Annotated in this window: 50 protein-coding genes and 1 riboswitch (2 of these 51 cut by a window edge); of the genes, 32 read left to right on the top strand and 18 right to left on the bottom strand. The window is 72.4% G+C overall.

The window, feature by feature from the left end; all coding sequences use genetic code 11:
- Together ACZ4MU_RS11725 and ACZ4MU_RS11720 are read left to right on the top strand one after the other, a co-directional pair.
- Positions 1–1,214 carry the 3' portion of a class II 3-deoxy-7-phosphoheptulonate synthase gene (locus ACZ4MU_RS11725; RefSeq protein ID WP_467874249.1) on the top strand. Its footprint begins 127 nt before the window's first position, so the window shows 1,214 of its 1,341 coding nt (coding positions 128–1,341); the start codon falls outside the window, past its left edge; the stop codon is at positions 1,212–1,214.
- A 155-nt stretch (positions 1,215–1,369) separates the two neighbouring features.
- Entirely contained in the window at positions 1,370–1,609 is a 240-nt protein-coding gene (locus tag ACZ4MU_RS11720; RefSeq protein WP_467874246.1) for a (2Fe-2S)-binding protein, read from the top strand.
- Positions 1,610–1,696: 87 nt separating this feature from the next.
- Here ACZ4MU_RS11720 and bfr read toward each other — a convergent pair whose 3' ends face one another.
- Positions 1,697–2,176, bottom strand: a complete 480-nt coding sequence (bfr, locus tag ACZ4MU_RS11715) for a bacterioferritin (RefSeq protein ID WP_344075777.1) — start codon at positions 2,174–2,176, stop codon at positions 1,697–1,699.
- Between the two features lie 154 nt (positions 2,177–2,330).
- Here bfr and ACZ4MU_RS11710 point away from each other — a divergent pair, with 154 nt between their 5' ends.
- On the top strand, positions 2,331–2,963 hold the full coding sequence (locus ACZ4MU_RS11710; protein WP_358836181.1) for a sulfite oxidase-like oxidoreductase: 633 nt from the start codon (positions 2,331–2,333) through the stop codon (positions 2,961–2,963).
- Positions 2,964–3,036: 73 nt separating this feature from the next.
- On the opposite strand, the gene ACZ4MU_RS11705 is transcribed toward ACZ4MU_RS11710, so the two are convergent.
- The 6 genes from ACZ4MU_RS11705 to thiO form a co-directional block, all read right to left on the bottom strand.
- On the bottom strand, positions 3,037–3,609 hold the full coding sequence (locus ACZ4MU_RS11705) for a DUF4396 domain-containing protein (RefSeq protein WP_467874243.1): 573 nt from the start codon (positions 3,607–3,609) through the stop codon (positions 3,037–3,039).
- Between the two features lie 89 nt (positions 3,610–3,698).
- A complete protein-coding gene (locus ACZ4MU_RS11700; RefSeq protein WP_467874241.1) occupies positions 3,699–4,559 on the bottom strand; it encodes a deoxyribonuclease IV in 861 nt (286 codons plus the stop codon).
- A gap of 8 nt (positions 4,560–4,567) precedes the next feature.
- On the bottom strand, positions 4,568–6,568 hold the full coding sequence (gene pknB / locus ACZ4MU_RS11695; RefSeq protein WP_467874238.1) for a Stk1 family PASTA domain-containing Ser/Thr kinase: 2,001 nt from the start codon (positions 6,566–6,568) through the stop codon (positions 4,568–4,570).
- A gap of 444 nt (positions 6,569–7,012) precedes the next feature.
- Positions 7,013–7,807 carry a thiazole synthase gene (locus tag ACZ4MU_RS11690; protein WP_467874236.1) on the bottom strand — a complete coding sequence of 265 codons (795 nt, stop codon included), beginning with the start codon at positions 7,805–7,807 and terminating at the stop codon, positions 7,013–7,015.
- Position 7,808: 1 nt separating this feature from the next.
- Positions 7,809–8,024 carry a sulfur carrier protein ThiS gene (thiS, locus tag ACZ4MU_RS11685; RefSeq protein ID WP_467874233.1) on the bottom strand — a complete coding sequence of 72 codons (216 nt, stop codon included), beginning with the start codon at positions 8,022–8,024 and terminating at the stop codon, positions 7,809–7,811.
- Complete coding sequence (gene thiO, locus ACZ4MU_RS11680; protein ID WP_467874231.1) at positions 8,021–9,217, bottom strand: glycine oxidase ThiO; 1,197 nt, start codon at positions 9,215–9,217, stop codon at positions 8,021–8,023. Before thiO ends, thiS begins: the two co-directional genes overlap by 4 nt.
- Positions 9,215–9,328, bottom strand: a riboswitch (TPP riboswitch). (Overlaps the previous gene by 3 nt.)
- Positions 9,329–9,524: 196 nt before the next feature.
- Here thiO and ACZ4MU_RS11675 point away from each other — a divergent pair.
- From ACZ4MU_RS11675 to ACZ4MU_RS11655, 5 genes are all read left to right on the top strand, one after another.
- Positions 9,525–10,688: an NAD(P)/FAD-dependent oxidoreductase gene (locus ACZ4MU_RS11675; RefSeq protein WP_467874641.1), complete on the top strand. Its 1,164-nt coding sequence runs from the start codon at positions 9,525–9,527 to the stop codon at positions 10,686–10,688.
- Positions 10,689–10,731: 43 nt separating this feature from the next.
- On the top strand, positions 10,732–11,097 hold the full coding sequence (locus ACZ4MU_RS11670; protein ID WP_467874228.1) for an Rv2175c family DNA-binding protein: 366 nt from the start codon (positions 10,732–10,734) through the stop codon (positions 11,095–11,097).
- A 73-nt stretch (positions 11,098–11,170) separates the two neighbouring features.
- On the top strand, positions 11,171–11,827 hold the full coding sequence (gene thiE, locus ACZ4MU_RS11665; RefSeq protein WP_467874225.1) for a thiamine phosphate synthase: 657 nt from the start codon (positions 11,171–11,173) through the stop codon (positions 11,825–11,827).
- Positions 11,828–11,923: 96 nt separating this feature from the next.
- On the top strand, positions 11,924–12,841 hold the full coding sequence (gene metF / locus ACZ4MU_RS11660; protein WP_467874222.1) for a methylenetetrahydrofolate reductase [NAD(P)H]: 918 nt from the start codon (positions 11,924–11,926) through the stop codon (positions 12,839–12,841).
- 70 nt (positions 12,842–12,911) lie between these two features.
- On the top strand, positions 12,912–13,778 hold the full coding sequence (locus ACZ4MU_RS11655; protein WP_467874219.1) for a hypothetical protein: 867 nt from the start codon (positions 12,912–12,914) through the stop codon (positions 13,776–13,778).
- Positions 13,779–13,820: 42 nt separating this feature from the next.
- Here ACZ4MU_RS11655 and ACZ4MU_RS11650 read toward each other — a convergent pair whose 3' ends face one another.
- From ACZ4MU_RS11650 to ACZ4MU_RS11630, 5 genes are all read right to left on the bottom strand, one after another.
- Positions 13,821–15,335 carry a phytoene desaturase family protein gene (locus ACZ4MU_RS11650; protein WP_467874216.1) on the bottom strand — a complete coding sequence of 505 codons (1,515 nt, stop codon included), beginning with the start codon at positions 15,333–15,335 and terminating at the stop codon, positions 13,821–13,823.
- Positions 15,336–15,389: 54 nt separating this feature from the next.
- Positions 15,390–16,007, bottom strand: coding sequence for a DUF4126 domain-containing protein (locus ACZ4MU_RS11645; protein WP_467874213.1), 618 nt, complete (start codon positions 16,005–16,007; stop codon positions 15,390–15,392).
- A gap of 345 nt (positions 16,008–16,352) precedes the next feature.
- Complete coding sequence (locus ACZ4MU_RS11640) at positions 16,353–16,958, bottom strand: TetR/AcrR family transcriptional regulator (protein WP_467874210.1); 606 nt, start codon at positions 16,956–16,958, stop codon at positions 16,353–16,355.
- A 28-nt stretch (positions 16,959–16,986) separates the two neighbouring features.
- On the bottom strand, positions 16,987–19,071 hold the full coding sequence (locus ACZ4MU_RS11635) for a YhgE/Pip family protein (protein ID WP_467874208.1): 2,085 nt from the start codon (positions 19,069–19,071) through the stop codon (positions 16,987–16,989).
- On the bottom strand, positions 19,043–19,819 hold the full coding sequence (locus ACZ4MU_RS11630; RefSeq protein ID WP_467874205.1) for an ATP-binding cassette domain-containing protein: 777 nt from the start codon (positions 19,817–19,819) through the stop codon (positions 19,043–19,045). The genes ACZ4MU_RS11635 and ACZ4MU_RS11630 overlap by 29 nt, the downstream gene beginning before the upstream one ends.
- 226 nt (positions 19,820–20,045) lie before the next feature.
- Here ACZ4MU_RS11630 and ACZ4MU_RS11625 point away from each other — a divergent pair, with 226 nt between their 5' ends.
- The 3 genes from ACZ4MU_RS11625 (at position 20,046) to ACZ4MU_RS11615 (ending at position 22,282) form a co-directional block, all read left to right on the top strand.
- Positions 20,046–20,573 (top strand): SAV_6107 family HEPN domain-containing protein, encoded by a 528-nt coding sequence (locus tag ACZ4MU_RS11625; RefSeq protein ID WP_467874202.1) that lies wholly within the window; start codon positions 20,046–20,048, stop codon positions 20,571–20,573.
- A 128-nt stretch (positions 20,574–20,701) separates the two neighbouring features.
- Positions 20,702–21,460, top strand: a complete 759-nt coding sequence (locus ACZ4MU_RS11620; RefSeq protein WP_467874199.1) for a class I SAM-dependent methyltransferase — start codon at positions 20,702–20,704, stop codon at positions 21,458–21,460.
- Positions 21,461–21,877: 417 nt separating this feature from the next.
- Positions 21,878–22,282, top strand: a complete 405-nt coding sequence (locus ACZ4MU_RS11615) for a DUF3040 domain-containing protein (RefSeq protein ID WP_467874196.1) — start codon at positions 21,878–21,880, stop codon at positions 22,280–22,282.
- 317 nt (positions 22,283–22,599) lie between these two features.
- Here the strand turns inward: ACZ4MU_RS11615 and ACZ4MU_RS11610 are convergent, their stop codons facing one another.
- From ACZ4MU_RS11610 to ACZ4MU_RS11595, 4 genes are all read right to left on the bottom strand, one after another.
- Positions 22,600–25,008, bottom strand: a complete 2,409-nt coding sequence (locus ACZ4MU_RS11610) for a transglutaminase TgpA family protein (protein ID WP_467874193.1) — start codon at positions 25,006–25,008, stop codon at positions 22,600–22,602.
- Positions 25,005–26,420, bottom strand: a complete 1,416-nt coding sequence (locus ACZ4MU_RS11605; protein ID WP_467874191.1) for a DUF58 domain-containing protein — start codon at positions 26,418–26,420, stop codon at positions 25,005–25,007. Before ACZ4MU_RS11605 ends, ACZ4MU_RS11610 begins: the two co-directional genes overlap by 4 nt.
- Positions 26,420–27,430, bottom strand: a complete 1,011-nt coding sequence (locus tag ACZ4MU_RS11600) for an AAA family ATPase (protein WP_467874189.1) — start codon at positions 27,428–27,430, stop codon at positions 26,420–26,422. The genes ACZ4MU_RS11605 and ACZ4MU_RS11600 overlap by 1 nt, the downstream gene beginning before the upstream one ends.
- A 321-nt stretch (positions 27,431–27,751) precedes the next feature.
- Positions 27,752–28,315: a beta-class carbonic anhydrase gene (locus tag ACZ4MU_RS11595; protein ID WP_467874186.1), complete on the bottom strand. Its 564-nt coding sequence runs from the start codon at positions 28,313–28,315 to the stop codon at positions 27,752–27,754.
- Positions 28,316–28,723: 408 nt separating this feature from the next.
- Between ACZ4MU_RS11595 and rsmH the strand changes: the two genes are divergently transcribed.
- From rsmH to ACZ4MU_RS11515, 16 genes are all read left to right on the top strand, one after another.
- Entirely contained in the window at positions 28,724–29,728 is a 1,005-nt protein-coding gene (rsmH, locus tag ACZ4MU_RS11590; protein ID WP_467874183.1) for a 16S rRNA (cytosine(1402)-N(4))-methyltransferase RsmH, read from the top strand.
- Positions 29,725–30,315, top strand: coding sequence for a cell division protein FtsL (gene ftsL / locus ACZ4MU_RS11585; RefSeq protein ID WP_467874180.1), 591 nt, complete (start codon positions 29,725–29,727; stop codon positions 30,313–30,315). The genes rsmH and ftsL overlap by 4 nt, the downstream gene beginning before the upstream one ends.
- Positions 30,316–30,319: 4 nt before the next feature.
- The gene (locus ACZ4MU_RS11580) at positions 30,320–32,251 is read left to right on the top strand and encodes a peptidoglycan D,D-transpeptidase FtsI family protein (protein ID WP_467874177.1); all 1,932 of its coding nucleotides are present in this window, start codon (positions 30,320–30,322) and stop codon (positions 32,249–32,251) included.
- Positions 32,252–32,265: 14 nt separating this feature from the next.
- Entirely contained in the window at positions 32,266–33,951 is a 1,686-nt protein-coding gene (locus tag ACZ4MU_RS11575; protein ID WP_467874174.1) for a UDP-N-acetylmuramoyl-L-alanyl-D-glutamate--2,6-diaminopimelate ligase, read from the top strand.
- The gene (locus ACZ4MU_RS11570) at positions 33,948–35,378 is read left to right on the top strand and encodes a UDP-N-acetylmuramoyl-tripeptide--D-alanyl-D-alanine ligase (protein WP_467874171.1); all 1,431 of its coding nucleotides are present in this window, start codon (positions 33,948–33,950) and stop codon (positions 35,376–35,378) included. Before ACZ4MU_RS11575 ends, ACZ4MU_RS11570 begins: the two co-directional genes overlap by 4 nt.
- Positions 35,375–36,445 (top strand): phospho-N-acetylmuramoyl-pentapeptide-transferase, encoded by a 1,071-nt coding sequence (gene mraY, locus ACZ4MU_RS11565; protein WP_283143831.1) that lies wholly within the window; start codon positions 35,375–35,377, stop codon positions 36,443–36,445. Before ACZ4MU_RS11570 ends, mraY begins: the two co-directional genes overlap by 4 nt.
- On the top strand, positions 36,427–37,866 hold the full coding sequence (murD, locus tag ACZ4MU_RS11560) for a UDP-N-acetylmuramoyl-L-alanine--D-glutamate ligase (RefSeq protein WP_467874167.1): 1,440 nt from the start codon (positions 36,427–36,429) through the stop codon (positions 37,864–37,866). Before mraY ends, murD begins: the two co-directional genes overlap by 19 nt.
- A 60-nt stretch (positions 37,867–37,926) precedes the next feature.
- Positions 37,927–39,276 carry a putative lipid II flippase FtsW gene (gene ftsW, locus ACZ4MU_RS11555; protein WP_467874164.1) on the top strand — a complete coding sequence of 450 codons (1,350 nt, stop codon included), beginning with the start codon at positions 37,927–37,929 and terminating at the stop codon, positions 39,274–39,276.
- A gap of 6 nt (positions 39,277–39,282) precedes the next feature.
- The gene (gene murG, locus ACZ4MU_RS11550) at positions 39,283–40,368 is read left to right on the top strand and encodes an undecaprenyldiphospho-muramoylpentapeptide beta-N-acetylglucosaminyltransferase (RefSeq protein ID WP_358835608.1); all 1,086 of its coding nucleotides are present in this window, start codon (positions 39,283–39,285) and stop codon (positions 40,366–40,368) included.
- Positions 40,369–40,392: 24 nt separating this feature from the next.
- Positions 40,393–41,193, top strand: coding sequence for a cell division protein FtsQ/DivIB (locus tag ACZ4MU_RS11545; protein WP_467874160.1), 801 nt, complete (start codon positions 40,393–40,395; stop codon positions 41,191–41,193).
- Between the two features lie 276 nt (positions 41,194–41,469).
- Positions 41,470–42,669 carry a cell division protein FtsZ gene (ftsZ, locus tag ACZ4MU_RS11540; RefSeq protein ID WP_467874157.1) on the top strand — a complete coding sequence of 400 codons (1,200 nt, stop codon included), beginning with the start codon at positions 41,470–41,472 and terminating at the stop codon, positions 42,667–42,669.
- Positions 42,670–42,686: 17 nt separating this feature from the next.
- Positions 42,687–43,445, top strand: coding sequence for a peptidoglycan editing factor PgeF (pgeF, locus tag ACZ4MU_RS11535; RefSeq protein WP_467874154.1), 759 nt, complete (start codon positions 42,687–42,689; stop codon positions 43,443–43,445).
- A complete protein-coding gene (locus ACZ4MU_RS11530; RefSeq protein WP_467874153.1) occupies positions 43,442–44,200 on the top strand; it encodes a YggS family pyridoxal phosphate-dependent enzyme in 759 nt (252 codons plus the stop codon). Before pgeF ends, ACZ4MU_RS11530 begins: the two co-directional genes overlap by 4 nt.
- A 141-nt stretch (positions 44,201–44,341) precedes the next feature.
- A complete protein-coding gene (locus tag ACZ4MU_RS11525) occupies positions 44,342–44,959 on the top strand; it encodes a cell division protein SepF (protein WP_067158125.1) in 618 nt (205 codons plus the stop codon).
- 70 nt (positions 44,960–45,029) lie between these two features.
- Positions 45,030–45,320 (top strand): YggT family protein, encoded by a 291-nt coding sequence (locus tag ACZ4MU_RS11520; protein ID WP_358835612.1) that lies wholly within the window; start codon positions 45,030–45,032, stop codon positions 45,318–45,320.
- A 55-nt stretch (positions 45,321–45,375) separates the two neighbouring features.
- Entirely contained in the window at positions 45,376–46,593 is a 1,218-nt protein-coding gene (locus ACZ4MU_RS11515) for a DivIVA domain-containing protein (RefSeq protein WP_467874150.1), read from the top strand.
- A gap of 791 nt (positions 46,594–47,384) precedes the next feature.
- Here the strand turns inward: ACZ4MU_RS11515 and ileS are convergent.
- Complete coding sequence (gene ileS, locus ACZ4MU_RS11510; protein WP_467874148.1) at positions 47,385–50,525, bottom strand: isoleucine--tRNA ligase; 3,141 nt, start codon at positions 50,523–50,525, stop codon at positions 47,385–47,387.
- 575 nt (positions 50,526–51,100) lie between these two features.
- On the opposite strand from ileS, the gene ACZ4MU_RS11505 reads away from it, so the two are divergent.
- The 4 genes from ACZ4MU_RS11505 to ACZ4MU_RS11490 all read left to right on the top strand — a co-directional run bounded on the left by ACZ4MU_RS11505 (position 51,101) and on the right by ACZ4MU_RS11490 (position 55,720).
- Positions 51,101–52,360 (top strand): TraR/DksA family transcriptional regulator, encoded by a 1,260-nt coding sequence (locus ACZ4MU_RS11505; protein WP_467874146.1) that lies wholly within the window; start codon positions 51,101–51,103, stop codon positions 52,358–52,360.
- Between the two features lie 60 nt (positions 52,361–52,420).
- On the top strand, positions 52,421–52,987 hold the full coding sequence (gene lspA / locus ACZ4MU_RS11500) for a signal peptidase II (RefSeq protein WP_467874143.1): 567 nt from the start codon (positions 52,421–52,423) through the stop codon (positions 52,985–52,987).
- 52 nt (positions 52,988–53,039) lie between these two features.
- On the top strand, positions 53,040–53,981 hold the full coding sequence (locus ACZ4MU_RS11495) for an RluA family pseudouridine synthase (RefSeq protein ID WP_467874141.1): 942 nt from the start codon (positions 53,040–53,042) through the stop codon (positions 53,979–53,981).
- 152 nt (positions 53,982–54,133) lie between these two features.
- Complete coding sequence (locus tag ACZ4MU_RS11490; RefSeq protein WP_467874138.1) at positions 54,134–55,720, top strand: Na+/H+ antiporter; 1,587 nt, start codon at positions 54,134–54,136, stop codon at positions 55,718–55,720.
- A gap of 34 nt (positions 55,721–55,754) precedes the next feature.
- Here the strand turns inward: ACZ4MU_RS11490 and ACZ4MU_RS11485 are convergent, their stop codons facing one another.
- Positions 55,755–56,786, bottom strand: coding sequence for a mechanosensitive ion channel family protein (locus ACZ4MU_RS11485; protein ID WP_467874135.1), 1,032 nt, complete (start codon positions 56,784–56,786; stop codon positions 55,755–55,757).
- Between the two features lie 30 nt (positions 56,787–56,816).
- On the opposite strand from ACZ4MU_RS11485, the gene ACZ4MU_RS11480 reads away from it, so the two are divergent.
- Positions 56,817–57,157, top strand: the 5' portion of a protein-coding gene (locus ACZ4MU_RS11480; protein WP_467874133.1) for a dienelactone hydrolase family protein. The gene runs 229 nt beyond the window's last position; the window shows 341 of its 570 coding nt (coding positions 1–341); its start codon is at positions 56,817–56,819; the stop codon falls past the right edge of the window.

Genomic DNA, 57,157 nt, shown 5'->3' with positions numbered 1-57,157 from the left:
TCGCGGGCGAGTGCGACCAGCTGCGCGCCCGGATGGGGGCCGTCGCCAAGGGCGAGGCGTTCCTGCTCCAGGGCGGTGACTGCGCCGAGGCGTTCGACGGGGTGTCCGCCGATCACATCAGGGCCAAGCTGAAGACCCTCCTCCAGATGAGCGCCGTGCTGACGTACGCCGCCTCCGTGCCCGTCGTCAAGGTCGGCCGGATCGCCGGACAGTACTCCAAGCCGCGCTCCAAGGGCACCGAGACCCGCGACGGCGTGACCCTGCCCACCTACCGGGGGGACTCGGTCAACGGCTTCGACTTCACCGAGGCCGCGCGCGTTCCGGACCCCGAGCGCCTGAAGCGGATGTACCACGCGTCCGCCTCCACGCTGAACCTGGTCCGCGCCTTCACCACCGGCGGCTACGCCGATCTGCGCCAGGTGCACGCCTGGAACCAGGACTTCGTCAAGCAGTCCCCGTCCGGCCAGCGCTACGAGCAGCTGGCCCGCGAGATCGACAACGCGCTCAACTTCATGAAGGCGTGCGGCACCGACCCGGCCGAGTTCAAGGCCGTCGAGTTCTACGCCTCGCACGAGGCGCTGCTCCTCGACTACGAGTCGGCGCTCACCCGGACCGACTCGCGCACCGGCAAGCTCTACGACACCTCCGGCCACATGGTCTGGGTCGGCGAGCGCACCCGGCAGCTCGACCACGCGCACATCGAGTTCGCCTCCCGCATCAGCAACCCGATCGGGATCAAGCTCGGCCCCACGACCTCGGTCGACGAGGCGCTCACCTACGTGGACCGGCTCGACCCGGACCGCGAGCCCGGCCGACTGACCTTCATCGTCCGGATGGGCGCCGACAAGGTCCGTGACAAGCTGCCCGAGCTGGTGGAGAAGGTCACCGCCTCCGGCGCGGTCGTCGCCTGGGTCACCGACCCGATGCACGGCAACACCTTCGAGGCGGCCTCCGGCCACAAGACCCGCCGCTTCGACGACGTGCTCGACGAGGTCAAGGGCTTCTTCGAGGTCCACAAGGGCCTGGGCACCCACCCGGGCGGCATCCACGTCGAGCTCACCGGCGACGACGTCACCGAGTGCGTGGGCGGCGGCGACGAGATCTTCGTCGACGACCTGCACCAGCGGTACGAGACGGCCTGCGACCCGCGCCTGAACCGCAGCCAGTCGCTGGACCTGGCGTTCCTGGTCGCGGAGATGTACCGCGATCAGTGAGGAGCTTTCTACGAGACGTGGGGCGCGGATCTGTGATCCGCGCCCCACGGGCGTATCCGGGGCTTTTCGTCCTCCGGGACAGCAGGTACGGTTAGGTAAGCCTCACCGAACAGGGGATGGCTGCCGGACCGTTCCTGCCAGGGAGGTGAACCCGCGTGTACGTCTGCTCTTGCTTCGGCATCACCGACAAGCAGGTCGAGCAGCACGCGGCCGCCGGCGCCTGCACCCCGCGCCAGATCGCCTCGGTTACCAAGGCGGGCACGGACTGCGGCTCCTGTGTGCGCACCATCCAGGGTCTGCTGGGCCGCGGCGCCTGCCCCCGCCGGGAGCTGATGGAGAAGGGCGAGAGGGGCGCGGTGCTCGCCACCGACCAGGAGCTCGCCGACGCGGCCTAGGGCCGCACCCGCTCCCTGACGGCACCGGCTTCCCGGCGGCCCCAGTCCCCGGCGGCACCGGTTCTCCCCGGCCGCCCGACGAGTCGGCTAGCTCTCCGGCTGCTCGATCAGCTGCGCGATGTACAGCGCCTCACCGAGCTTCTCGACCAGTTCGAGCTGGGTGTCGAGGTAGTCGATGTGGTGCTCCTCGTCCGCCAGGATCGACTCGAAGATGTTCGCCGAGGTGATGTCCCCCTTGGCCCGCATGACCTCGATCCCGCGCTTGAGACGGTCGATCGCCTCGACCTCCACCTGCCGGTCCGCCTGGAACATCTCGGTGACCGTCTGCCCGATCCGGACGTGGAAGAGCCGCTGGTAGTTGGGCAGCCCGTCCAGGAACAGGATCCGGTCGGTCAGCACCTCCGCGTGCTTCATCTCGTCGAACGACTCGTGGCGCGTGTACTTGGCGAGCTTCGTCCAGCCGAAGTTCTCCTGCATCTTCGCGTGCAGGAAGTACTGGTTGATCGCGGTGAGCTCGGCGGTGAGCTGCTCGTTCAGGAACTCGATGACCTCGGGGTCGCCCTGCATCGCAGAGGCTCCTTCCACACGGGTGAGGGGCAGATTCGCGCGCATCCTCGCATCGCGTACGAGGAGCGTCCAGTAAGTGCACGCTTAGTAGGAGTTGCCCGAATCGGGGCGCCGCTGGTCATGACCACCCCTCGCCGTCTGTCACCATGGAGGCATGGGTCAGCCGGAACGCCCGGAGCAACGGGGAGCAGCGCAGTCGGAGCTTCCCCCGGGGCAGCGGCTCCAGCGCGGCTGGCCGGTCACCCACTACGGTCCGGTGCCCCGGTTCAAGCCGGAGCGGTGGGAGTTCCGGGTCTTCGGGGCCACCGCCGACGGCGACAAGCACTGCTGGAACCACGAGGAGTTCACGGCCCTGCCCTTCGCCACCGTCGTCGCGGATCTTCACTGTGTCACGAAGTTCTCGATGCTGGGGGCCGAATGGGGCGGAGTCCTCGCGCGTACGGTCGCCGAACTCGCCCCGCCCGCCCCGGATGTCACCCATGTGATGGTCTGGGCCGAGTACGGCTTCAGCTCCAATCTGCGCCTCGCCGACTTCCTCTCCGACCGCACGGTCTTCGCCACCCACAAGGGCGGTGACCTGCTGACCGCGGAGCACGGTTTCCCGGTACGGCTGGTCGTCCCGCACCTGTACGCCTGGAAGGGCCCGAAGTGGGTCCGCGGCATCGAGTACATGACGGCGGACCGGCGGGGCTTCTGGGAGGAGCGGGGCTACCACAACGTCGGCGACCCCTGGCGGGAGCAGCGCTACTCGTACCAGGAAGAGCCCGGGGACGGCCCCGAGCTCTGATTCCTGCGTGTGCGTGTGTGTGCGCTGCGTGGAGTACGTGCGGTGCGTGCGGTGCGTGGGGTGTCCGCGATGGTCAGTGGTGGTACTGGTGCACCACCGCGTGGCCCTTGCCGCGCCCGATCATCCACTTGTTGACCGGTGTGGTGATCACGAAGGCGAGCGCCAGGGAGACCGCCAGCGAGCCCCAGAACAGCACGTCCGAGAGCGTCGCGTCCATGGCGGACGGCCAGAGGACGATCACCCCGTTGTCGATCAGCTCCATCACGGCGATGGAGAGGGTGTCCGCGGCGAGGGCCACCTTGAACGCGGTGCCGAAGTCGACCCCGGCGCGCGTGATGCCGCGCAGGGTGAGCGAGTAGCCGAAGAAGAAGGCCAAGGCGATGGCCAGCACCATCGTCGGCATGTTCCCCCAGCCCAGCGCGGTGCCCACGATCATGCCGAGCACCTCGCCGATGGCGCACCCGGTGAGGCAGTGCAGGGTGGCCTGGGCGGCCATCGACCAGCTGACCTTGCCGCCGCCGTGGCCCTGATGGGCGTGGTGGGCGTGCTGGGCGTGCTGGGCGTGCGCGTCGCCGTGCTGCTGGTGCTCGTGGTGGCCGTGCTCGTGGTGGCCGTGCTCGGTGTGCGTGTGCGCCTCGTGCTGCATGACTTCCCCCAACGCCGGATGACCGTTCCTGTCGATGACAAGAACGGTATACCCCCCAGGGGTATTCCTCAAGAGGGAAGATCAGGTCCTCAGGGGCTGTCGGGTCTCAGGGACTTCAGCAGCGCCACGTCCGCCGCCTGTCCCTCCTTCCCGCCGGGCGTCTCGATGACCAGCGGTACGCCCTCCGTCGCCGGGTGCCGCAGCAGCTCGCCGAACGGCCCCGCGCCTATGTGACCCGCGCCGATGTTCACGTGCCGGTCCAGGTGCGAGTCGACGCCCTCCTTGGAGTCGTTGGCGTGGATCAGCTTCAGCCGCCCCGCGCCGACGGTCTCCACCAGCAGGTCCAGGGTCTGAGCCGCCCCGCCGGGCGCGGCCAGGTCGTGTCCGGCCGCGTGGATGTGGCAGGTGTCCAGGCAGACGCCGAGCCGGGGGTGGGCGTCCAGCGCCTCGAAGTACGGGCCGAAGTCCCAGGTCCGCGAGCACAGCGAGGCACCCTGCCCCGCCGTCGACTCCAGCAGCAGGAACGGGTCGTCGTCGTGGGTGAGCTCGTCCAGGAGCGGCAGCAGCCGCTCCCGTACCTGCGCCAGCGCCTCGGCGCGCGGCCTGCCGCCGGTCGCCGAGCCGGTGTGCACGACCACGCCGAGCGCGCCGATCTCACGGCCCCGGCGCAGTGAGTGCCGCAGCGACTCCACCGACCTCTCGGCGGTCGCCTCGGTGTGCGAGCCGAAGTTGATCAGATACGGGGCGTGGACGTACGCGGAGATGCCCGCGGCGGCGCACTCCGCGCGGAACTTCTCGTCCTGGGCGGGGTTGCCGGGCGGTGTCGCCCAGCCGCGCGGGTTGGCGACGAAGACCTGGACGGTCTCGGCGCCGATGTCGCGCGCGTAGGCGAGGCCGGTCGTGGCGAGGCCGCCGGCCACGGGGACGTGGCCGCCGATGGGGTTGCGCATGGGGTGGTTCAGAGTCCCTTGGTCTTGATGGTGATGGTGGAGCCCTCGGGCGCCTGGGAGCCGGCCTCGACGGACTGGCTGGCGATCTCGTCGCTGAGGAACGGGAACCCGTGGTCGACCTTGACCTTGAAGCCCGCCTTCTCCAGGTCCTTCCTGGCGTCGTCGCTCTTCTCGCCGGTCACCTTGGGCACGGTGACCATCCGGGGTCCCTTGGAGACGGTGAGCGTGACCGTGTCGCCCTTGGCGAGGCGGGAGCCCTCCGGCGCGGACTGGGCGGCGACGCTGCCCGCCTCCTGCGCCGAGTTGACCTTCTCGGGTGCGACGGTCACCTCCAGCCCCGCGTCCTTCAGGGCGGAGGTGGCGTCCTCCACCGAGTCCCCGACGACGCCGGGGGTCTCGATCGGGGCGCCCTTGCTGACGACGAGGGCGACCGCGGTGTCCGCGCGGCGCTTGGCGCCGGCGGCCGGTTCGGTGCTGACGACCGAGCCCTGGTCGGTGTCCTCGTCGAACTCCTCGGTGACCGCGCCCGGGGTGAGCCCCGCGTCGGTCAGGGCCTTCTTGGCGTCGTCCAGGGACTTGCCGTCGACGTCCGGGACCTTGACCATCTCGGGCCCGCTGGAGAGGACGACGGTCACCGAGGCGTTGCCGCGCACGCGCGCGCCCGTCTCCGGGTCCGTCTCGATCACCGTGCCGCGCTTGACGGTGTCGCTGTGGCGGCGCTCGACCTTCCTCACCGACAGGCCCGCGTCCTCCAGCCGCTTCTTGGCGGCGCTCTCGCTCTGCCCGATGACGGCGGGGACGTGGGTGAACTGGCCGGAGTTGATGTACCAGACCCCGGCGCCGACGCCCAGGAGCAGCAACACGGCGGCGATCACGGCGACCAGTCCGCGCCGGCCGTTCAGCACGAGCCGGGTCCGGGCGCCGCGCGCGCGTGCCGGGGCGGGACCGGGCGGGGGCATGGTGAGCCGGCTGGTGCGGTTGACGTGGTCCTGCTCGGCCGGGAGGGGGGCGGCGCCCGCGACGGGCGCGGCGCCCGCGGCGCTTCGGGGCGCGGTGCCCCGGGGCGGAGTGGCGGCCGCGCGCGGTATGACGCTCGTACGGTCTTCGGAGCCGGTGGTCCGGGCCGTCGGCAGGGCCTGCGGGGGCTCCGCGTCCAGCTGCTCGTCGGTGAGCGCGGCACGGGCCGCGTGGGTCTGCGCGAGCAGGCCCACCGCGTCGTACGGCCGCGCGTCGGGGTGGCGGGCGGTGGCCGAGGCCACCAGCTCGTCCAGCTCCGGGGCGAGGCCGGGCACGGCGGCGGACGGGGCGGGCACGCCCTCGTGGAGGTGGGCGTAGAGGATCTGGGCGGCGTTCTCGCCGGAGTGCGGTTTGGCGCCGGTGAGCATCTCGTAGAGCACGACACCGCACGCGTAGACGTCGGCACGGGTGTCCGCGGTCCCGTGCTCGATCTGCTCGGGGGCGAGGTAGGAGACGGTGCCCAGGACGCTTCCAGTGGTGCTGGTGACCGCGTCCACCGCCCTGACCAGGCCGAAGTCGGCGACCTTGACCCGGCCGTCGTCTCCTATCAGCACGTTCTCCGGCTTCATGTCCCGGTGGACGAACCCGGCGCGGTGGGCCGCGCCGAGGGCCGCCAGGACCGGCTCCAGGATGTCGAGGGCGGCGCGGGGCTGGAGGGCGCCGCGCTCGCGCAGCACGTCGCGCAGGGTGCAGCCCGCCACGTACTCCATCGCCAGGTAGACGTATCCGCCGTCGGTGCCCTGGTCGAAGACGCCGACCACGTTGGGGTGGGCGAGCCGGGCGACGGACTTGGCCTCGCGGATGAACCGCTCCACGAACGAGCCGTCGGCGGCGAGGGCCGGGTGCATCACCTTGAGGGCGAGCACCCGGTCGAGCCGGGTGTCGACGGCCCGGTAGACCGTGGCCATACCGCCGACGGCGATGCGCGCCTCGACGCGGTAGCGGCTGTCGAGCACCTGCCCGACGAGCGGGTCCTGAAGGGTCGTATCCACGCAGCAGAGTCTACGAGCGGCCTCGGACACGCCTGCCGTCCCGGGTGGGGCGGGGGCGGGACTGAAGCGGAGCTGTGACGTGGGGGGTGGGCCTGGGGCCGGTCCTGGGCTGCCTTTCGTCTGCGGGTGGTGGGTGGTTGTGGGTCTTTGTGTGCGGGTGGTCGGTGGTTGCTCGCGCAGTTCCCCGCGCCCCTGATGGGGCCGAGGTGCGTCTTCGGGTGCGGGCGGACGTCCTATGGGCCCGCAGGGCCCTCTTAGGGGCGCGGGGAACTGCGCGACCAGCCCCCACCGGCCCGCAGGTGACAGCGCACCCCACCCGCCCCGCGACCCCCACCGGCCCACAGATGAGAGCGCACCCCACCCGCCCCGCGACCCCCACCGGCCCGCAGATGAGAGCGCACCCCACGTGCCCCGCAGCCCCCACCGGCCCGCAGAAGATAGCGCTCAGAAGGCCGGGCGTTCCGGGTCCAGGGTTGCTCGGCCCTCCCGGGGGGACGACGCCTCGGCGAAGTGGCGGCGGGGGATGCGGCCCGCCCGGTACGCCAGGCGTCCCGCCTCCACGGCGTACCGCATCCCCTCCGCCATCAGCACCGGCTCCTGCGCGCGCGTGACCGCCGAGGCGAGCATCACCGCCGAGCACCCCAGCTCCATGGCGAGCGCCGCGTCGGATGCCGTGCCCGCGCCCGCGTCCAGGATGACCGGGACGGTGGCGCGGTCCACGATCAGCTCGAAGTTGTGCGGGTTGCGGATGCCGAGGCCGGAGCCGATGGGGGAGCCGAGCGGCATGATCGCCGCGCACCCCACGTCCTCCAGCCGCCGGGCGAGCACCGGGTCGTCGCTGGTGTACGGCAGCACCGTGAAACCGTCGTCGACCAGCACCTCCGCCGCGTCGAGCAGCTCGACCGGATCGGGCAGCAGGGTGCGCTCGTCGGCGACCACCTCCAGCTTCACCCAGTCCGTGCCGAGCGCCTCGCGCGCGAGGCGGGCGGTGAGCACGGCCTCCCCCGCCGTGAAGCAGCCCGCCGTGTTGGGCAGCACGGAGATGCCGAGCTTCTCCAGGACGGACAGGACCGAGCCCTGCACGGTCGGGTCGAGGCGGCGCATGGCGACGGTCGTCAGCTCCGTGCCGGAGGCGGCGAGCGAGCGCTCCAGGACGTCCAGGCTCGGCGCCCCGCCGGTGCCCATGATCAGCCGCGAGGTGAAGGTCGTACCGCCCAGGGTGAACAGGTCGTCGGCCATGTCAGCCCCCCTGCACGGCGGTCAGGACCTCGACGCGGTCGCCGTCGCCGAGCGTGGTCGCGGCCCACCGGCCGCGCGGCACCACCGTCTCGTTGACGGCGGCGGCGACCCCGGCGGACGCGGGCGTCAGGGTGGCGACGAGGACGTCGAGAGTGGTGCCGGCGGCGAGGTCGCGTGCCTCGCCGTTCACGGAGACGGTCGTCAAGGAGGCGGTCATACGGTCAGCTCCTGCGGTACGGACTCCGCCGGGGCGGAGGTGAAACGGCCGGGGGTGAAGGGGCGCGCCTCGGCGGGCAGCTCGCCGGTGGCCAGCGCGTGCGCCAGGGCGTCGCCGGTGACGGGGGTGAGCAGCACCCCGTTGCGGTAGTGGCCGGTGGCCAGGTGCAGCCCGGGCAGCGCGGTCGGGCCGAGCAGCGGCGCGTTGTCGGGGGAGCCGGGGCGCAGTCCCGCGCGCGTCTCGGTGAGCGGCAGTTCGGTGATGCCGGGCACCAGCTCGTGCGCGTCGCGCAGCAGTTCGTAGACGCCGCCCGCGGTGACCGTGGTGTCCCAGCCCAGCTCCTCGCTGGTGGCGCCGACGACGAGTTCGCCGTCGGCGCGCGGCACCAGGTAGACGTGGCTGCCGCGGACCACCGCGCGGACCGTGCGGGACAGGAACGGGGCGTACGCGGGCGGTACGGTCAGCCGCAGCACCTGGCCCTTGACCGGGCGTACGGGAGGGCGCACCTCGTCCGGGACCCCGGCGAGCCGGGCGCTGAGACTGCCGCCCGCGAGGACGACCTGGTCGGCGGCGAGCCCGGTGCCGTCGGCGAGGACGGCCCCGGCGGCCCGCCCGCGGACCACCGAGAGCCGTTCGGCCCAGCCGTGGTGGAACTCCACCCCGGCCCGCTCGCAGGCCGCGAGAAGGGCGCCGGCGAGCCGTCGCGGGTCGATCTGGTGGTCGCCGTCGACCCGCAGCCCGCCGCGCACCCCGGGCGCCAGCATCGGCTCCAGTCGGCGGCACTCGCGCCCGGTGAGCCACTGGGAGTCGAGTCCGAGGCGCTGCTGGAGCGTGTGCAGCTCGCGCAGATGGGCGCGGTCGTCGGCGTCCAGGGCGACCGCGAGGGTGCCGCAGGCGCGGTAGCCGGTGCTGAGCCCGCTCGCCTCCTCCAGCTCGGCCACGAAGTCCGGGTAGCGCCGGGCGGAGGCGAGGTTGAGGCCGAGGAGGGTCTCCTCGCCGTAGTGGAGCTCGGTGACGGCGGCGAGCATGCCGGCCGCCACCTGGGCGGCGCCGCCGCCGGGCGCGGGGTCGGCGAGCGCGGTGCGCAGGCCCTGCCGCGCCGCCCGCCAGGCCGTGACGAGGCCGATGACGCCGCCACCGATCACCAGCACGTCCGACCCGTGGGGAACTGCCCCTTTTCGGGATGAATGCATGGGCGTCCAGCCCCTCCCTTCGCCGGCATGACCCGGATCAGGTTCGTACGGTCGGAGGCCGCAGCAGCCTCCCTCTCAGCCCGGTGCGTCCGGGCTCCCGCGAGATGGTTGTGGTGCCGCCGCGCGTCCCGGGGCCGGGGCTCCGGGGTGCGGACGGTACGTCGGCCAGACTAACCCCAGCGGCCCATCGGCAGTAGGCGGCGTCCGGGCCGGGCTGTCTGACGATTCGTCAGATGTTTAAGGTGATCGGGTGAGCGAACAGCAGACGCATGCGGAACAGCGGCACGTGGTGGTCGTCGGCGCGGGCATGGCCGGGGTCCAGACCGCGGTGGCCCTGCGCGAACAGGGCTTCCCCGGCCGGATCACCCTCATCGGCGCCGAACCCCACCAGCCCTACGACCGGCCCCCGCTCTCCAAGGCGGTGCTGCTCGGCAAGGCCGAGGGCTCGGCCTTCGAGGTGGACTTCGAGGGCCTCGGCGTGGAGCTGCGCCTGGGCGAGCCGGTCACCGGCGTACGCGCGCGTGAGCACGAGGTCGACACCGCGGCCGGACCCGTCCGGTACGACGCGCTGGTGATCGCCTCCGGCGCCGAACCCCTCACCCTGCCCGGCGTCGAGGACCTTGCGGACGTCCACCTCCTGCGCACCCTCGAAGACGCCGGGCGGCTGCGCGCGGTGCTCGGCGCGCAGCGGCGCGTCGTGGTCGTCGGGGCGGGCTGGATCGGCGCCGAGTTCGCCACGGCCGCGCGCGAGGCGGGCTGCGCGGTCACCGTCGTCGAGGCCGCCGACCGCCCGCTCGCGGGCGCGCTGCCCGCCGAGGTCACCGTGCCGATGGCCGCCTGGTACGCGGAGAGCGGCGCCGAACTGCTCACCCGCGCGCGCGTGGCGACGGTCGAGCCCGGGGCCGTGGTCCTCACGGACGGCCGCCGGTTGCCGGCCGACGCGGTCGTCGTCGGCATTGGCGCCCGTCCCACCACCGCCTGGCTGGCGGGCACCGGCATCGAGCGCGGGGCGGAGGGCGCTGTCACCGCCGACGACCGGCTGCGGACCTCGCTGCCGGACGTCTACGCGGTCGGCGACTGCGCCTCCTTCCCCTCGGCCCGGTACGGGGAGCGGCTGCTCATCCACCACTGGGACAACGCGCTCCAGGGGCCGCGCACGGTGGCCGCGGACATCGTCGGCGAGGCGGTCCTGCCGTACGACCCGGTGCCGTACTTCTGGTCCGAGCAGTTCGGCAGGTTCGTCCAGTACGCCGGCCACCACGGCGGGGCCGACCGGCTGCTGTGGCGGGGCGACCCGGCGGGCGCCGCCTGGTCGGTGTGCTGGCTGCGCGAGGGGGTCCTCGTCGCCCTCCTGGCCGTCGGCCGACCGCGCGATCTGGCGCAGGGCCGCAAGCTCATCGAGGCAGGTGCGAGGCTGGATCCGGCCCGCGCCGCCGACCCGTCCGTCCCCCTCAAGGCGGCAGTCGGCTGACCTCTGGCTACCGAGTGTCAGTCGGGGATGGCACGCTTGTCCCGTGAACGAGATTGACGCGAAAACCGATGCACTCGTCCCGGCCTGGCTCCACCTTCCCGACATCGCGGAGATGCTCGACGTCGAGGTGACGCGGGTGCGGCAGCTGGTCAAGGAGGGCCAGCTCATCGCCGTGCGCCGCGGTGAGAACAGGACGTTGCAGGTGCCCGCCGCCTTCATCGACGGCGACAAGGTCGTGAAGGGCCTCAGCGGCACCCTCACGCTGCTGCGGGACGACGGCTACTCCGACCAGGAGATGCTGGAGTGGCTCTTCACCCCCGACCCGACCCTGCCCGGCACCCCCGCGCAGGCCCTGAGCGAGAATCGCGGCACGGAGGTGAAGCGCCGCGCCCAGGCGCTCGCCGTCTGACCCGATCGCCACCAGGTGCGGCGCGGACCGGCCCACCCGGTCCGCGCCCCACCGCATCCCACGGGGGACCTTCATGCCCACGGCCCGTGAGCGGCTCGCCGACGCCCGCCTGTACCTCTGCACGGACGCCCGCAGGCGCCAGGGCGATCTGCCCGCCTTCCTCGACGCGGTGCTCTCCTCGGGCGTGGACATCGTCCAGCTGCGGGACAAGGGCATGGAGGCCGCCGAGGAGCTGGAACACCTCGCCGTCTTCGCCGACGCCTGCCGCCGGCACGGCAAGCTGCTCTCGGTCAACGACCGGGCCGACGTGGCGCACGCCATCGGCGCCGACGTGCTGCACCTGGGCCAGGGCGATCTGCCGGTCCCGGCCGCCCGGGCGATCCTGGGCGACGAGGTCCTGATCGGCCGCTCCACGCACGCCGACGCGGAGGCCTTCGCGGCGGCCGTCGAGCCGGGCGTGGACTACTTCTGCACGGGCCCCTGCTGGCCCACCCCCACCAAGCCCGGCCGCCACGCCCCGGGCCTGGACCTGGTGCGCTACACGGCCTCGCTCGCCACCGCGCGTCCCTGGTTCGCGATCGGCGGCATCGACGCCGGCAACCTCGACGAAGTGCTCGACGCGGGCGCGGAGCGGATCGTGGTGGTCCGCGCGATCACCGAGGCCGAGGACCCGGCCGAGGCGACGGCGAACCTGGCCGAGCGCATACGTGAACGGCTGGCGGCCCGCTAGCGGCCGGTTGTCCGAGGGATGGACAAGAGTCCGACGATACGGACAATTTACCCCGGTCTTGTTGGGGGACCGCCGGGGCCTGGCTAACCTGCGGGTATGGCCCTTGGCACTGCTTCCACCAGGACGGACCACGCACGCACCGTGCGCGAGATGCTCGCGACCGGTGAGACGACGTACTCGTTCGAGTTCTGGGCGCCCAAGACCGAGAAGGGCGAGCGCAACCTCTGGAACGCGCTGCGCCGGGTGGAGGCGGTGGCCCCGAGCTTCGTCTCCGTGACCTACGGCGCGGGCGGCTCCACCCGCTCCGGCACGGTCAAGGCCACCGAGCAGATCGCCGCCGACTCCACGCTGACCCCGGTCGCCCATCTGACGGCCGTCGGCCACTCGGTGGCGGAGCTGCGCAACATGATCGGCCAGTACGCGGACGCCGGGATCCGCAACATCCTCGCGGTCCGCGGCGACCCGCCGGGCGACCCGATGGGGGACTGGGTCAAGCATCCCGAGGGCGTCACCTACGCGGCGGACCTGGTCCGCCTCATCAAGGAGTCCGGCGACTTCTGCGTGGGTGTCGCGGCCTTCCCCGAGATGCACCCGCGCTCCACCGCGTGGGACACCGACGTACGGCACTTCGTCGACAAGTGCCGGGCCGGCGCGGACTACGCCATCACGCAGATGTTCTTCCGGCCCGAGAGCTATGCGCGGCTGCGCGACAAGGCCGCCGCGGCGGGCTGCACGACGCCGATCATCCCCGAGGTCATGCCGGTGACCAGCGTGAAGCAGCTGGAGCGGCTGCCCCAGCTCAGCAACGCCGAGTTCCCGCCCGAGCTGAAAGAGCGGATCCTCGCCGTCAAGGACGATCCGGCCGCTGTACGCTCCATTGGCATCGAGTTCGCCACGGAGTTCTGCGCGCGGCTGCTCGCCGATGGCGTACCCGGGTTGCACTTCATTACCCTCAACAACTCCACGGCGACACTCGAGATCTACGAGAATCTGGGTCTGCACCAGCAGCCCTGATCAGTCGCATCTGGCGTACCGGCCGGCCGTCCCGACAAGGGGGGCGGCGGCCACCTGGAGAGGGGCGTACATGGGCTGGGCGGTCCTCTACATCGCGTTCGGCGTCGTCGCGCTCTGGCTGCTCGGCGAAGTGCTCCTGCAGTACAAGGCGCGGCTGCGCTGGCGGCTGCTGGCCTTCGCGGGCTTCATGGGCGTCGTCCTGGGCGTGCTCCTGCCGTCGGTGTTCGTGATCATCCTGGGCGCGCTGGCCTTCGGGGTCGGCCAGACCTGTGTGACGCTCTCCTTCCGCCGGGGCTTCTCCACGGGGTGGGCGGTCGGCGGCAGGCCGGGCGCCAGCCGCCGTCGCCGCAAGGGCGGGGCGGCCCCGCTGAACGACCCGGTGCTCCAGGCCTCCGACGTCCGGTACGAGGACGGCGACGCCCCGCAGGGCGCCCCGGCGGGCGAGGACACCGGTCTCCCGGACGCCGCCCGGGAGTCCGTCTACGAGCCGCAGCCGCTGCCCGACGACACCGGCCAGTACGGCGTCTACAGCGAGAGCGCCTCCGCGGGCGCCCAGCAGCAGTACGCCGGGTTCGACACCGGGCAGCAGCAGTTCGCCGATCCCTACGCGGGCCAGTACGACTACGGCACGGACACCGGTCAGCAGAGCTACGCCGCCTATTCCGACCCGTACATCGGCAGCGGCACCACCCAGGGCTACGGCAGCTACGACAGCTATGCCGCGCCCCAGCAGGCCTACGCCGACCCCTACGCCCAGAACTACGGCATGGACACCCCGCCCGGCGGGGTCTGGGTGCCGCAGCAGCGCGACAACGAGCCCCAGCCGTACGCCGAGGAGCAGCCCGCGCCGTACCCGTCCGGCGGGGAGTACGGCAACGGGGCGGGCGGCGGCACCGGATCCGGTTACCTCAACGACCAGCAGCCGTACCGCTATTGAGTGATCGCCGGGACGGCCCGGCGATCCCCCCGGCCACGGCGCTCACTGCGAGCCGCGGAAGTCGTCGCCCTCCACGATCAGGCCGCTGACCAGCGCTCCGGACATCCCGGCGTGGGCGAGCCCGCCACCGGGGTGGGCCCAGCCGCCCGCCAGATACAGGCCCGGCAGCGAGGTGCGGTTGGCGGGGTGGAGCCGGGTGGCACCGGCCCCGGCCAGCGAGGGCGCCGGGACCGAGCCGCCCTCCGCGCCGGTCTCGGCCTCGGTGTCCGCAGGAGTGCGCACCACCCGCCACAGGACGCGCTCGCGCAGTCCCGCCACCGCTGCCCCGGCGGCCCGGACCAGCGTGTCCGCGTACTCCTCGCGGGTCCGCTCGTCGGTCCAGTCGACCGGACCCTGCGGGGGCACGGTCGCGGTCAGCGTGATCGCCTCGTGGGCCTCGTCCGGGCGGGTGGCCGGGTCGTCCGGGCGCAGCACCGTGACCGTCGGCGGCACGGCGGGGCGGCGGGCGGTGAAGACGGCCTCCGCCTCGGCGGCCGGGTCCGGGGAGTGGACGACCGTGCGGTGCACCGCGTCGGCCGGGCGCCCCCCGCGCAGGGCGAGCAGCACCGTGAACCGTCCGGGGGCCGGGTCGGTCGCGGGGCGCACCTCGCCGTCCCGCCACGGCTCGCGCCCGCGCAGCGGGCCCGCGCCCGGGCGCGGCTGGGCGGCGAGGACCACCTGGTCCGCCTGGACCACCTCGCCCGAGGCCAGCTCCACGCCCGCCGCGCGGCCGTCCTTCTCGACGACTGCCGTGACCTCGGCGTCGAAGACGAAGGCGACCCGCCGCTTCAGACACCGCTCGTACACCGCGCGCGCCAGCTCCCGCATACCGCCGCGGACATACCAACTGCCGAAGCTCTGTTCCAGATAGGGCAGCAGGGCGGCGGCGGCCGGGGCCGTGCGCGGATCCAGGCCCTCCGCCAGCGCGTAGCTCGCGAGGAGCGCGGCCAGGCGGGGGTCGCCCAGCTCCCAGGAGCCGACCTCCGCCAGGGTGGACGCCTGGCGCGGCGAGCGCAGCAGGCGGCGCTGTTTGAGCGACGGATACGGGTCGCGGGCCAGCACCTGCCAGTCGGGCCAGAGCGGCTCCTCCAGGAGCGGGCGCCGCGAGCGGTCCCAGGCGTCCCGCGCGCGGCCCAGGAAGTCGCCCCAGGTCTCGCCCGCGCCCGCGCCGAGCGCCCGGTCCAGCGCGGAGACGACGCCCGCGCGCGAGGCGTTGGGCAGCGAGACGTCCGTGCCGTCGGCGAAGAGGTGGCGGGCGGCGGGGTCGGTCGGTGTGAGCGCGACCCGGTCCTCCAGCGGCTCCTTGCCGGTCTTGAGGAAGAGGTCGCGGTAGACCGCGGGCAGGCGCAGCAGACCGGGGCCGGTGTCGAACACGAACCCGTCCCGCTCGAACCTGCCCAGCGCCCCGCCGTACGTCGACGTGCGCTCGTACACCGTCACCCGGTGGCCTGCCACGGCCAGCCGGGCGGCAGCCGCCATGGCGCCCATCCCGGCGCCGATCACCGCAATCCGTGCCATGCCAGGGACTTTATCGGCCGCCACTGACAACGCCGCCGCCCGGGCCGGGCGGCCTCACCGGGGCGGGCCGGCCTCTCGGGCCGCGGCCGGCCGCCGCTCCTCGCGGAGCTGGGCGCGGCGGCGCCGGAAGCGGCGGATCCGGCTCCACAGGAAGGCCAGTATCGCCACTCCGAGCACCAGCAGCGTGCCCGCGATCACGGCCGCGGCGACCGGGTGGAAGATCGCGAAACTGATGATCCCGGCGACGCCGAGGTCCTCGGCGGTGCTGAGCGCGATGTTGCTGAACGGCTCCGGAGAGGTGTTCACCGCCATCCGCGTCCCGGCCTTGACCAGATGGCTCATCAGCGCCGTGGACCCGCCGATCGCGCCCGCCGCCAGATCCGGCAGCGACCCGCTCTGCCCGGCCAGCAGCGCGCCCACCACCGCGCCCGCCGCCGGCCGGATCACCGTGTGGACGGAGTCCCAGACCGAGTCGACGTACGGGATCTTGTCGGCGACGGCCTCGCAGAGGAAGAGCACCCCCGCGACGATGAGGACGTCGGGGCGCTGGAGCGCGTCGGGCACCTCGTCGGTGACTCCGGTCGCGCCGAAGACGCCGAGCAGCAGGACCACCGCGTACGCGTTGATTCCGCTGGCCCAGCCGCTGGTGAACACCAGGGGGAGTACGGACACGGACGTGATCGTAACCAGTTCCGGCTCGGTGCAGCTGGGGTTGAGCACACACGCCTGAGTATCCGTACTCAGAAGAGGAGATGAGTAGGTGCGCGGATGGGGTCCCACCTGCGCGGACGGAAGAGTGGAGGACACGGAAGGGGCAGGCGCGCCCGTACCGCCGACACGGGGCGGCGGAACGAGCGCGGCTCCCCCGACCGAACGGGGCACGGGGGGTACGGGGGTACTGAAGTGCCCAGAGCGACGTACGGGGGACGTGTTCCGAAAGAAATACGCCGGTGCGGCGAGGCCCAGGGGGGATCGGGGCCTCGCCGCACCGGTGTGTCCACGCGCGCGTGGCGGCGGTCAGCGCCCGCTGACCCTCCCGTGCAGCAGCCGCGACAGCGCCGCGTGCACCTCGTCCAGGGAGCGCTCGCTCTGGAACGCCTGCCAGTCGAGCGCCGCCACCAGCACCATCCCGACCAGCGCGGCCGCCGTGAGCGGAATGTCGATCTCCTCGCTCAGCTCGCCCTGGGCGACGGCCTCGCGCAGCACCGTCTCGACGACGGCCACCGCCTCCCGGCGCACCACCATCAAGGTGGACTGCCAGGCCCGGTTGGTGCGCCACAGCTCCGCCACGTACAGCTGGGTGAAGGCCGGATAGCGGTGGATGAACTCCAGACCGGCCCGGATCATGGCGTCCAGCGCCTCAACCCTGGTGCCACCGCGCGCGTGGGTGGCGTCGGCGGCCTCCTGGAGCGAGGCGGTGAGCAGCCCCACCCCGTGCCGCAGCAACTCCTCGAACAGCTCGGTCTTGCTCTTGAAGTTGTAGTAGACGGTGCCCTTGGCGACACCGGCCCGCTCCGCGATCTCGTCGACGGTCGTCGCCGAGAACCCCTGCTCGGCGATGAGCGTCACCGCCGCCTCGTAGAGCTTCTGCCGGGTCGCCTGCCGTCTGGTGCTGGACTCCATACGGTCGATTCTCACAGGTCCGGCGCCCCTAGAGGCTCAGCTCGGGGTGGAGCCGGTCCAGCGTCCAGACCTGCTTGCGCCGCGCCGACAGCGCGGTCAGCGCCAGTGAGCCCACCGTGAACGCCACCAGTACCGCGCACCCCTGCCACACCGGCCCGAGCCCGCCGCCGGTGATGAGCCTGCGCAGCCCCTCGACCACGTAACTCATCGGCAGGTACGGGTGGATCGCGTTGAAGAACGCCGGGCTCGTCTGCACCGGATAGGTGCCGCCCGCCGAGGTCAGCTGGAGCATCAGCAGCGCCAGCACCAGGATGCGTCCGGCCGCCCCGAAGCGGGCGTTGAGCCACTGCACGATCGCCGCGAAACAGCACGAGACGAGTGCCAGGAAAGCGATCGTCCCCCCGGCGCGTTCCATCTCCAGACCGAGTCCGTAGTGCAGCACCGCCATCAGCGCGCCCACCTGGAGCACCCCGATGGCCGCCACCGGCAGCCAGCCCGCCAGCGCGATCCGCCACGCCGGGGCGCCCGTCGCGAGCGCCCGCCGGTTGAGCGGCTGGATCAGCATGTAGGCGACCATCGCGCCCACCCACAGGGAGAGCGGGATGAAGTACGGGGCGAAGCCGGTGCCGTAGTTGGGCGCCTTGTGCAGCGCCTGCGAGGCGAGCCGGACCGGGTCGGCCATCACCTCGGTGCGCTTGTCGCGGTCCTGCTTGTCGTAGTCGGGGATCTTGCCGACGCCGTCGTGCAGTCCGCCCGCGAGCTGCGCGGAGCCGTCGGAGAGCTTGAGCAGGCCGCCGTCGAGGGTGCCCGCGCCCTTCTTGAGCTTGCCCACGCCGCTGTCCAGGTCGGTGGCGCCCGACTTGGCCGTGGTCAGACCGGTGTGCAGGGTGCCGGCGCCCTTGGCGACCTCCTTGGCGCCCTTGTTGAGGGCGTTGATGTCACCGACGGCCTTGTCCAGGTCCTTGGCGAGCGTCGGCGCGTTCCTGGCGACCCGGCGCGCCTGCTTCTGGAGCTCGACCAGGTTCTTGTCGAGCTTCTTGAGGTCGCCGTTCTGGTCCTGGATGACCTGGTTGAGGTCCTCGGCGAGGGTCGCCGCGGTCGCCGCCGCCTGCTTGGCGCGCTTGAGCTCCGGGCAGAGCGGGCCGGGCGTCGCGGACGGCCCGCACAGCTTGGCGTACGCCTTGTCGAGGTCGTCGGAGGCCTTGCGGGCGCCGGTCGCGGCGGCGGGTGCCCTCCTGACCACGTCGGCCAGGTGGTCGCGCAGCGGCCCTACCGTGTCGTCGACCAGCTTGGCCGTGTCTCCGATGGCCTTGGCGTTCTCCCTGAGGAAGGGACGCGCCTCGTCCGCTGCCGCGTTGACCTTGCTCGCCAGCGTCTGGGTGCCCGCCGCGACCTTGCGGGCGCCGGTCTCCAGCTCGGCGGAGCCGCTGTCGAGCTTCTTGATGCCGCCCGCCAGCTTGCCGCTGCCCGCCTTGGCGTCGCCCAGGCCGTCCGCGAGGTCCTTGGAGCCCTTCTTCGCCTTGCCGAGGCCCCCCTTGAGGTCGGCGGCGCCCTTGGCGGCCTTCTCGGTCTGGTCGTGCAGGTCGGAGAAGGAGATGAAGATCTTGTCCAGGAAGGAGCGCGAGGCCTTGGCGGAGGCCGCCGAGCGCACCTCGGAGAAGACCGTGCGGGAGATGGACCCCACGATGTAGTTGTTGGCGTCGTTGGTGCGCACCTGGAGGGCGCCCGTCTCGGGCGAGTCCCCGGAACTCGACGCGATCCGCTCACTGAAGTCCGCGGGCATGGTCAGCGACAGGTAGTACGTGCCGTCCTCGACGCCCTTGCGCGCCTTCTCGGCGCTGACCTCGTGCCAGTCGAACGTCTTGCTGTCGTGCAGCCCCTCGGCGATGCCGTCGCCCGCGGTGATCTTCTGGCCACCCGCGGTGGCGCCCTTGTCCTCGTTGACCAGCGCGACCGGCACCCGGTCGAGCCGTCCGTACGGATCCCAGAACGACCACAGGTAGAGCGCCCCGTACAGCAGCGGCAGCAGCAGGAGCGCGACCAGCGCGGCGCGCGGCAGCTTCCCCCTGCCGAACCGTTTCAGCTCAAGCGTGGCCAGTCGTGGCGAACGCATCCCCCGCCCCCTTCTCGTCCCCGTCCTGCCCGTCCTTGCCGTCCTGCTGGTCCTGCGTGGTCCCCACCGACAGGTCGGCTTCCTCGGGGGCCTGGCTGCAGACGGCGAGCACCGTCGTACCCGCGTCCGCCGTGGCCCGCAGCAGCGCCCACGCCTCGGTGCGCTCGGCGTCGGAGAGCTTCATGTCGGTGTCGTCGACGCCGAGCAGCCGCGGCCGCCCCATCAGCCCCAGGGCCACCGACAAGCGCAGTGCTTCCAGCCGCTCCAGATCGCGAACGTACGTGCGCTCCGCCTTCGGCAGGGTCGCGAGGTCCAGACGCGCGGCCTCCAGCGCCTCGTCGATAGCGGCCCTGGCCTCGGTGCGGCGCTCGGCGGGCGTGCGCAGCAGAGTGCGTACGGACCCGTCGAAGCGGCGGCGGAGCAGCGCGCGTTCGCGCAGGTGCTCGGCGACGGTCAGGGCGGGATCGAGATCGTTCACGCCCGGGACCGGGCCCAGGGCGCTGAACCGGCGGACGGCGGCCATGCGGCGCGGCAGCCGCTCGCCGCCGACCTCGGCATGGCCCTCGGTGGGTTTCATCCGGCCGGTGAGGGCCAGAAGCAGACAGGTACGCCCGGAGCCGGAGGGGCCCTCGACAGCGACGAGCGAACCGGGTGCGGCCGCCAGCCGCACGTGCCGGAAGACCCAGCCGCGTGGCCCCTTGAGCCCGAAGTCCTCGGCGGTGACGCCTGCTCCGTGCGGGCTGTCCACGGTCCCCCCATTCGTTGAGCTGACGAATTCTTTGAACTGACTGGTCAGTACAAAAGTAACCCCGGATCCGCGTACGAGGCAAAGAGGCAGGTCAGGGGCGGGGAAGGGTCCGGTGAGGGCCTGGCGGGGGCGCGGTCGGGGCCTGGTGAAGGCCGATTGTCAGTGGGGGCCCTCACGATGGACACATACGGCCACAGCGCCGTCACACGACGACAGGAGGTTCGTCATGGCCAGCCATCGCGCGGCAGCCGCCCACCGGCTCCGCCCCCTCGGCCCTGCCCCCTCACTGAACGGTCCCGCGAGCGACATCCACCCCGTGCTGCGCAGGGACGGTGCGCCACCCGCCGCCCTCGACCTGCTCGCCCAGGCCCGCAGCGGACTGGACGAGGCCGCCGTGCTCGACGCCCCCAACGAGCGGTACGCGACGGCGCACCTGGCCGCGCTGCGCACCGCCGCCGCCGTCCTCGCCGCCCGGGGCCGGCCCGAGACCGGGCCGCGCCGGCGGCAGCGGATCCGAAGCGCCTGGGAGGTGCTGCCGGAGATAGCGCCCGAACTGGCCGAGTGGAGCGCGCTGTTCGCCTCCGGCGCCACCCGCCGGGCGCGCGCCGAGGCGGGCATCCAGGGCGCGGCCACCGCCCGCGACGCCGACGACCTCGTCCGCGACGCGGCGATGTTCCTGCGGCTGGTCGAGCGCCTGCTCGTCCTGCAGCCCGCGCTGCCCCAGCCGAGGACCCGGGAGCCGGACGCGGGGTGAGGGGCGGGGGAGTGCGGTGAGGTGCGGGGATGAGCGGGGGCGGGTCCCCGAGGCAATAGGGTGGACGGGCCTTCACCGTTCTTTGCCCCGCCGTCCCGCGGCGGCGCCGCGCCGAGGAGTCAACTGCCGTGCCGGACCCCATGCGCCCCCGCGCCTCTCTCCGTACCGCCGTGGTCTGGGAGGTCCTCAAGGACGCCCTCGACCGCCGGGTCAAGGCGACCGGGCGCGAGGCGCTGGACGTCCTGGACACCGGCGGCGGCTCGGGCAACTTCGCGGTGCCCGTCGCCCGCCTGGGCCACCGCGTCACCGTGGTCGACCCCAGCCCCAACGCGCTCTTCGCCCTGGAGCGCCGGGCCGCCGAGGCCGACGTGGCCGACCGGGTCCGCGGCGTGCAGGGCGATGTGCTCGGCCTCTTCGACGTCGTGGAGCGCGGCGGCTACGACGCGGTGCTGTGCCACGGCGTCCTGGAGTACGTGGAGGACCCGGCCGAGGGCGTACGCAACGCGGTGGACGCGCTGCGCGCCGAGGGGGCGCTGAGCCTGCTCGCCGCCGGACTCGGCGGCGCGGTGCTCGCCCGCGCGCTCGCCGGGCACTTCACCGAGGCCCGCCGCGCCCTGGGCGACCCGGCAGGGCGCTGGGGCGAGGGCGACCCGGTGCCGCGGCGGTTCACGGCCGAGCAGCTCACCGCGCTGGTCGCGGCGACGGGGGTGGAGGTCGGCGCGGTCCACGGCGTACGGGTCTTCGCGGACCTGGTGCCCGGGGTCCTGGTGGACACCGAGCCGGGGGCGTTCGACGCCCTGCTCAAGCTGGAGGCGGCGGCGGCCGAGCTGCCCGCGTTCCACTCCGTGGCGACGCAGTTGCACGTCCTGGGCGAGAAGCGCGCCTGACCCGGCGTCCGGCGCACTGCCCCGGGTGTGCCCCGCACGTCCACCCGGCACGGGTTCGCACGGCGGTGTCCGTCCGCCCGGGCCGCCGCCCGGACGGACGCGGTGCGGGCCGCCGGTGCGCGGCCGGTCCCACGCCCGGGCGTCCCCGCGCTGATCAGCGAAGCTGTCCCGGACGGAGTAGCGGCATGGAGTACGCCACAGGCCCCCCGATCGGCGGCTTCGCCCCGTATGATCGGGGTACATGGTCCGGCATGGCGGGTCGTTCGACGGGGAATCCACTCCCCACCGGGCGGGCCGCCGTGGCGGCTCGGATTGGCGAATTGGCGTAGAGGGCGGGTTTCACGGGGGCGAATCCCTGCCTATCCTGAAGGGGCCGCATCCGGTCGCACCCCCGCGACCGACGAGTAGGAGGACTCCGTGCCGCTCTCGGAGCACGAGCAGCGCATGCTCGAGCAGATGGAGCGAGCGCTGTACGCCGAAGATCCCAAGTTCGCGACAGCGCTTGAGGGAAGCGGGCTGCGTACGTACACCCGACGACGGGTCTACCAGGCGGTCGCTGGCTTCTTGGTGGGTATCGCGCTCCTCATGATTGGTATCGGGCAGGGGATCTGGATCAGTGTGGTCGGGTTCCTCATCATGCTCGGCTGTGCCGTGCTCGCGGTCACCGGTTGGCGCAAGGCGCCACGGCGTGGCGAACAGCCGGTGGGTGGCGGCGGCGGTGCGGCGGCTCGGCCCGCGGCCCGCACACGCGCCCCGAAGCGGTCGGTGATGGACCGCATCGAGCAGCGTTGGCAGCGGCGCCGCGACGAAGGGGGTCGCTAGGCGCGGCGGGGCTGTGTTCGAACGTGGCTGAGGGGCGATCACCGATGCGGTGGTCGCCCCTCAGTGGTGTCACTCGGCCTGCGGCCTTCGCTCGTCCTCAGGCGCCGGACGGGCTGATTGGTCGGCACCCATGGGGTTGGTTGCCCCTTTGCCCGCTGTGCGGGCCGTCGCCTCGGCCTGCGGCCTTCGCTCGTCCTCGGGCGCCGGACGGGCTGCATTGATGCGGGGGTGCCTCCGCCCGTCCCGCTGTGCGGGCCGTCGCCTCGGCCCGCGGCCCTCGCTCGTCCTCAAGCGCCGGGACGGGCCGGCCACGCCCCTTACACGGACCCCCTCGTCGGCCTCCGCAGCACCGTCCTCCACACCGTCCCCAGCCTTGTCGCCGTCCGGGACGTCAGGGACTCCCACTTCGCCGTTGCCGTCCAGGCCAGCCGTGCCGCTGAGCGCGGGGCCAGGTCTGCTCGTAGGCGGGGCCAGAGGGGGAGGGACGCGCGCAGGCCCGTGCGGATGGCGTTCGCCGTCTCCGGGAGGTCCGCGGGGAGTCGGGGGGCCGGGGCGTACAGGACCTGTTCCACCGCGCTCGCCGCCCGGTGCGCCGACTCCGCCGCCGGGCCCTCAAGAGCGCCCAGCCGCACCATGCGCGCCGCCGCCTTGCGCGGCGTCAGCGAGTCGTCGGGGACGATGCCGTGGTCCCAGGCCGTGTCGATGACCTCCCGCCACACCGTGAGCGTGGCGGCGACCGGATCGGCGTCCGGGTGTCCGGCCCTGGCCAGTCGCCGGGAGCGGACCCGTACCCGCCACAGCCACGGCAGCAGCGGCAGTGCCAGCGCCGCCAGCACGCCGAGGGACACCGCGGCCACCGTGCCCGCGGGGGTCCCGCCGTCGTCGCCGCCCAGGGGGGTCGCCGGGGCCACCTCGCCGCACTCGTTCTGCTTGCGCAGCTGCGCCGGGCAGGAGGAGGACGGGGCGGGCGCCGGGGAGGGCCGCGTCGAGGGGCCCTCGGAGGGCTTCACCGGGTTGCTGGGAGCGCCCGACGGGGTGTCGGGGCGGGTGTAGTCGGGGGCCGAACCGCGCGAGGGGGTCGGCTCGAAGCGGGTCCAGCCCACCCCCTCGAAGTACAGCTCGGGCCACGCGTGCGCGTCCCGCAGCCCCACCGACATCGTGCCGTCCGAACGCGGCTCGCCGGGCGTGAAGCCCACCGCCACCCGCGCCGGTATGCCCAGGGTCCGGGCCATCGCGGCCATCGTGAAGGAGAAGTGGACGCAGAAACCCTGCTTGTCCTTGAGGAAGCGGGCTATCGCCTCCGTACCACTGCCGGACTCGACCTGGGTGTCGTAGGTGAACCCGCCCTTCACCGCGAACCAGTCCTGGAGCAGCACGGCCCGCTGGTAGTCCGTGGTGGCGCCCCTGGTGATCCTGCGGGCCGTCGTGCCGACGATGCGCGGCAGGGTCTGCGGGACCTTCGTGTACTCCCGCGCCAGCCCCGGGGGAGCGGGCTGCGCGGCGGCCAACTGGTCCGCCGTCGGGCGCACCTGGAGGCTGCTGACCTGGTACTGGGCGCCCTGGGTCGTCTGGCCGCGGTCGCCCACCAGGGTCCGGCCGACCGGCTCGAAGCGCCAGTGCCCACCGATGTCGACCTTGGTCGCCGGATAGGGCATCGGCAGCCAGTTCTGGGTGTACCAGCCGGCGGCCGACACGCTCGTACGGATCTCGGCGGTGCCGATCGCCGGGCTCAGCCCCTCGGGCTGCGGCAGCACGTCCGGCACGTCCTTGATCTTGCGCTCGGAGGACTTCCAGGACGCCCCGTCGAACTGGTCGAGGGCCACGATCCGCAGATACAGGTCCTGGGTGTCCTGCGCGTTGGTGCGGTAGCGCAGGACCTCACGGTCCTCGGGCTGGTTGAGGCTGTTCTGGAGCGAGACCAACGGGTTGACCGCGGAGATCGTGCCGCCTCCGCCGCCCTCGCCGCTGCCGCCGCTCCCGCCGAGCAGGCCGGTGCCCATGGCGGGCAGCGCGGCCGGGATCACCAGGGCGATGCCCAGGGCGAGCGCCCCGATCCGGCGGCCGGTACGCACCGGAGCCAGCGGGCCGCTGTCCGCCTCGAACGGCGTCTGCGGCCGGTCGGACCGGGCCGCCCCGCCGAACATCCGCCCCCACTGCGAGAGCCGGTCGCGGCCCTCGGCGAGCAGGAGCAGCAGATAGCCGGCCGCCGCCAGCAGGAACCACAGCCAGCTCGCCCCGCCGCCCGAGAGCCCCGCGGCCACCGAGTACAGCGCCAGCAGCGGCAGCCCGGCGGGGGCGGCGCTGCGGAAGGTCACCGCGAGCGCGTCCACCACCAGCCCGATCACGAGCGTGCCGCCCACCACCATCAGCCGGATGCCGTCGGTGGCGGGGGCCGGGATCGTGTACCGGCTGACGTCGTCGGCACCCTGCCGGAGCAGCCCGGCGAGGTGCTCCAGGGCGTCCGGCCCCGGCAGCAGCCCGGCCAGCGCCTGCTCCCGGGCGAACACCGCGGTCAGCAGCACCAGCGTCACCGCCGCCTGCGCCAGCACCGTCAGCGGCCGCGCCAGCGGCACCCGGCGGCCGAGCGCGCCCACCCCGGCCTGGAGGGCGAGCAGGAACGCGGCCTGCACGATCCAGGTCGCCCGGTCGACGAGCGGCAGCATGGAGCACGACGTCATCACCGTGGCGGCGAAGGCGCTCAGCGCCAGCCGTCCGCGCCCGCTCATGACCACACCCCTGACATTCCCGGTGTTCCCGGTGTTCCCGATGTTTCCGACGGCCACGACGCGCCGCCCGAAGCGGCCCCCGCGCCCGTCCGTTCCTGACCCGCCTGGCGCCACAGCTGGGCGAGCGAGGCGCCGGGTGGCACGGCCAGCGCCGTCCACCCCGCCTCGCGCAGCAGCCGCAGCGTCCGCTCGGCCGGGCCGAAGCCCCCGGGCGGCGCCGAGCCGTACGTCCACAGGTCGCTGTCCAGCACGAAGGCGACCGCGGCGCCGCTGCGCCGCCTCATCTTCGCCGCGACCGCGGCCTGCTCCTCGTCGAGGTCCCCGAAGAACCCGACGAGCAGCCCTTCGTTCCCGCCGCGCAGCACGTCGTAGGCGCGCGAGAGGCCGCCGCCGTCGGAGTGGTCCACGACCGCGAGGGTGTCCATCATGAGCCCCGCAGCGTCCGAGGAGTCCTGGGTGGTTCCGGCGAACCCGCCCTCGCCCTCGCCCGGCACCGAGCTTCCGGTGTCGGTCAGCAGCCGCACCGAGTAGCCGCGCTCCAGCATGTGCACCAGCGCCGAGGCCGCGCCCGAGACCGCCCACTCGAAGGCCGAGTCGGGGCCGGCGCCCGCGTACGCGAGGTCACGGGTGTCCAGGAGCACCGTGCACCTGGCCCGCTGCGGCTGCTCCTCGCGGCGCACCATCAGCTCGCCGTAGCGCGCGGTGGAGCGCCAGTGGACCCGGCGCAGGTCGTCGCCGTGCCGGTACAGCCGGGGAATCACGTCGTCCTCGCCGGCCAGCGCCAGCGAGCGGTGGCGGCCGTCGCCGTACCCGGCGGCCTCGCCGGTCAGGCGGACCGGCGGCAGGGGCTCGGTGCGCGGTATCACCGTGAGGGTGTCGAAGGCGCTGAACGCGCGCGTGAGCTCGCACATCCCGAACGGGTCGGTCAGGCGCAGCTGGAGCGGGCCCAGCGGATAGCGCCCGCGCAGATCCGAACGGACCCGGTAGGACACCTCGCGCTTGCCGCCCGCCTCCACCCGGTCCAGGACGAAGCGGGGGCGCGGCCCCAGCACGTACGGCACCCGGTCCTGGAGCATGAGCAGGCCCGTGGGCAGCCGGGAGACGTTGTCGACGCGCAGGTGCACCCGGGCCTCGGAGCCCGCGGGCACGCGCGCGGGGGCCAGCCGGCGGCTGCCCGCGACCCGGTAGCGCGTGCGGTACAGGACGGTCGTGCAGACCAGGGGCAGCACGGCGAGCAACAGCCCGACCCGCAGCAGATCCTCCTGGCCGAGGACGTACGCGCAGGTCGCGGCGGCGATCCCGGCGGCCAGGAACGACCGGCCGCGGGTGGTCAGTCCGGACAGGGCGGCCCGGGCCCCGCCCTTGTCGGTCTCCTCCGGCCCCGCCCCCGCCGGGGGAGCCCCGGCCGCCATCACAGCCGCCGGGTGCCGGGCTGCTGCTGGCCGTAGAGCGGGCCGCCGGCCTGCGGCACGGGGGTGTGCTGGAGGATCTCCAGGACGACCTGCTCGGCGGTGCGGCGGTTCAACTGGGCCTGGGCGGTGGGCAGCAGTCGGTGCGCGAGGACCGCGACGGCGAGCGCCTGGACGTCGTCCGGCAGCGCGTACTCCCGGCCGCTCAGGGCCGCGGCGGCCTTGGCGGCGCGCAGCAGGTGGAGCGTGGCGCGCGGCGAGGCGCCGAGTCTGAGGTCGGGGTGGTTGCGGGTGGCCCCGACGAGCTGCACCGCGTACCGCCGCACGGCGTCGGCCACATGGACCGTGCGGACGGCATCGACCAGCTTGACGATGTCGTGCGCGTGCGCCACCGGCTGGAGGTCGTCGAGGGGGGAGACCGCGCCGTGCACGTCGAGCATCTGGAGCTCGGCCTCGGCCGACGGGTAGCCGATCGAGACGCGGGCCATGAAGCGGTCACGCTGGGCCTCGGGCAGCGGGTAGGTGCCCTCCATCTCGACCGGGTTCTGGGTGGCCACCACCATGAAGGGGCTGGGCAGTTCATAGGTCTGCCCGTCGATGGTGACCTGGCGCTCCTCCATCGACTCCAGGAGCGCCGACTGGGTCTTGGGCGAGGCGCGGTTGATCTCGTCGCCGATGACGATCTGCGCGAAGATCGCGCCCGGCTTGAACTCGAAGTCCCGGCGCTGCTGGTCGTAGATGGACACCCCGGTGATGTCCGAGGGCAGCAGGTCCGGCGTGAACTGGATGCGCCGCACCGAGCAGTCGATGGACTTGGCCAGCGCCTTGGCCAGCATGGTCTTGCCCACGCCCGGGACGTCCTCGATCAGGAGGTGCCCCTCGGCGAGCAGTACGGTCAGCGAGAGCCGTACGACCTCGGGCTTGCCCTCGATCACACCCTCCACCGACCTGCGGACGCGCTCCGCAGTGGCGGTCAGATCTGTGAGGCTCGCTCGCTCGTCATAGGTCGTCACCCGGCCCTCCTCGGCCCTTCCCCCCGCTCAGGGAGCGGGGGGTTACCCCAGTTGCCTGCGGGCCGGCACACTGGAAACGGAACGGCCCACTTCGAAATAGGGACACCGCGTCCGAGGCGTTCGGACGGATGCCACCCCCGCATTCTTGTTGCCGTCGCCGCGTCGTGTCACTCGCCTGTGGATAACTGGGGGGGATATGTCGGGGGTTGCCGTGCTTTTGTCCCCGAAGGAACCCCGAAGAGTCGCCGAAGAGATTCCGAAGCGACGCGGAATCGAGTCCGAACCGCCCCGGCCGGACAACCGGCCGAGCGGCGGGCCGGGCTAGGCGGCCGGGTCGATCTCGCGCAGCAGGCCGGTGGTGACGTCGAAGACGAATCCGCGCACGTCGTCGGTGTGCGGCAGGAACGGCGAGGTGCGGACCCGCTGCATGGACTGGCGTACGTCCTGCTCGACGTCGCGGAAGGACTCCACCGCCCAGGCGGGGCGCTGGCCGACCTCGTCCTCCAGCTCGTGGCGGAAGTCCTCGGTGAGCGACTCCAGGCCGCAACCGGTGTGGTGGACGAGCATGACGCTGCGGGTGCCGAGCGCCCGCTGACTTATGGTCAGCGACCGGATGACGTCGTCGGTGACCACACCGCCGGCGTTGCGGATGGTGTGGCAGTCGCCGAGTTCCAGGCCGAGGGCCGCGTGCAGGTCGAGGCGGGCGTCCATGCAGGCCACCACGGCGACACGCAGGACCGGGCGGGCGTCCATCCCGGGATCGTCGAACGCCTGTGCGTACCTGCGGTTCGCTTCGACCAGCCGGTCGGTGACGGATCCCCCACTGCCCACCGTCGGACGGGGGTGGGCGGGGGGCTCTGCGGGGAGGTGCGCAGGAGTCGACATGTCTATGACGTTAGTCGCCGTAGATCGTCCGGTCTTGTCGTGGGGGTGGAAAAATCCCGTCAACTCGGTCGGCTGTGAGGTAACCCACAGGTGTGGTGATCGCTCACCCGTGCGGGTGAAAAGCGCACCCCGCGGCGCGCTGGGCCGTTGATTGACCGAAAGGACCGGTGGACTAAAGTGACGCGAAGTGGGAGGGGTGACACACTCCGCCCCGCTGGCGGGGACGGATTCCGTATCCGCACCACAGAGCAGTTGCACAGTTTCCCCCCGCGTGCGCGGCGCGCGTACGGCTCGGCCTCCTCCCGCTCGCCGGTCGGCTGACGCCCCTTCCCCGGCGCCGGCAGACCTTCCGGGCGGGCGGGGACCCGGCCGTATGCGCGGGGTGCCCGCCGGACCGAGAGGGCCAAAGTGACAGGGCGCGAAGCGCTTCCCAGCGAGGGCGACGGCGGGCGACGGGAGGGGCGGACCCGGCACGTCCCGGTGATGCTCCAGCGGTGCCTGGACCTGCTGGCCCCGGCCCTGACACAGCCCGGCGCGGTCGTCGTCGACTGCACCCTGGGCCTCGGCGGGCACAGCGAGGCCCTGCTCACCCGGTTCCCCGAGGCGCGCCTGATCGCCCTCGACCGGGACAAGGAGGCCCTGCGCCTCTCCGGCGAGCGCCTGGCGCCCTTCGGGGAGCGCGCGACCCTGGTCCACGCCGTCTACGACGAGCTCCCCGAGGTCCTGGACAGGCTCGGCGTCCCGCGCGTCCAGGGCATCCTCTTCGACCTCGGCGTCTCCTCGATGCAGCTCGACGAGGCCGACCGCGGCTTCGCCTACGCGCAGGACGCCCCGCTCGACATGCGCATGGACCAGACCACCGGGATGAGCGCCGCCGAGGTGCTCAACACGTACGCGCCGGGCGAACTGGTGCGCATCCTGCGGCAGTACGGCGAGGAGAAGCAGGCCAAGCGGATCGTCTCGGCGATCGTCCGCGAGCGTGAGAAGGAGCCGTTCAGCAACAGCGCGCGGCTCGTCGAGCTGATCCGCGACTCGCTGCCGCAGGCCGCCAAGCGCACCGGCGGCAACCCCGCCAAGCGCACCTTCCAGGCGCTGCGCATCGAGGTCAACGGCGAGCTCTCGGTCCTGGAGCGGGCGATCCCGGCCGCCGTGGCGGCCCTGGACGTGGGCGGGCGGATCGCGGTCCTGTCGTACCACTCGCTGGAGGACCGCCTGGTCAAGCAGGTCTTCGCGGCCGGCGCCGCCACCACCGCCCCGCCGGGCCTGCCGGTGGTGCCCGAGCAGTACCAGCCGCGGCTGAAGCTCCTGACCCGCGGCGCCGAACTGCCCACGGAGGAGGAGGTCGCCGAGAACCGGCGGGCGGCCCCCGCCAGGTTCCGCGGGGCCCAGCGGATCCGGGAGGACGTGCGGTGAGCGAACCGGCCAGGCAGCTGCGGGGGCGGGCCGCCCGGCTCGGCAGACTGCTGCCCCCCGCGGGCACGGGCAGCCCCGCCCGCACCCCCTTCGTCCTGCTGGTCGTCGTCCTTCTCGGCGGCGGCCTGATCAGCCTGCTGCTGCTGAACTCGGCGCTGAACGAGGGCTCGTTCAAACTGAGCGAGCTGCGCCGCCAGACCACCGAACTCACCGACGAGCAGCAGGCCCTCCAGCACGACGTGGACGGCCTCTCCGCCCCCGACGCGCTCTCCCGGCGGGCCACCGAGCTCGGCATGGTCCCCGGCGGCAGCCCGCTCTTCCTCAACCCGGACGGCACGGTCAAGGGCGTGCCGGGGGCCGGCGCCGTCCAGCCCGCCCCGGCGCCCAGCCCCGAGCTGGTCCAGGGCCCGGCCGTGACCGCCCCCGCCCCGTCCCCCGAGTCCCCGTCCGCCTCTCCCGCCCCCGGCGCGCAGCCGTCCGGCACTCCCGCGCCGGCCCCCGCGCCCGCGCAGACCCCGTCCGGTACGCCGACGCGCGCCCCGGCGCCCCCGGCGCCCGCGAAGACCTCCCCGACCCCCGGCAGGTGACGCAGTGAGCCCCCAGGAACCGCCGCGCCGCCGGGTGCCAGGACCCGCGCGGCCGCGCCCCCAGGCCCGCCCGGCGCAGCGCCGCCCCAAGCCCCCCGCCCGGATAAGGCTCGGCAGCCCCCGCCCCCGGCTGCGCCTGGTCAGCCTGGGGCTCACCCTGGTCATGATCGCGTTCGTGGTGCGGCTGCTCCAGGTGCAGGCGGTCGACGCCAGCGCGTACTCCGCCAAGGCGGAGAAGAACCGGTACGCCAGCTACGCGCTGCCCGCCGAGCGCGGTGAGATCACCGACCGCGACGGCATCGCCCTGGCCACCAGCGTCGACGCGTACGACATCACCGCCGACCCCTCGATGTTCACCCCGGCGACCAGCAAGGCCCCCGACGCCCCCCAGCAGGCCGCGGCCCTGCTCTCCCCGCTGATCGGCAAGGACCAGGAGGAGATCGCCAAGAAACTGCGGACACCCCGCAGCCGCTATGTGGTCCTCGCCCGCCGCCAGACCCCGCAGGTGTGGAACCAGATCAAGGACCTGAAGAAGGTCTTCGCCGAGAAGGCCCGCGCCGACCTCGCCAAGGGCGGCACCGGCGCCAATGTGCTCGGCGGTGTCTTCAACGAGTCGAGCAGCAAGCGGGTCTACCCCAACGGCGACCTCGCCGCCGGGATACTGGGGTACGTCAACGCCGAGGGCCGCGGCGGCGGGGGCCTGGAGTCCCAGCTCGACAAGGTCCTGGCCGGTGAGGACGGCAAGATCACCTACGCCCAGTCCGGCGGGCGCCGGGTGCCCACCGCGGGCACCCGCGAGACCCCGGCCGTCCCCGGCTCCGGAGTCGAACTGACCCTGGACCGGGACATCCAGTGGATGGCCCAGAAGGCCATCACCGACCAGGTCCGCAAGTCCCAGGCCGACCGGGGCTATGTGGTGGTCCAGCGCACCGACACCGGCGAGGTCCTCGCCATGGCCAACGCTCCGGGCTTCGACCCCAACGACATCACCCACGCCGGCAGGGCGGCGCTGGGCAACGCGGCCGTCCAGGACGTGTACGAGCCCGGCTCCACCGCCAAGGTCATGTCCATGGCCGCGGTCCTGGAGGAGAACGCGGCGACCCCGCTGACCCACGTCACCGTCCCCAACCGGCTGCACCGCGGCGACCGGCTCTTCAAGGACGACATCGACCACCCGACCTGGAACCTGACGCTCAACGGCGTCCTCGCCAAGTCCAGCAACATCGGCACGATCCTCGCGGTCGAGCAGCTCGGCAAGACCGACGCCGAGGCCGACCGGGTCCTCTACTCGTACCTGCGCAAGTTCGGCCTCGGCTCGCCCACCGGCCTCGGCTACCCGGGCGAGACCCCCGGCATCCTCGCGCCGCCGCAGAAGTGGTCCACCTCCCAGCAGTACACGATCCGCTTCGGCCAGGGCCTCTCGCTCAGCGCCATGCAGGCCACCTCGGTGTACTCGACGATCGCCAACGGCGGGGTGCGCGTGGAGCCGACGCTGGTGCGCGGCACCAGGGGCCCCGACGGCCGCTTCACCCCGGCCCCGGCGCCCCGGCAGTCCAGGGTGGTCAGCGAGAAGACCGCCAGGACCGTGGCGCAGATGCTGGAATCGGTCGTCGGCGACGAGGAGGGAACCGGAACCAAGGCCCGCATCCCCGGCTACCGGGTCGCGGGCAAGACCGGCACCGCCAACCGGGTCGACCCCAGGACCGGCCGCTACCACGGCTACACGGCGTCCTTCGCCGGGTTCGCCCCCGCCGACAAGCCCGCGATCACCGTCTACTGCGCCATCCAGAACCCCACCAGGGGCAGCTACTTCGGCGGTCAGATCTGCGGACCGATCTACAAGCAGGTGATGGAGTTCGCGCTCAAGACGCTGCAGATCCCGCCGACCGGCGCCCAGCCGCCCAAACTGCCCGTCTCCTTCGGCGGCACCGACTGAATCCGGAACCATCAGTGACAACCATCACCCCCGGCCCCGGGAACCAGAACCGCGACCACCACGCCCCGCCCCCCTCTTTTGGCGACCCGGCGGGTGCGCCCGGTACGCTCACCGCCGTGCCACACGCTGATCAGTACCGAACCGCCCCGCAGGACGCACCCGCGCACCAGCCGGGAGCGCCCCGTCCGGACCGGGGCAGCCCGACGCCCCTGAGCGGGCTGGCCGAGCGGCTGGGAGCCGAGAACCCCGGGCCGGGAGAGGTCACGGGCATCACCCATGACTCCCGCGCGGTGCGCCCCGGCGACCTCTACGCGGCCCTGCCCGGCGCCCGCTTCCACGGCGCCGACTTCGCGGCCCAGGCCGCGGGCCTGGGCGCCGCCGCCGTCCTCACCGACCCGGCGGGCGCCGAACGCGCCGCCGCGACCGGCCTGCCGGTCCTGGTCACCGAGGACCCGCGCGGCGCCATGGGCGAACTGGCCGCCGAGATCTACGGTCACCCCGGCCGCGACCTGCTCCAGCTGGGCATCACCGGCACCTCGGGGAAGACCACCACCGCGTACCTCGTCGAGGGCGGGCTGCGCGGGGCCGGGCACCGCACCGGCCTGATCGGCACGGTCGAGACGCGCATCGGCGACGAGCGCCTCAAGTCCGAGCGCACCACCCCCGAAGCCACCGACCTCCAGGCCCTGTTCGCGGTGATGCGCGAGCGCGGGGTGGAGTCGGTCGCCATGGAGGTCTCCAGCCACGCCCTGGTGCTCGGCCGGGTCGACGGCTGCGTCTTCGACGTCGCCGTCTTCAACAACCTCAGCCCGGAGCACATGGAGTTCCACTCCGACATGGAGGACTACTTCCGGGCGAAGGCGCAGCTGTTCACGCGGCGGCGCGCCCGGGTCGGGGTGGTGAACTTCGACGACGAGTACGGCCGCAGGCTGGTGACCGAGTCGGAGATCCCGGTCACCACCTTCTCGGCCGAGGGCCACCCGGACGCCGACTGGCGCGCCGAGGACGTGGACGTCACCCAGGACAGCTCCACCTTCACGGTCGTCGGGCCCAAGGACGAGCGGATCTCCGCCACCGCCCCGCTGCCCGGCCCCTTCAACGTGGCCAACACCCTCGCCGCGATCGTCACGCTGGCCGTCGCCGGCGTCGACCCGCAGACCGCCGCCGACGGCGTGGCCGCCGTGCCCGGCGTGCCCGGCCGCCTGGAGCGGGTGGACGCGGGCCAGCCGTTCCTCGCGGTGGTGGACTACGCGCACAAGACGGACGCCGTCGAATCGGTTCTGCGCTCGCTGCGCAAGGTCACCCGCGGCAAGGTGCACCTGGTGCTCGGCTGCGGCGGGGACCGCGACCGCACCAAGCGCGGGCCGATGGGCGCGGCCGCCGCCCGGCTCGCCGACACCGCCGTACTGACCTCGGACAACCCCCGTTCCGAGGATCCGCTCGGAATCCTCGCCGCGATGCTCGCGGGTGCCGCCGAGGTGCCCGCGCACGAGCGCGGTGACGTCCTGGTCGACGCCGACCGGGCCGCCGCCATCGCCGCGGCCGTGGCCCGCGCCGAACCGGGCGACACCGTCCTGGTCGCGGGCAAGGGCCATGAGCAGGGCCAGGACACCCACGGGGTGATCCGCCCCTTCGACGACCGTGTGGTCCTGCGGGCCGCGATCGAACACCGCCAAGCACAGTCAGGGATGAAGCAGTGATCGCCCTCTCCCTCGCCGAGATCGCCGAAATCGTCGGCGGGCAGTCGCACGACATACCGGATCCGTCCGTCCAGGTCACCGGATCCGTGGTCATCGACTCCCGCGCCGTGGCGCCCGGTTCCCTCTTCGCCGCCTTCGCGGGCGAGCGCGTCGACGGCCACGACTACGCGCGCGGGGCGTACGAGGCGGGCGCGGTGGCCGTGCTGGCCACCCGGCCCGTCGGCGTGCCCGCGATCGTCGTCGACGACGTCCAGGGCGCGCTCGGCGCGCTGGCCCGCGAGGTCGTGGGCCGCTTGGGCACCGACGTGGTGGCGCTCACCGGCTCCTCCGGCAAGACCTCCACCAAGGACCTGATCGCGCAGGTGCTCCAGCGGCACGCGCCCACGGTCTACACGCCGGGCTCGCTCAACAACGAGATCGGCCTGCCGCTGACCGCGCTCACCGCGACCTCCGAGACCCGTCACCTGGTCCTGGAGATGGGCGCGCGCGGGATCGGCCACATCCGCTATCTGACCGGGCTGACCCCGCCGCGGATCGGACTCGTCCTCAACGTCGGCTCGGCGCACATCGGCGAGTTCGGCGGCCGGGAGCAGATCGCCCAGGCCAAGGGCGAGCTGGTGGAGGGGCTGCCGACGGCGGAGGAGGGCGGCCTTGCCGTGCTGAACGCCGACGACCCGCTGGTGCGGGCCATGGCGTCGCGCACCAAGGCGCGCGTCGTGCTGTTCGGCGAGGCCGGCGACGCGGACGTACGCGCCGAGAATGTCCGGCTCACAGGAGCCGGACAGCCTTCCTTCAGGCTTCACACACCCTCCGGGTGCAGCGACGTGACCTTGCGCCTGTACGGTGAGCACCACGTGTCGAACGCGCTCGCCGCGGCCGCCGTCGCCCATGAGCTGGGCATGTCCGCAGACGAGATCGCCCGCGCGCTCTCCGAGGCGGGCACCCTCTCCCGCTGGCGTATGGAGGTCACCGAGCGTCCGGACGGTGTGACAGTCGTCAACGACGCCTACAACGCGAACCCCGAGTCCATGCGAGCCGCCCTGCGCGCGCTCGCAGCCATGGGCGAGGCCGCCCGGGCCAGGGGAGGACGTACGTGGGCGGTGCTCGGTCCGATGGCCGAGCTCGGCGACGAATCGCTCGCCGAGCACGACGCGGTCGGACGGCTCGCCGTCCGGCTCAACGTCAGCAAGCTCGTGGCAGTCGGGGACCGGGAAGCGTCCTGGCTGCAACTGGGCGCATATAACGAGGGTTCGTGGGGTGAGGAGTCGGTGCACGTGTCCGACGCACAGGCGGCCGTCGACCTGCTGCGCAGTGAACTGCGCCCGGGAGACGTCGTGCTGGTGAAGGCATCGCGGTCGGTCGGCCTGGAACGGGTGGCACTCGCGCTGCTCGACGGTGGCGTCGAGGGCGAGGTCGCCGCCCGATGAGGCAGATCCTCTTCGCGGGAGCCATCGGTCTCTTCCTGACCCTGGTCGGCACCCCGTTGCTCATCAAGCTGCTCGCCCGCAAGGGCTACGGCCAGTTCATCCGCGACGACGGCCCGCGCGGGCACGCCGGCAAGAAGGGCACGCCCACCATGGGCGGCATCGCCTTCATCCTGGCGACGCTCATCGCGTACGCCGCGACGAAGGTGATCACCAGCGAGGACCCGACCTTCTCGGGTCTGCTGGTGCTCTTCCTGACCGCGGGCATGGGCCTGGTCGGCTTCCTCGACGACTACATCAAGATCGTCAAGCAGCGTTCGCTCGGTCTGCGCGCCAAGGCGAAGATGGCCGGTCAGCTGATCGTCGGCATCGCCTTCGCGGTGCTGTCCCTCCAGTTCGAGGACAAGCGGCACCAGACCCCGGCCTCCACCAAGCTCTCCTTCATCACGGACTTCGGCTGGTCCATCGGGCCCGTGCTGTTCGTGATCTGGGCGCTGTTCATGATTCTCGCCATGTCCAACGGCGTGAACCTGACGGACGGTCTGGACGGCCTGGCCACCGGCGCGTCGGTGATGGTCTTCGGCGCCTACACCTTCATCGGGCTGTGGCAGTTCCAGGAGTCCTGCGCCAACGCGCAGACCCTGACCAACCCCAACGCCTGTTTCGAGGTGCGCGACCCCCTGGACCTCGCGGTCGTCGCCTCGGCCCTGATGGGCTCCTGCTTCGGCTTCCTGTGGTGGAACACCTCGCCCGCCAAGATCTTCATGGGTGACACCGGTTCGCTCGCGCTCGGCGGCGCGCTCGCCGGTCTCGCGATCTGCTCGCGCACCGAGTTCCTGATCGCGCTGCTCGGCGGCCTCTTCGTGATGATCACCATGTCGGTGGTCATCCAGGTCGGCTCGTTCAAGATGACCGGCAAGCGCGTCTTCCGGATGGCCCCGCTCCAGCACCACTTCGAACTCAAGGGGTGGTCCGAAGTCCTTGTGGTGGTGCGGTTCTGGATCATCCAGGGCATGTGCGTCATCGTGGGTCTGGGTCTCTTCTACGCGGGATGGGCAGCCGACAAGTGAGCCAGAGCTGGCAGGGCATGCGGATCACCGTCGCCGGCCTCGGGGTGAGCGGCGTCAGCGCCGCCCGCGCCCTGGCCGGTCTCGGAGCCGTGGTGACGGTCGTGGACGGCGGTGACTCCGCCGCCCACCACGAGCGCGCGGCCGAACTGGCGCAGCACGGCGTCTCCGTACGGCTGGGAGACGCGGACACCCTCCCCGGGGGGACCGGACTCGTCGTCACCTCGCCCGGCTGGAAGCCCGACTCCCCGCTGTTCGCGGCCGCCGCCGAGGCGGGCGTGGACGTGGTCGGGGACGTGGAGATCGCCTGGCGGCTGCGGGAGCTGGACGGCAGGAAGGCCGCGCCCTGGCTGGCGGTCACCGGCACCAACGGCAAGACCACCACCACGCAGATGCTGGCCTCGATCCTGCGCGCGGCGGGCCTGCGCACCGCCGCCGTCGGCAACATCGGTACGCCGATCGTCGACGTGGTGCTCGGCGAGGAGACCTACGACGTGCTCGCCGTGGAGCTCTCCAGCTACCAGCTGCACTGGGCCCCCTCGCTGCGCGCCCACTCGGCGGCCGTGCTCAACCTGGCGCCCGACCACCTCGACTGGCACGGCTCCATGGAGGCGTACGCCGCCGACAAGGGCCGGATCTACGAGGGCAACACGGTCGCCTGCGTCTACAACGCCGCGGACCCCGCCACCGAGGACCTGGTGCGCGAGGCGGACGTCGAGGAGGGCTGCCGGGCGATCGGCTTCACCCTCGGCACCCCCGGCCCCTCCCAGCTCGGCGTCGTGGACGGCATCCTCGTCGACCGCGCCTTCGTCGCCAACCGGCAGAAGAACGCCCAGGAGCTGGCCGAGGTCGCGGACGTCACTCCCGCGGCCCCCCACAACATCGCCAACGCCCTCGCGGCGGCGGCCCTGGCCCGTGCCTTCGGCGTCGAGCCCAAGGCCGTACGGGACGGACTGCGGGCCTTCACGCCCGACGCCCACCGGATCGCGCACGTGGCGGACGTGGACTCGGTCGCCTACGTGGACGACTCCAAGGCCACCAACACCCATGCCGCCGAGGCCTCCCTGGCCTCCTACGACCCGATCGTCTGGATCGCCGGGGGCCTGGCCAAGGGCGCGTCCTTCGACGAGCTGGTACGCCGGTCGGCCGAGCGGCTGCGCGGGGTCGTCCTGATCGGCGCCGAGCGCCACCTCATCGCCGAAGCGCTGGCGCGACACGCCCCCCAGGTACCGGTGGTCGACCTCGACCGGACCGACACTGGGGCGATGTCCGCGGCGGTCCGCGAGGCGGCCGGGCTGGCCAAGCCCGGGGACACGGTCCTGCTGGCCCCGGCCTGCGCCTCGATGGACATGTTCACCAACTACAACAAGCGCGGCGAGGCCTTCGCGGAAGCGGTCCGCGAACTCGCCGCCGAGCGCGCCTAGCCGGCCGGGACCCGTCCCGCGGGCCGGCGGCGCCGGGCACGACTGGAGGGGACAGCACACATGCCGGCCGAAGCGACCCCGCCCGGGCTCGTCCTGCGCAGCCGTGCCGCGGCCTCCCCGCGCCGCCCCGCGGTCGGGCGCGGCGGCGGGCGCGGTGCCCCGCCACGGCCCCGCGGCGGCGGTCCGCGGCGGCTGGTGGAGCGGGCCCGGCGGGGCTGGGACCGCCCGCTCACCGCGTACTACCTGATCCTCGGCAGCTCGCTGCTGATCACCGTGCTCGGTCTGGTGATGGTCTACTCGGCCTCGATGATCAAGGCCCTGGAGCTGTCGCTGCCGGCCTCGTACTTCTTCCGCAAGCAGTTCCTCGCCGCCCTGATCGGCGGGGCGCTGATGTTCTCGGCCTCCCGGATGCCCGCCAAGCTCCACCGGGCCCTGTCGTACCCGATGCTGGTGGTGACCGTCTTCCTGATGGTCCTGGTGCAGATCCCCGGGATAGGGATGTCGGTCAACGGCAACCAGAACTGGATCTACCTCGGCGGCCCCTTCCAGCTCCAGCCCAGCGAGTTCGGCAAGCTGGCGCTGATCCTGTGGGGCGCGGACCTGCTCGCCCGCAAGCAGGACAAACGGTTGCTCACCCAGTGGAAGCACATGCTGGTGCCGCTGGTCCCGGTGGCGTTCCTGCTGCTCGGCCTGATCATGCTCGGCGGCGACATGGGCACCGCGATCATCCTCTGCGCGATCCTCTTCGGGCTGCTCTGGCTCGCCGGGGCGCCCACCCGGCTCTTCGGCGGCGTCCTCGCGGTGGCCACGACCATCGCCGTGCTCCTCATCAAGACCAGCCCCAACCGGATGGGCCGGCTCGCCTGCATCGGGGCCACCGACCCCGGCCCGCAGGACCAGTGCTGGCAGGCCGTGCACGGGATCTACGCGCTCGCCTCGGGCGGATGGTTCGGTTCCGGACTGGGCGCGAGTGTGGAAAAATGGGGCCAACTCCCCGAACCCCACACCGACTTCATCTTCGCCATCACCGGTGAGGAACTGGGCCTGGCGGGCACACTGTCGGTGCTCGCCCTGTTCGCGGCTCTAGGCTATGCGGGTATCCGCGTGGCCGGACGCACGGAGGACCCCTTCGTGAGGTACGCCGCGGGAGGTGTGACCACCTGGATCGTGGCCCAGGCCGTGATCAACATCGGTGCGGTGCTCGGCCTGCTGCCGATCGCCGGGGTCCCGCTCCCGCTGTTCTCCTACGGGGGGTCCGCCCTGCTGCCGACCATGTTCGCCGTGGGGCTGCTGATCGCGTTCGCGCGGGACGACCCCGCGGCGCGGGCGGCGCTGGCCATGCGGCAGCCTCGGGTGAGTTGGAAGTCGATGAGACGGCGCGTCAAGAAGCGTCCGTCCGGAGAGCGGTGAATTTCGGTGCATGTCGTACTCGCCGGTGGGGGGACCGCCGGCCACATCGAGCCCGCGCTCGCCCTCGCGGACGCCCTGCGCAGGCAGGACCCGACCGTGGGGATCACGGCCCTCGGCACGGAGAAGGGCCTGGAGACGCGGCTGGTCCCCGAACGGGGCTATGAGCTCGCGCTCATCCCGGCCGTCCCGCTGCCCCGCAGGCCCACCCCCGAACTGATCACGGTCCCGGGGCGGCTGCGCGGCACGATCAAGGCAGCCGAGCAGATCCTGGAGCGCACCAAGGCCGACTGCGTCGTCGGCTTCGGCGGTTATGTGGCGCTGCCCGGCTACCTCGCGGCCAAGCGCCTCGGGGTGCCGATCGTCGTCCACGAGGCCAACGCCCGCCCCGGTCTGGCCAACAAGATCGGCTCGCGGTACGCGGCCGGGGTCGCCGTCGCCACGCCCGACAGCAAGCTGCGCGGCGCCCGCTACATCGGCATCCCGCTGCGGCACTCCATCGCCACCCTCGACCGCGCCCGGGTCCGCCCCGAGGCGCGCGCCGCGTTCGGCCTGGACCCCAATCTGCCGACGCTGCTCGTCTCCGGCGGCTCACAGGGCGCCCGCCGCCTCAACGAGGTGATCCAGCAGGTCGCTCCGGTGCTCCAGCGCTCCGGCATCCAGATCCTGCACGCGGTCGGGCCGAAGAACGAACTGCCGCGCGTGGACAACATGCCCGGAATGCCGCCGTACATCCCGGTACCGTACGTGGACCGGATGGACCTCGCGTACGCCGCGGCCGACATGATGCTCTGCCGCGCGGGCGCGATGACCGTCGCCGAGCTCTCCGCCGTCGGGCTGCCCGCCGCCTACGTCCCGCTGCCGATCGGCAACGGCGAACAGCGGCTCAACGCCCAGCCGGTGGTGAAGGCGGGCGGCGGTCTGCTGGTCGACGACGCCGAACTCACCCCCGCGTGGGTGCAGGACCAGGTCCTGCCCGTGCTCGCCGACCCGCACCGGCTGTACGAGATGTCCCGCGCCGCCTCCGAGTTCGGCCGCCGGGACGCCGACGACCTGCTCGTCGGCATGGTGTACGAGGCGATCGCCGCGCGCTGACGGAGCGGCAGAAGGCAGGGGACCGTGGCCGGACAGGCGACCGCTCGACGCGGGGCGGGGCAGGCGGAGAAGTCCGGCCCGTCCGGTCCCCGCCGGCCCCTGCGACGGCTGCGGCCGCGGCTGCCCGCCCGGCGGCGGCTGGTGCTGATTCTGGCCACCGCGCTCGTCGTCGGCGCGGCGCTGATGTGGTTGCTGTACGGGTCCACTTGGCTGCGGGTCGAACAGGTGGAAATCACCGGCACCGAGGTGCTCACCCCGGCCGAGGTCGAAGCGGCGGCGGCCGTTCCGGTCGGATCGCCGCTGGTCTCGGTCGACACGGACGCGATCGAGGCCCGGCTGCTGCGCGAACTGCCGCGGCTGGACTCGGTGGACGTCGGCCGCTCCTGGCCGCACGGCATCACCCTCGACGTCACCGAGCGCAAGCCCGTTCTGCTGATGAAAAAAGGCGCGAACTTCACCGAAGTGGACGCCAGGGGTGTGCGGTTCGCCACGGTCGCCAAGGCGCCCGCACACGTACCGCTGCTCGACCTGAACCCGGACAACTCGTCCTCGCTGCGCCGCTTTCCGGCCGACGTGCTGGTGCGCGCGGCGGTGCGGGTGGCGGGCGAACTCCCGTCCGCCGTCGCCAAGGACACCCGCCTCGTACGGGTCACCTCCTACGACGCGGTCTCCCTGGAGCTGGGGCGCGGGCGTACCGTCATGTGGGGCAGTGAGGAGGAGGGGGAGCTCAAGGCCCGTACGCTGGTCGCCCTCATGAAAGCCGCGCCCCGGGCGCGGTACTTCGATGTGAGTGCCCCCACCGCCCCGGCGGTATCGGGGAGTTGACGCACATATGCGCTGGCCAGCACCCTGGTTGGTCATCGCTACGGGTGATCACATAGGGTGAAAAGAAAAACGGGAGGTTCGGCGTGTTCGTTGAACGTGCGCCACTTGTCGACTTAGTGTCCTGTTCGGAAGAGTCCAGTGAACAGACACATTGGTAACCCTAAACTTCAACGTTAGGGTTCGGGTCGGCGTTCGGACCGTCCCACATCGGCATTCGTCGTCGTCGTGCGACACCCGCACGTGACGACCCGTAACTCGAGGCGAGAGGCCTTCGACGTGGCAGCACCGCAGAACTACCTCGCAGTCATCAAGGTCATCGGTGTCGGCGGCGGTGGTGTCAATGCCATCAACCGAATGATCGAGGTCGGTCTCAAGGGCGTCGAGTTCATCGCGATCAACACCGACGCACAAGCTCTGTTGATGAGCGACGCCGACGTCAAGCTCGACGTCGGCCGTGAACTGACCCGCGGCCTCGGGGCCGGAGCCAACCCGGCAGTCGGGCGCAAGGCGGCAGAGGACCACCGCGAGGAGATCGAGGAGGTCCTCAAGGGGGCCGACATGGTCTTCGTCACCGCGGGCGAGGGCGGCGGCACCGGCACCGGCGGCGCGCCCGTCGTCGCCAACATCGCGCGCTCGCTCGGCGCCCTCACCATCGGTGTGGTCACCCGGCCGTTCACCTTCGAGGGGCGCCGCCGCGCCAACCAGGCAGAGGACGGCATCGCCGAGCTCCGCGAAGAGGTCGACACCCTCATCGTCATCCCCAACGACCGGCTGCTGTCCATCTCGGACCGCCAGGTCAGCGTGCTCGACGCGTTCAAGTCGGCCGACCAGGTGCTGCTCTCCGGCGTCCAGGGCATCACCGACCTGATCACCACCCCGGGTCTGATCAACCTCGACTTCGCCGACGTCAAGTCGGTCATGTCGGAGGCCGGTTCGGCGCTCATGGGCATCGGCTCGGCGCGCGGCGACGACCGCGCGGTGGCCGCCGCCGAGATGGCGATCTCCTCGCCGCTCCTGGAGGCGTCCATCGACGGCGCCCGCGGTGTGCTGCTCTCCATCTCCGGCGGCTCCGACCTCGGTCTCTTCGAGATCAACGAGGCCGCGCAGCTGGTCAGCGAGGCCGCCCACCCCGAGGCCAACATCATCTTCGGCGCGGTCATCGATGACGCGCTCGGCGACGAGGTCCGGGTCACGGTCATCGCGGCCGGATTCGACGGCGGCCAGCCGCCCGCCCGCCGTGACACGGTGCTCGGCTCCACCACGGCCAAGCGCGAGGAGCCCGCGCCGGTCCGCGCGGCCGACCGCCCGCTGGGCGGGCTCGGCACCGTGAGCCCGCGCGAGGACACCCCGGCTCCGGCCCCGGCCCCGGTCGAGACGGCCCCGGCCGGCGAGACCGCCCCGCCGCAGGTGCCCACGGCCCGCCCGTACCAGGACAGCCAGGCCGAAGAGCTGGACGTCCCGGACTTCTTGAAGTGATAGGGCAGCACTCCCTCGTGAGCGGCGCGCACTTCGCCTTCACCGACCGGTGGGGCGGAGTGAGCGCCGCTCCGTACGAGGAGCTCAACCTCGGCGGAGCGGTCGGCGACGACCCCGACGTGGTCCGGACCAACCGCGGACTCAGCGCGCGGGCGCTGGGCATCGACGCGGACCGGGTGGTCTGGATGAACCAGGTGCACGGGCGGGACGTGGCCGTGGTGGACGGGCCCTGGGGCGCGGACGGCGACGGGGCCGGGCACGTTCCGGCCGTGGACGCGGTCGTGACCGCCCGGCGCGGGCTCGCCCTCGCGGTGCTGACCGCCGACTGCACACCCGTTCTCCTCGCCGACCCGGTCGCCGGAGTGGCGGCCGCGGCGCACGCGGGACGGCCCGGGATGGTCGCGGGCGTGGTGCCCGCGGCGGTCCGGGCGATGGTCTCGCTCGGGGCCGAGCCGTCCCGGATCACCGCGCGGACCGGGCCCGCCGTCTGCGGCAGGTGCTACGAGGTCCCGGCGGCGATGCGGGACGAGGTCGCCGCGGCCGAGCCCGCCGCCTGGGCCGAGACCGGCTGGGGGACCCCGGCCGTCGACGTCACCGCCGGGGTGCACGCGCAGCTCGCGGCGCTCGGGGTGACGGACCGGCAGGCGTCGGGGGTGTGCACGCTCGAATCGAAGGACCACTTCTCGTACCGCCGCGACCGCACCACCGGCCGGCTCGCCGGATACGTCTGGCTCGACGCGGCGCCGGCCGCCGGGGGAGAGGGGAGCGGGGCATGACGGACCGGACGGGCACGACGGGCCGGACGGACCCGGCGGGTCGCAAGGCGGAGCTGGCCGCGAACCTCGCGCGGGTGGAGGAACGTATCTCCGCTGCCTGCGCGGCGGCCGGGCGCAAGCGGGACGACGTGACGCTCATCGTGGTCACCAAGACCTACCCGGCGAGCGACGTCCGGCTCCTCCATGAGCTGGGGGTGCGTCAGGTCGCCGAGAACCGGGACCAGGACGCGGCGCCCAAGGCGGCCGAGTGCGCGGATCTGACCGATCTGCGCTGGCACTTCGTGGGCCAGCTCCAGACGAACAAGGTCCGTTCCGTGGTGGCCTACGCGGATCTGGTGCAGTCCGTCGACCGGGACCGGCTGGTCACCGCCCTCTCCGCCGCCGCCGTGAAGGCGGAACGGGAGGTGGGGTGCCTCATCCAGGTCGCGCTCGACGCGGAGTCGGGGGCGCGGGGCGACCGGGGCGGCGTCGCCCCGGACGGAATCGAGCAGTTGGCCCGGCTTGTGGCGGACGCTCCCGGTCTGCGGCTGGACGGTCTGATGACCGTGGCACCGCTGGCGGGCGAGTACGCGGGCCGCGAACGCGCCGCGTTCGAGCGGCTGATGGATTTGTCGACTGACCTGCGCCGCGCTCATCCTGCTGCGAACATGGTGTCAGCAGGGATGAGTGCGGATCTCGAAGAGGCTGTAGCGGCCGGAGCGACACATGTACGCGTCGGTACGGCGGTACTCGGAGTCCGACCCCGGCTCGGGTAACGTCGCGAAGCAAGTCGGACCACAGCAGAAAATATGGTCATTCCCACTTTCGGTGGGCAGACCTAGTGGATCGTGGGCACTTGGTGACACTGCGACATTTGGCGACAAGGGCGATCCACCACAGAGCGGAGGAATCGGAGCATGGCCGGCGCGATGCGCAAGATGGCGGTCTACCTCGGTCTCGTGGAGGACGATGGGTACGACGGCCCGGGGTTCGACCCCGATGACGAGTTCGAACCCGAGCCGGAGCCCGAGCGGGACCGTCGGCGGCACCAGCCCCCGCATCAGGTCGAACGGGACGAACCGGTACGAGCCGTACAGCCGCCGGCCCCCCGTGAACCTGTCTCCCACGCAGCCGTGATGCCCGCGGAATCGGGGCGTCCGGCGCGAATCGCCCCCGTGGCATCCATCACACCTGAACGTCCGAGCCTGGAGAAGAACGCACCGGTGATCATGCCCAAGGTCGTGTCCGAGCGGGAGCCCTACCGCATCACCACGCTGCACCCGCGGACCTACAACGAGGCCCGTACCATCGGGGAACACTTCCGCGAGGGCACGCCGGTGATCATGAACCTCACCGAGATGGACGACACCGATGCGAAGCGACTTGTCGACTTTGCCGCCGGTCTTGTGTTTGGTTTGCACGGCAGTATTGAACGGGTGACGCAGAAGGTGTTCCTGTTGTCGCCTGCTAACGTCGATGTCACGGCGGAGGACAAGGCCCGTATCGCAGAGGGCGGTTTCTTCAACCAGAGCTGAGACACGACACCGGGAACGATCCGGCCACGGGGCCGGGGGCACAGAGAGCAAGGGGAGAGGGAAGCGCGAGATGGGCGTCGCACTGGATGTGGTCTACATCGCGCTGATGTGCTTCCTCATCGTGCTGATCTTCCGGCTCGTCATGGACTACGTCTTGCAGTTCGCACGTTCATGGGAACCTGGCAAGCCGATGGTGGTCGTTCTTGAGGCCACCTACACTGTCACCGATCCACCGCTCAAGCTTCTGCGGCGGTTCATTCCGCCGCTGCGTCTCGGGGGCGTGGCACTCGACCTGTCCTTCTTCGTTCTGATGATCATCGTGTACATCCTGATCTCCATCGTCACCAGCGTGGGGAGATAGATGTGAGCGACACGGTCCTGCCGACTGCCGACGACTACGTAGAGGTGAAGAAGAGATGCCGCTGACCCCCGAGGACGTGCGGAACAAGCAGTTCACGACCGTCCGGCTCCGAGAAGGCTACGACGAGGACGAGGTCGATGCCTTCCTGGACGAGGTCGAAGCCGAACTGACCCGCCTGCTTCGCGAGAACGAGGACCTGCGCGCCAAGCTGGCCGCCGCGACGCGTGCCGCCGCGCAGAACCAGCAGCAGCAGGGTATGCGCAAGCCGGAACCGCAGGACCAGCGCGGTCCGGGTGCGCCCGTGCCCGCCGCCATATCCGGACCTCCGCAGGTTCAGCAGCAGCAGCAGATGGGCGGCCCGCCCCAGCTGCCGAGCGGTGCTCCCCAGCTGCCCGCCGGCCCCGGTGGACACGGCCCGCAGGGCCAGCACGGCCAGGGTCCCATGGGTCAGAACCAGATGGGTCAGAACCAGCTCGGCCAGGGCCCCATGGGCCAGGGTCCGATGGGTCAGAACCAGATGGGTCAGAACCAGCTCGGCCAGGGTCCGATGGGGCAGGGTCCCATGGGCCAGGGTCCGATGGGTCAGAACCAGCTCGGCCAGGGCCCCATGGGCCAGCAGATGGGCGGCCCCATGGGCGGCCACGGTCCGCAGATGTCGCAGCCCGGCCAGGGCCCCGGCGGCGACAGTGCCGCGCGTGTCCTGTCGCTGGCCCAGCAGACCGCCGACCAGGCGATCGCTGAGGCCCGTTCCGAGGCCAACAAGATCGTCGGCGAGGCCCGGTCGCGTGCCGAGGGCCTGGAGCGGGACGCCCGCGCCAAGGCGGACGCGCTGGAGCGGGACGCGCAGGAGAAGCACCGCGTCGCGATGGGCTCGCTGGAGTCCGCCCGCGCGACCCTGGAGCGCAAGGTCGAGGACCTGCGCGGCTTCGAGCGCGAGTACCGTACGCGTCTGAAGTCCTACCTGGAGTCGCAGCTGCGCCAGCTGGAGACCCAGGCGGACGACTCGCTGGCTCCGCCGCGCACCCCGGCGACCGCGTCGCTGCCGCCGGCTCCGCAGATGAGCGGGTCGATGGCGTCGGCCGGGGCGGGGTCGATGGGCCACACGATGGGCGGCCAGCCGTCCATGGGTGGCGCGTCCTCGTACGGCGGGCAGCAGCAGATGTCGCCCGCGATGACGCAGCCGATGGCGCCGGTGCGGCCGCAGGGGCCGTCGCCGATGCAGCAGGCTCCGTCTCCGATGCGGGGCTTCCTCATCGACGAGGACGACAACTGACGGGCGGGTCGCGTGTGACGCACGCGTAGCCTTCGGCAGGCTGAGGGCCGGGCCCCCGGATTTTTCCGGGGGCCCGGCCCTTTTCGTGCCCTCGCTCTACGGGGTGCTTCACCCCGCCCCGCCCCTTCCCCAACCGGGGGCGGGAGGGGGCCGCTCTCCGGGGTTCCGCCCCGGGGCCTGGGCGGGGCTGCGCCCCTGCACCCCGGTGGGGCTTTGCCCCCCGGCTCCCGCCGGTCTCCTTCCGCTGCGGGTCGTGGGGGGCTGGTCGCGCAGTTCCCCGCGCCCCTTGGGGGTTTCCCGTGAGCGGGTAGCGCGGGTTCGGCCCTTCGTCTTCAGTGCGGGGCGTGGGTCGCGGGTTGTGCAGTTCCTCGCGCCCTTTGGGGGTCCCGGTGAGCGGGTAGCGCGGCTCCGTCCTTCGTCTTCGCTGCGGGGCGTGGGGAGGGGGCGCTGGCCGCGCAGTTCCCCGCGCCCCTTGGGGGCCGTCCGTGGGAAGCGTGGCTCGGGCCCTTGTTTTCAGGGGCGCGGGGAACTGCGCGACCAGCCCCCACTCAGGCGCACCCGCACGACAGCCCATCCGCCGGAGGCTTTCGGGAAGGGGCGGGGTGGGGGAAAGCAAAAGCGGCCCGCCCCCCCGGCAAGGGAGGACGGGCCGCTACCAGCTCCGGTGGAAGTGCGGCGCGCGCGCAGGCGGAACGTGGCCTACGGGCCCGGGCGGGAGCGCTCCCCCTACCCGGGCGAGAGTGCTACCACCTGCCCGGACGGCGCGTCGCGCACCGGCCCCCGGGGGAGTGCTACGCCTTGCGCAGGCGGAACGTCAGGGACAGGGGCTCGTCCGTGAACGGGGCGCCGTAGGTGTCGTCCCCCGCCCCGGACGCGTACTCCGTCGCCAGAACCTCCTCCGCGATCAGCTCCGCGTGCGCGCTCAGCGCCGAGACGACCTCCGCGTCCGACGACTCCCACCGCACCGCGATCCGGTCCGCCACATCCAGCCCGCTGTTCTTGCGCGCCTCCTGGATCAGCCGGATCGCGTCCCGGGCCAGACCCGCCAGCCGCAGCTCCGGTGTGATCTCCAGGTCGAGGGCGACCGTCGCGCCCGAGTCGGACGCCACCGACCAGCCCTCGCGCGGCGTCTCGGTGATGATCACCTCGTCGGGGGCCAGCACCACCTGCTCGCCGCCCACCTCGACCGTCGCCGCCCCGGTGTCCCGCAGGGACGCCGAGAGCGCCGCCGCGTCCGCCGCCGCGACCGCCTTGGCCACGTCCTGGACGCCCTTGCCGAACCGCTTGCCCAGGGCACGGAAGTTCGCCTTGGCCGTGGTGTCGACCAGCGAGCCGCCGACCTCGGACAGGGACGCCAGGGACGAGACGTTCAGCTCCTCCGTGATCTGCGCGTGCAGCTCCGGAGAGAGGGATTCGAAGCCCGCCACGGCCACCAGCGCGCGCGAGAGCGGCTGGCGCGTCTTGACGCCCGACTCCGCGCGCGTGGCGCGGCCGAGCTCCACCAGACGCCGCACCAGCAGCATCTGCCGCGACAGCGCCGGGTCGATCGCCGAGGCGTCCGCCTTCGGCCAGGAGGAGAGGTGCACGGACTCCGGCGCGCCCGGCGTCACCGGCACCACCATGTCCTGCCACACCCGCTCGGTGATGAACGGCGTGAGCGGGGCCAGCAGCCGCGTCACGGTCTCCACCACGTCGTGCAGCGTGCGCAGCGCCGCCTTGTCGCCCTGCCAGAACCGGCGCCGCGAGCGGCGCACGTACCAGTTGGACAGGTCGTCCACGAAGGAGGAGAGGAGCTTGCCGGCGCGCTGCGTGTCGTACGCCTCCAGCGCCTGCGTCACCTGGTCCACCAGCGTGTTCAGCTCGCTCAGCAGCCAGCGGTCCAGGACCGTGCGCTCCGCCGGGGCCGGGTCGGCCGCGCTCGGCGCCCAGTCGGACGTGCGCGCGTACAGCGCCTGGAAGGCCACCGTGTTCCAGTACGTGAGGAGCGTCTTGCGGACGACCTCCTGGATGGTGCCGTGGCCCACGCGGCGCGCCGCCCACGGGGAGCCGCCGGCCGCCATGAACCAGCGGACCGCGTCCGCGCCGTGCTGGTCCATGAGCGGGATGGGCTGGAGGATGTTGCCCAGGTGCTTGGACATCTTGCGGCCGTCCTCGGCGAGGATGTGGCCCAGGCAGACCACGTTCTCGTACGACGACTTGTCGAAGACCAGCGTGCCGACCGCCATCAGCGTGTAGAACCAGCCTCGGGTCTGGTCGATGGCCTCGGAGATGAACTGAGCCGGGTAACGGCTCTCGAACAGTTCCTTGTTCTTGTACGGATAGCCCCACTGCGCGAACGGCATCGAGCCCGAGTCGTACCAGGCGTCGATGACCTCGGGGACGCGGACCGCCGTGTGCGAGCAGCCCTCGGCCGTGCACGTGAAGGTGATGTCGTCGATGAACGGGCGGTGCGGGTCGAGCGCGCTCTGGTCGGTGCCGGACAGCTCGCTCAGCTCGGCGCGCGAGCCGACGCAGGTCAGGTGGTCGTCCTCGCAGCGCCAGATCGGCAGCGGGGTGCCCCAGTAGCGGTTGCGGGAGAGCGCCCAGTCGATGTTGTTGTTCAGCCAGTCGCCGAAGCGGCCCTGCTTGACGGAGTCCGGGAACCAGTTGGTCTTCTCGTTCTCCCGCAGCATCGCGTCCTTGACGGCGGTGGTGCGGATGTACCACGACGGCTGCGCGTAGTAGAGCAGCGCGGTGTGGCAGCGCCAGCAGTGCGGGTAGCTGTGCTCGTACGGGACGTGGCGGAAGAGCAGACCGCGCTCGGCCAGGTCGGCGGTCAGCTTCTCGTCGGCCTTCTTGAAGAAGACACCGCCGACCAGCGGGACCTCCTCCTCGAAGGTGCCGTCGGGGCGGACCGGGTTCACCACCGGCAGGCCGTACGCCTTGCAGACCAGGAGGTCGTCGGCGCCGAAGGCGGGGGACTGGTGGACCAGGCCCGTACCGTCCTCGGTCGTCACGTACTCGGCGTTCACCACGTAGTGCGCGGGCTCGGGGAACTCGATGAGCTCGAAGGGGCGCTGGTAGGTCCAGCGCTCCATCTCGGCGCCGGTGAAGGTCTGCCCGGTGGCCTCCCAGCCCTCGCCGAGCGCCTTCTCCAGCAGCGGCTGGGCGACGACCAGCTTCTCCTCGCCGTTGGTGGCGACCACGTACGTGACGTCGGGGTGCGCGGCCACGGCGGTGTTGGAGACCAGCGTCCAGGGCGTGGTCGTCCAGACCAGGAGCGCCGCCTCGCCCGCGAGGGGGCCGCCGGTCAGCGGGAAGCGGACGAAGACCGAGGGGTCGACGACCGTCTCGTACCCCTGCGCCAGCTCGTGGTCGGACAGGCCGGTGCCGCAGCGGGGGCACCAGGGGGCGACGCGGTGGTCCTGGGTGAGCAGGCCCTTGTTGAAGATCTCCTTCAGGGACCACCAGACGGACTCCACGTACTCGGGGTCCATGGTCCGGTAGGCGTCGTCCAGGTCGACCCAGTAGCCCATCCGGGTCGTGAGCTCGGCGAAGGCGTCGGTGTGGCGGGTCACCGACTCGCGGCACTTGGCGTTGAACTCGGCGATGCCGTACGCCTCGATGTCCTTCTTGCCGTTGAAGCCGAGCTCCTTCTCGACGGCGAGCTCGACCGGCAGGCCGTGGCAGTCCCAGCCGGCCTTGCGGGCCACGTGGTAGCCCTGCATGGTCCGGAAGCGGGGGAAGACGTCCTTGAAGACGCGGGCCTCGATGTGGTGGGCGCCGGGCATGCCGTTGGCGGTCGGCGGGCCCTCGTAGAACACCCACTCGGGGCGGCCCTCGGACTGCTCGAGACTCTTGGCGAAGACCTTGGCCTCGCGCCAGAAGTCGAGCACGGCGTGCTCCAGCGCGGGCAGGTCGACCTGGGCGGGCACCTGGCGGTACTGCGACATCCGTACATCCTCCGGCGGATCGTCGTACGTTTCCGTCGGAGGGACGAGAGCTGCGGCCGTCCTACGGCCCCGCGCTCCCGCGGTACCACCCTCCTTGGCGGTGTACGGGACACCGCCCCCTCATTGGGGTCGCGAAGCCGGTTCTACTCGCACCCGGGGGTGCTTTCTTCCGGCGGCTCCGGGGTGATCTTCACATCGCGCTCGCCTCCGGGCTCCCACCGTCCCCGGATCGCTCTTGGCTGCGTACGACGCTACTCGTCCCATTCACGCCTCTCGCTGCGCCCAGTGTAAGGGCCCGCACCGACAGCGGCGGACCGGATATTCGGCGGGGCCCCGTCCGGGCCGCCACGCGCGCGCGGATGACCCGAATGGGCATACGTGGGCGGGTGGGATCCGGTGCCGCCCGTGTGGCGGATTACCGGCCGGAGAGCTGGGCACAACGGATGCAGGTTCCCCTCCGGGCACGTCGGGCGGGGGTGGACCGGCGGCGTGCCCCGTTGCCGCGGGCCTGGGGTCGATTTATCGTCCCAGCACGATGCGCGAGCAAGATCACAATATGTGAAGGGGCCGCGGCCATGGTGGCAGGGAAGACCGCGTTGGCGTCCGAGGACGCCGTGGTGGCCGCGGCCACGGAGAGCGGGTCCGCGTCCGGGAAGCAGGCGGCGGCCAAGAAGCAGGCGCCGGCCAAGAAGGAGGCGGTCCCGAAGAAGGCCGTGGCAAAGAAAGCCGCGGCCAAGAAGACGGCGTCTTCGGTGAAGAAGGCCGCGGCCAAGAAAGCCGTGGCCGACGAGCCCGGCGCCAAGAAGGCCCCGGCCAAGAAAGCCGTGGCCGACGAGCCCGGCGCCAAGAAGGCCCCGGCCAAGAAGGCCCCGGCCAAGAAGGCCCCGGCCAAGAAAGCCGTAGCCGACAAGGCCGGACCCAAGAAGACCGCAGCCAAGAAGGCCTCGGCCAAGGAGACGGTGGCCGAGAACCCCGTGGCCGAGAAAGCCGCTGTCGACAAGACGGCCCCGGCCAAGAAGGCTGCCGCCAAGAAGACGGCGTCGGCCGACAAGGCTGTAGCCAAGAAGACGGCGTCCGCCAAGAAGGCTGTCGCTACGAAGACCGCGTCCGCCGACAAGGCTGTCGCTACCAAGACCGCGTCCGCCGGTAAGGCTGTCGCCAAGAAGGCGGCCCCGGTCGAGGGAGCCGCCGCCCAGAAGACCGCGGCGTCCGGTAAGGCCGCTGGTGGCAAGGCGGGCGTCGGGCGGGCGGGCGCGGGCAAGGCTGCCGGTGGGGCAGCGAAGACGGCCGCCACGGCGGCCCAGGGGGCGGCCGAGGCCGCGGAGCAGAGGGGAACCGAGAACGTGGTTGCCAAGAACACGGCCGGCGAGGCCGCGACCAGGAAGTCCACGGCGGCCTCGGCCGTGCCGAAGGCCCGGGCGGTCGTCGCCGGGGTGCCCGGCGAGCTGCCGGTGCGGCCAGGGGAGGACCCGTGGACGCCCGAGGAGGTCGCCGAGGCGCGCACCGAGCTGACCGGCGAGGTCTCGCGGCTGCGGGCCGAGATCGAGGCCTCCGAGGCCGCCTTGAGCGGGCTGATGCGGGACTCCGGGGACGGCGCGGGCGACGACGACGCCGACACCGGGACCAAGAACATCACCCGCGAGCACGAGATGGCGCTCGCCGCCAACGCGCGCGAGATGCTGGAGCAGACCGAGCGGGCGCTGGAACGGCTCGATGCCGGTACGTACGGCTACTGCGAGGTCTGCGGCAATCCCATCGGCAAGGCGCGGATGCAGGCCTTCCCGCGCGCGACCCTCTGTGTGGAGGACAAGCAGAAGCAGGAACGCCGGGGCTGAGTCCGTACGCGCGTGTCGTACGCTCGTCCCCAGTCAGGTACCTAGGGTTGAGGGACTCACGTGGCAGAGGCGGAGCGCATCATCGGTACGCCGGACGTAGAAGGGCCCGAGGGGGCCGCGGCTCCCGACGAGCGGCCCCGGGGCGGGCGCAGGATCGCCGTCCTGTTCGTGGTGGCGCTCCTCGCGTACCTGCTCGACCTCGGCAGCAAGATGCTCGTGGTGGCCAAGCTGGAGCACCACGAGCCCATCGACGTCGTGGGCGACCTGCTGAAGCTGGAGGCGATCCGTAACCCGGGCGCCGCGTTCGGCATGGGCGAGGCCTTCACCGTGATCTTCACGGTGATCGCGGCGACGGTGATCGCGGTGATCGTCCGGCTGGCCCGCAAGCTCTACAGCCTGCCGTGGGCGATCGCGCTGGGTCTGCTGCTCGGCGGCGCGCTCGGCAACCTGACCGACCGGATCTTCCGCTCCCCGGGCGTCTTCGAGGGCGCGGTCGTCGACTTCATCGCACCCGCCCACTTCGCCGTCTTCAACCTGGCCGACTCCGCGATCGTCTGCGGCGGCTTCCTCATCGTGATCCTCTCGTTCCGGGGCCTGGACCCGGACGGAACGGTCCACAAGGACTGATCCCGGTCCTCGGGCGGACGGGGATGTCGGTGGGGCAAGGCATACTCGACGGGTGAGTACGTTTCCCGAGATCCGCACCCTGCCCGTTCCCGATGGCCTGGAGGGCGAGCGCGTCGACGCCGCCATCTCCCGCATGTTCGGGTTCTCCCGTACGAAGGCGGCCGAGCTCGCGGCGGCGGGGAAGGTCCAGGTCGACGGCTCGGTGGTGGGCAAGTCCGAGCGGGTCCACGGGGGCGCGTGGCTGGAGGTCGAGATGCCCCAGGCGCCCGCGCCGGTGCAGATCGTGGCCGAGCCGGTCGAGGGCATGGAGATCGTGCACGACGACGACGACATCGTCGTCATCGTGAAGCCGGTCGGCGTCGCCGCCCACCCCAGCCCGGGCTGGACGGGGACGACGGTCATCGGCGGTCTCGCGGCGGCCGGGTACCGGATCTCCACCTCGGGCGCCGCCGAGCGCCAGGGCATCGTCCACCGGCTCGACGTCGGCACCTCGGGGCTGATGGTCGTCGCCAAGTCCGAGCGGGCGTACACGTATCTGAAGCGCCAGTTCCACGACCGCGTCGTGGACAAGCGCTACCACGCCCTGGTGCAGGGCCACCCGGACCCGATGAGCGGCACGATCGACGCGCCCATCGGCCGCCACCCCAACCACGACTACAAGTGGGCGGTCACGGCCGAGGGCAAGCCGTCGGTGACGCACTACGACCTGATCGAGGCGTTCCGGGCGGCCTCGCTGCTCGACATCAAGCTGGAGACGGGGCGTACGCACCAGATCCGCGTGCACATGTCCGCCCACCGCCACCCGTGCGTCGGCGACCTGACGTACGGCGCGGACCCCACGATCGCCAAGCGGCTCGGTCTGACCCGGCAGTGGCTGCACGCGGTGCGGCTCGGCTTCGAGCACCCGTCGGACGGCGGCTGGGTCGAGTTCGCGAGCGACTACCCGGACGACCTCCAGCACGCGCTGGACGTGATCCGGGCGGAGAGCGAGTGACGCCCCGGGCGTAGGCGCCGAAACCCCGGCCAGACTCCGGCCAGGCCCGGCGACCTGTGCGATCGGCCACGCACGGCCCGTGAGCCGAGGCCCGGACGGCAGCCGCGTGGCACGCTGGAGGTTCTTGATCGCCTCGCCGCCGGAGGGCCTTCGTGGACCAGCTCGCCCTGATGTTCGTGCTCCTGCTCGGAGCCGTGGTCACGGTGCCGGTCGGGAACCGGCTGGGGCTTCCCGCGCCGGTCCTGATGACGCTCCTCGGCGGTGTCCTCGCCCTGCTGCCGTTCGTCCCGAACGTCGACGTGCCGCCGGACTTCATCCTTCCGCTTGTGCTGCCGCCGCTGCTGTACGCCTCGGTCCAGCGCACCTCCTGGCGGCAGTTCGCGGCCAACGTCCGGCCGATCCTGCTGCTCGCGGTGGCCCTGGTGTTCGTCACCACGGCCGCGGTCGCGGCCGTGGCACACGCCATCGTGCCGGGGCTGCCGATCGCCGCCGCCGTCGCGCTGGGCGCCCTGGTGGCGCCGCCCGACCCGGTCGCCGCCACCGCCGTCGCCGGTTCGCTCGGGCTGCCCCGGCGGCTGGTGTCGATCCTGGAGGGCGAGGGACTCTTCAACGACGTCACCGCGATCGTGCTCTACCACGTGGCGATCGCCGCCGCGGTCAGCGGCGACTTCTCCTGGCCGGACGCGGTGGGCAAACTGGTGCTCTCCGCCGTGGTGGCGCTCGTGGTCGGGCTTGTCCTGGGCTGGACGGCCAACAAGCTGATGGGGCTGCTCGACGACGCCACGCTCCAGATCGGCCTCACGCTCCTCGTGCCGTTCGTCGGCTATGTGCTGGCCGAGGAGTTCGGCGGCTCGGGGGTGCTCGCGGTGCTCACTCTGGCGCTGTTCCTGGCGGAGCACGCGGTGGACGCCGACGACGTCCAGGGGCGGCTGGCCGGGGCCACGTTCTGGCAGGTCGTCGACACCCTGGTGACGGGGATCGCGTTCGGGCTCATCGGTCTGGAACTGCACAACGTGTTCGGCACCGCCACCGGCCGCCTCGGCGAGATGGCGGGCTGGGGCGCGGTGGTGGTCGGGGTCGTCGTCGGCGTACGGCTGCTGTGGCTGCTTCCCGCCACCTGGCTCGCCAAACGACTGCACACGCTGCGGGACTACGACGAGGAGATCCCCACCACCTGGCGGGAGACGATCGTCATGTGGTGGGCGGGGATGCGCGGCGTCGCCTCCGTGGCGCTCGCCCTCGCCATCCCGTTCACCACCGAGAACGGCTCGCCCTTCCCCGCCCGCGACGAGATCGTCTTCATCGCCTTCTGCGTGATCATGGCGACGCTGGTGGTCCAGGGCCTCACCCTGCCGGCGCTGGTGCGCCGGCTCGGCGTCCAGGCCGACACCGACGCCGAACGGGCCCTGGAGCGCGAGCTCGCGGTCCGCGCGGCCAAGGCCGCCAAGCGGCGGCTGCGGGAGATCGAGGACGTGGAGGAGCTGCCCGAGGAGGTCATGGAGCAGCTCCTGCGCCGGGCGTACGACGTGGGGGCGCGGCTGAGCCCGGACATGGTCGACGAGGAGCGGCGCGAGGCGTACGCGAAGCGGGTCGAGCGGCTGCGGACCATCCAGCGGATCCAGCGCGAGATGATGTCGGCGGCCCGGCACGAGGTCCTGGCCGCGCGCAGCGAGCCCGGGGCCGACCCCGAGATCGTGGACCGCGTGCTGCGCCAGCTGGACGTGCGCAGCCTGAAGTGAGGGGGGCGGGGGGCACCGGCCCCCCGCCCGGCGGTCATATCCGGTCGGTGTTGATGCGCGGCAGCGACTCGGGGTGGCGGTCGTGGAGCCAGGCCACCATCTCCTCGCGGACGGCGCAGCGGACCGTCCAGAGGTCGCTCGCGTCCTTCGCGGTGACCGTGGCGCGCACCACGATCGTGGACGGGGTGGTGTCGGTGACGGCGAGGTCGCCCTCACGGCCGTCCCAGGCCGGGCACTCCTTGAGGATGTCGGTGAGCTTCTCGCGCATCAGCGCCACCGGGGCCGCGTGGTCGAGGTGGAGGAAGACCGTGCCGGTCATCTGCACCCCGCCGCGCGACCAGTTCTCGAACGGCTTGCTCGTGAAGTACGAGACCGGCATGGTCAGTCGGCGCTCGTCCCAGGTGCGGACGGCCAGGAAGGTCAGGGTGATCTCCTCGACCGTGCCCCACTCGCCGTCCACCACGACCGTGTCCCCTATCCGCACCATGTCGCCGAACGCGATCTGCAGCCCCGCGAAGAGATTGCCGAGCGTCGACTGGGCGGCCACACCGGCCACGATGCCGATGATGCCCGCGGAGGCGAGGATCGAGGTCCCGGCCGTCCGCATCGCGGGGAAGGTCAGCAGCATCGCCGCGACCGCGACGACGCCCACGATGGCCGTCACCACACGCTGGATGAGCGTCACCTGCGTACGGACCCGGCGGACCCGGGCCGCGTCGTGCGCCGAGGCCGCGTACCGCGTGTACGACGCCTCGACGACCGCCGTGGCGATCCGTACCACCAGCCAGGCGCTCGCCCCGATGAGGACGAGCGAGAGGGTCTGGCCGAGGCCGGCCTGGTGGTCCTGGACGGGTGCCCATTTGATCTGGAGGTAGGTCCCTCTCAGCAGGGCGGTCAGGACGACGACCTGCAAGGGAAGGCGGCAGCGGCGCAGCAGGCCCCACAACGGGGTCTCGCTGTGCCGGGCATCGGTCTGGCGGAGCAGTCGGTCGGCCAGCCACACGAGGGCCAGCGTGAGCACGACCGAGCCACCGATGACGATCAACGGGCGCAGTACGTTCTCCATGCCCCCGACCGTAACTGGCACCATGGCTCCATGAACATCATGCTTTTCCATTCGGCATACGGCCTGCGGCCCGCCGTGCACGAGGCGGCCGACCGGCTGCGCGCCGCCGGACACCTGGTGCACGTACCCGATCTCTATGACGGGCGCACCGCGGGGACGGTGGAGGAGGGCATGACGATCCGGGACGGGATCGGCAACGACGAACTGCTGAAGCGGGCGATCGCGGCCGCCGCCCCGCACTCCGACGAGGGCCTGGTCTACGCCGGGTTCTCGCTCGGCGGCTCGCTCGCCCAGACCCTCGCGCTGGGCGACGAGAAGGCCCGTGGACTGCTGCTCCTCCACGGCACCGCCGACATCGCCGAGGACGCCTC

It is taken from the genome of Streptomyces sp. NPDC026377 (assembly GCF_055567715.1).
This window is presented reverse-complemented; position numbering and strand designations above follow the sequence as displayed.

Coding starts and splice junctions, on each gene's coding strand:
- thiO (WP_467874231.1), bottom strand. CDS start 9,217: ATGCATTCATCCCGAAAAGGGGCAGTTCCCCACGGGTCGGACGTGCTG.
- ACZ4MU_RS11705 (WP_467874243.1), bottom strand. CDS start 3,609: ATGCAGCACGAGGCGCACACGCACACCGAGCACGGCCACCACGAGCAC.
- ACZ4MU_RS11710 (WP_358836181.1), top strand. CDS start 2,331: ATGGGTCAGCCGGAACGCCCGGAGCAACGGGGAGCAGCGCAGTCGGAG.
- murD (WP_467874167.1), top strand. CDS start 36,427: ATGGGCAGCCGACAAGTGAGCCAGAGCTGGCAGGGCATGCGGATCACC.
- ACZ4MU_RS11700 (WP_467874241.1), bottom strand. CDS start 4,559: ATGCGCAACCCCATCGGCGGCCACGTCCCCGTGGCCGGCGGCCTCGCC.
- ileS (WP_467874148.1), bottom strand. CDS start 50,525: ATGTCGCAGTACCGCCAGGTGCCCGCCCAGGTCGACCTGCCCGCGCTG.
- bfr (WP_344075777.1), bottom strand. CDS start 2,176: ATGCAGGGCGACCCCGAGGTCATCGAGTTCCTGAACGAGCAGCTCACC.
- ACZ4MU_RS11655 (WP_467874219.1), top strand. CDS start 12,912: ATGGGCTGGGCGGTCCTCTACATCGCGTTCGGCGTCGTCGCGCTCTGG.
- thiS (WP_467874233.1), bottom strand. CDS start 8,024: ATGACCGCCTCCTTGACGACCGTCTCCGTGAACGGCGAGGCACGCGAC.
- ACZ4MU_RS11530 (WP_467874153.1), top strand. CDS start 43,442: ATGACGGACCGGACGGGCACGACGGGCCGGACGGACCCGGCGGGTCGC.
- ACZ4MU_RS11650 (WP_467874216.1), bottom strand. CDS start 15,335: ATGGCACGGATTGCGGTGATCGGCGCCGGGATGGGCGCCATGGCGGCT.
- ACZ4MU_RS11640 (WP_467874210.1), bottom strand. CDS start 16,958: ATGGAGTCCAGCACCAGACGGCAGGCGACCCGGCAGAAGCTCTACGAG.
- metF (WP_467874222.1), top strand. CDS start 11,924: ATGGCCCTTGGCACTGCTTCCACCAGGACGGACCACGCACGCACCGTG.
- ACZ4MU_RS11605 (WP_467874191.1), bottom strand. CDS start 26,420: ATGGCGGCCGGGGCTCCCCCGGCGGGGGCGGGGCCGGAGGAGACCGAC.
- ACZ4MU_RS11610 (WP_467874193.1), bottom strand. CDS start 25,008: ATGAGCGGGCGCGGACGGCTGGCGCTGAGCGCCTTCGCCGCCACGGTG.
- ACZ4MU_RS11515 (WP_467874150.1), top strand. CDS start 45,376: ATGCCGCTGACCCCCGAGGACGTGCGGAACAAGCAGTTCACGACCGTC.
- ACZ4MU_RS11675 (WP_467874641.1), top strand. CDS start 9,525: ATGGCCGGGGTCCAGACCGCGGTGGCCCTGCGCGAACAGGGCTTCCCC.
- ACZ4MU_RS11595 (WP_467874186.1), bottom strand. CDS start 28,315: ATGTCGACTCCTGCGCACCTCCCCGCAGAGCCCCCCGCCCACCCCCGT.
- ACZ4MU_RS11635 (WP_467874208.1), bottom strand. CDS start 19,071: ATGCGTTCGCCACGACTGGCCACGCTTGAGCTGAAACGGTTCGGCAGG.
- ACZ4MU_RS11485 (WP_467874135.1), bottom strand. CDS start 56,786: ATGGAGAACGTACTGCGCCCGTTGATCGTCATCGGTGGCTCGGTCGTG.
- ACZ4MU_RS11625 (WP_467874202.1), top strand. CDS start 20,046: ATGGCCAGCCATCGCGCGGCAGCCGCCCACCGGCTCCGCCCCCTCGGC.
- thiE (WP_467874225.1), top strand. CDS start 11,171: ATGCCCACGGCCCGTGAGCGGCTCGCCGACGCCCGCCTGTACCTCTGC.
- mraY (WP_283143831.1), top strand. CDS start 35,375: ATGAGGCAGATCCTCTTCGCGGGAGCCATCGGTCTCTTCCTGACCCTG.
- ACZ4MU_RS11690 (WP_467874236.1), bottom strand. CDS start 7,807: ATGGCCGACGACCTGTTCACCCTGGGCGGTACGACCTTCACCTCGCGG.
- ACZ4MU_RS11520 (WP_358835612.1), top strand. CDS start 45,030: ATGGGCGTCGCACTGGATGTGGTCTACATCGCGCTGATGTGCTTCCTC.
- ACZ4MU_RS11525 (WP_067158125.1), top strand. CDS start 44,342: ATGGCCGGCGCGATGCGCAAGATGGCGGTCTACCTCGGTCTCGTGGAG.
- ftsW (WP_467874164.1), top strand. CDS start 37,927: ATGCCGGCCGAAGCGACCCCGCCCGGGCTCGTCCTGCGCAGCCGTGCC.
- ACZ4MU_RS11505 (WP_467874146.1), top strand. CDS start 51,101: ATGGTGGCAGGGAAGACCGCGTTGGCGTCCGAGGACGCCGTGGTGGCC.